This window comes from Pseudomonas sp. WS 5011, assembly GCF_012985775.1.
Classification (GTDB): Bacteria; Pseudomonadota; Gammaproteobacteria; order Pseudomonadales; family Pseudomonadaceae; genus Aquipseudomonas; species Aquipseudomonas peli.
The window spans coordinates 281,385-335,747 of the sequence record NZ_JAAQXA010000002.1 but is presented as its reverse complement, the minus strand read 5'-3'; the positions used below and the strand labels follow the sequence as shown (position 1 = coordinate 335,747).

The following is a 54,363-nucleotide window of genomic DNA, read 5'->3' as shown; positions in this document are numbered from 1 at the left end:
CGACTTCGTCCTTGCCCAGTGCGCCACCACCACCGGCACGCAGCACCGGGTCGCAGACCAGCGGAATGCCGGGTAAGCGCTGCATGATGTGCAGCACGGTCTCGACCATCTCGACCGAACCGAGCATACCGAGCTTGACGGCTTCGACTGACAGGTCATTGATTACCGCATTGGCCTGGGCCAAGACCCAGTCGCGGTCGAGCACGCGGAAGTCAGAAACATTGACGGTGTCCTGCACGGTCAGCGCGGTCACGGTAGGAGCGGCGTGACAGCCTTGGGCGAGCAGGGCTTCGATATCGGCTTGCAGGCCAGCACCACCACTGGGGTCGTGACCGGACAGGCACAGCACTACGGGGCGAGAAGTAGGCGTTTTCATGGTGCGCGAGCTTACCACCAAACGGCGGCTTGCAGACCCTGTTGCGGCAGGAAAGCCCGTTCTGCGGACGATCTGTCGCAGGCTCGGAAAGAGTTGTGACGCGGGCCAATGAACGGTCAAAAAACTCCAGGTCATTGAGGTTTTTCCTGGGGTTCTGGCGTAAAGGCCTATGTTAGAGTGCCAGCATTCAATTACACCGCTTCCAACGGCGCGCCGTGGCGCTGTTGGCCTACTCTGGCTGAGCTGCATGCACTACATCCTTCTCTGCTTCTTCATGCTGGTGCCAGGGTTGGCCGGGGCATTGGTTTTTGACGAAAACACCCGCAGCCTGCCGCTCGGCACGGCCATGTCGGTATTCGAGGATGTACGCGGCGATGCCAGCATCGAGGACATCACCTCTCCAGCCCTTCAGGCCAGCTTCCGTCAGCATGACAAGGGCGTACTGAATGCTGGCTATTCGCGTTCGGTGTTCTGGCTGTGCTTGGACCTGGAATACCGCCCGCAGCAGGCGAATGGCGACCAGCCCTGGTTGCTGGAGCTGGCCTATCCGCCGCTTGATCATGTGCAGCTGTACCTGCCCGATGCACAGGGACTCTATCAACTGAGCCAGCACACCGGCGATGCTTTGCCGTTCTCCAGTCGCGAGATCAAGCAGCACAACTATGTGTTTGAACTGAGGTTGCCACCGGGGCAACGGCAAAGTGTTTACTTGCGCCTGGAAAGCCAGGGCTCGATCCAGGCGCCACTGACCCTCTGGGCGCCCAACGCCTACCTGGAAGAGCAACCGGCGCGCATCTATGTGCTGGGCATCATCTACGGCGTGCTGCTGGTGATGCTGATCTACAACCTGTTTATCTTCCTCAGCGTGCGCGACACCAGCTACCTGTATTACATCCTCTATATCGCCTCGTTCGGCTTTTATCAGCTGTCGGTTAACGGCGCGGCCATCGAGTATTTCTGGCCCAACAGCCCGTGGTGGGCGAACGCTGCTACGCCGTTTCTGATTGGTGCGGCTGCGTTGTTTGGGTGTCAGTTCGCCCGCAGCTTCCTGCATACCGCCGAGCACAGCCCTTGGGTCGACCGCGCCTTGTTGCTGATGATGGGGTCTGGTGTGCTGGTGATGACCCTGGCACTGACTGCCAGTTATGCCCTGTCATTGCGTTTGGCCACCTACCTGGCGCTGGGCTTTACCGTGGTGATCTTCAGTGCTGGCATCCTCGCCTGGATGCGCGGCATGCGTGTGGCGCGCTATTTCATCATCGCCTGGACGGCCTTTCTCGCCGGTGGGATGGTCAACACGCTGATGGTGCTGGGCTACCTGCCGAATATGTTCCTCACCATGTACGCCAGTCAGATTGGCTCGGCGCTGGAAGTTGGCCTGCTCTCGCTGGCCCTGGCCGACCGCATCAACGCGATGAAGGAAGAACGCACGCGCATCCTCCAAGAGGCCGGGCTCAAGCTGGAAGCCTTCAACCAGGAGCTGGCCAACAGCAACCGCCTCAAGGATGAATTCCTCGCCACCGTCACCCACGAACTGCGCACACCGATGAATGGGGTGATTGGTTCGCTTGAACTGATGCAGATGCTCGAGATCGACGGTGAGTTGGCGCATTACCAGCGCACCGCTGCCAGCTCAGCCCGCGACATGATGCGCATGGTCAATGACATCCTCGCTCTCACCGAGCTGCAGGCTGGGCGCCTTTACCCACGGCGCGAGCCGTTCAGCCTGCGCGGGCTGTTCGACGGTTTGCGTGCGCAGTACGCGCCACGCGCCGAAGACAAGGGGTTGCGCTTTGTGCTGGAGCTGGATGACAGCCTGCCGGACACCCTTGAGGGTGATGCCAGCAAACTGGTGCAAAGCCTTAACTGCCTGCTGGATAACGCCATCAAGTTCACCTTGCATGGCGAGGTGCGTGTAAGGGTCAGCCGTGGCGGTTCGGCCAGCGATATTCTGCCGCTGCGCATCGAGGTGATTGATACCGGTGTGGGCTTTGCCGTACCGGCGGACGGCAAGCTGTATCAGCGCTTTCAGCAGCTGGATGGTTCGATGACCCGCGAATACGGCGGCCTGGGCATTGGTCTGGCGATCTGCCGGCAGCTCGTCGATCTGCTCGGCGGTGATCTCAGTCATGAATCACAGCCCGGTCAGGGCAGCTGTTTCCGCCTGGAGCTGCCGTTGGCCTTGCCGGTGCAAATGACCTCCCCAGCCGCCGTCGTGCTGCGCGCCACCGGCCCGGCGCTGCGCGCGCCTGAGCAGTGCACGGTATTAATCGTCGAAGACAACGCGATCAATCAGCTGGTAACCCGCGGCATGCTGCTCAAGCTGGGGTATCAGGTGCGCACGGCCGACAATGGCGCTGAAGCCCTTGAACTCTTGCGTAGCGAGACCATCGACGCCGTGCTGCTGGACTGCCAGATGCCGGTGATGGACGGTTTTGCCACCTGTCGGGCGCTGCGTAACCTGCCGGGCTGCCAGTTGCTGCCAGTGTTGGCGATCACCGCCCACAGCCACAGCGGCGACCGTGAGCGCTGTCTTGCTGCAGGCATGAGCGACTACCTGGCCAAGCCAGTTAAGTTCGAACAGCTGCGTAATCTATTGCACGACTGGGTGCTCTGCCGCGAGTCCTGATCGCATGAGTTGTAAGCGCCAACAGCTGGCCAATATGCCCGCTGTTGTGCCCGGAATCGCCCTTTAGCCAAACTCTGAATCCTGATTCACTTGAGCAATAGTGAATCAGGATTCAGATCATGGCTTATCGCACCACTGCACTGCGTATCGATCGCGATCAAGCATTGCGTGAGCGCATCATCAGCGTCGCCTTGGCGCGGGTGGCCGAAGGCGGCTTTGCCGCGCTGACCATGCAGGCCCTGGCCGAGGATGTCGGTATCGCCACCGGCAGTCTGTACCGTCACTTCAGCAGTAAGGGCAGCCTGGCAGCCGAGGTGTTTGCCGTGGCCAGCCAGCGTGAAGTCGATGCGTTGGCCGCCACCATGCGCGGACCCGGTCGTACGGAGCAACGCCTGGGCGCGGGGCTGGAGCGCTTTGCTGCGAGGGCTTGGGAAAGCCGTCGCTTGGCCTTCGCCCTGATTGCTGAGCCGGTTGATCCGGAAGTCGACGAGCAGCGCCTGTTCTACCGCGAAGCCTATGCGGAGCTGTTCGTCGAATTGCTGCAGGAAGGCGCCGCGCTCGGCGTATTCCGCGTGCAGCAAATCAACCTGATTGCTGCCTGCCTGGTCGGCGCCATAGCCGAAGCCCTGGTCGGCCCGTTATCACCGCCCGCGCGCGCCGCCCGTGAAGCCGGATACCCCGCTCCCAGCCTGGCTGAAGTCAGTCAGGCCCTGGTCACCTTTTGTTTACGCGCCGTGGGCGCCCCATTGCCTGCAGAGGAGCCTCAGCCATGAATGCCAGCCAACACGCCGAAACCCATGAAGTGTTCAATCAGGTGCCGCCGCTGGATGGCGCCAACCTGTACCGCGTTGACCTACCGCTGCAGGAGTGGAGCAAGCGCTTCGGCGGCGGCTGGGCCGAGCAGCGCCTGGATGTGTATGGCGGCTTGGCGGGTGGTGAGCTGATGGCCGCAGGCTTTCTCGCCAATGAAAACAAGCCGGTGTTCAAAAGTCATGACCGCTATGGCCATCGCGCCGATCTGGTGGAGTTTCACCCGGCTTATCACCAGCTGATGAGTGCGGCCATCGAGCATGGTCTGCCGTCCATGCCCTGGACCGATCCGCGCGCCGGCGCTCAGGTGGCGCGCGCCGCCATGAGCTACCTGCACAGCCAGGCCGAAGCCGGCAGTGGTTGCCCACTGACCATGACCTTCGCCAGTGTGCCGGCGCTCAAGCTGCAGGCCGATGTTGCCGAGAAGTGGCTGCCGAAAATCCTCTCGACCCAGTACGACCCGCGCAATCTGCCGATCGAGCAGAAAACCGGCGCGACCATCGGCATGGCCATGACCGAGAAGCAGGGCGGCACCGATGTGCGCGCCAACACCACCCGTTCCTACCCGGTGGGTCTGGGTGGTCCCGGTCAAGCTTATGAACTGGTCGGCCACAAGTGGTTCTGCTCGGCGCCGATGTGCGATGCCTTCCTGACCCTGGCATACACCACCAAGGGCCTGACCTGCTTTCTGCTGCCGCGCCATCGCCCGGACGGCACGCGCAACGAGTTCTATATCCAGCGCCTGAAAAACAAGCTGGGTAACTGGTCGAACGCCTCCAGTGAAGTGGAGTTTCGCGGCGCCCTGGCCTGGATGGTCGGCGAGGAAGGCCGTGGCGTGCCGACCATTATCGAGATGGTCGCGCTGACCCGCTTCGACTGCATGATCGGCTCCAGCGCGTTGATGCGTCAGGCCCTGACCCAGGCCGCGCACCACTGCGCCCATCGCCAGGTGGGCGGTCGGGTACTGAGCGAACAGCCGCTGATGCAGAACGTACTGGCCGACCTGGCCCTGGAAAGCGAAGCGGCCCTGGCGCTGACCATGCGCATGGGTAAGGCGCTGGATAATCCGCATGACGAGCAGGAAGACAAGTTCGCCCGCCTGGTCACCGCCGTGGGCAAGTACTGGATCTGCAAACGCGCGCCCGCCATGATCAACGAGGCCGCCGAATGCATGGGCGGCGCCGGGTATGTCGAGGACACCATCTTGCCGCGCCTGTACCGAGAAGCACCGGTCAACTCGACCTGGGAAGGCTCGGGCAACGTGCAGTGCCTGGACGTGCTGCGTGCACTGTCCAAGGAGCCGGGCGTGCTCGATGCGTTGTTTAGCGAGTTGGGCGACGGTCATGGTGATGCGCGACTCAAGGCGCATATCGCCAAGCTGCAGACGGACTTTCGCGACACCGCTGATATCCAGTACCGCGCACGTCAACTCACCGAAGACGTGGCCCTGGCGCTGCAAGCCAAACTGCTGCTGGAGGCCGGCAATGCGCCGGTGTCCGATGCCTTTATCGCCAGCCGACTGGGCGGGCAGGGTGGTCGGGTCTACGGCACTTTGCCGCGCGGGTTGGACGTTGAAGCGCTGGTGGCGCGCAGTACGCCACATCTGATCTAAGGCGTTTGCTTTGCCGATAAGCGCTGACTGACTTCCAGCAGCGCTTTCATCTTGAGCCCGGCCTCTGCGCCGGGCTCTGTCATTTCTCTCGGCCGCCGGGTAAGGTGGCCGCCGATGGTTCCAGCCCGTGTGATGCGACTGGATGAAAAGGGAACATGGAAAGCACCACAACCGGTGCCGAAGCCATGGCTGCCCCCGCAACTGTAAACGGCGAGCGACGCCCTGATGCCACTGACCGCACGGTTGGGAAGGCGGGTGGAGTATCAAGCCGTGAGCCAGGAGACCTGCCATCGAAGTCGGGCGCTTATGCCCATCCCCTCAATCCGGATCATCGCGCGGTGGGCGCGGTACAGGAATCGCTATGCACATCGAACCAGAAGTCGTTACTGGCGCCAAACTCTTCCTCAGTTATGCAACCGCCGCAGGTGCCTTTGGCCTCACGGCCAAGCTTGCCCTCGACAGCGTACGCAGCAATGGTGGCGCCGCCGCCCTGGCGCTGCGTAGCCTGCTAACCACCGCCTTGGTGTTCTGCTTCTTCGAGGTCTTTCCGCACCATGCGGTCGGGGTTTCCGAGGTGCATCTGATCCTCGGTTCGACCCTGCTGCTGCTGTTTGGCGCGGGTGCCACGGCTGTAGGTCTTGCCGCTGGCCTGCTGTTGCAGGGGCTGCTGTTTGCTCAGTTTGACCTGCCGCAGTACGGCATGAACGTCACCACGCTGCTGGTGCCGCTGTGGGCGATCAGTGTGCTGGCCAAGCGCATTATCGCGCCGGGCACCGCCTATGTAGACCTCTCCTACAAACAGGCGTTGGCGCTGTCGACCGCCTATCAGGGTGGCATCGTCGCCTGGGTCGGCTTCTGGGCGTTCTATGGCAACGGTTTCTCCGGTGAGAACCTGGCGGCCGTGGGTAGTTTTGGTCTGGCCTATATGAGCGTGATCCTGATCGAACCGCTGGTTGATCTGGGTGTGCTGGCCGCTGCCAAGGCACTGTCCGCTTATAGCCGTGGGCCGCTGTTCAACACGCGTCTGCACCAGCCGGCCTGATTGACTACTGGCGGCGCTGCCAGATCAGCTTGCCGGTATTGCTCTCAGTGACCAGGTACTGGTCACTGAAGCGATAGTAGGCGGCAGGCTGATAGTCACTGCGGCCCTGCATCTGCACTTCCAACAAGCCGTTGTTGCTCTGCCAGCGGCCGCTGTATTGCAGCTCGCCAGGGCTGTCGTAGTTCCAATCAGCGCCACCTGCCACACTGCGCGTCCACTGCGAAACGCTGCCGTCATCACTCAGTTGCAGAATCATCTGGGTGGTCATTGAGGCGAAATTGGCACCGCCGCTGTTGATGATCTTCTCGTGTACCCAAGTGCCGATCAGCGCCGGATCGCGTGTGGCGCTGCTGCTTGGACTACTGCTTGACGCTGCCGCTGCAGCGTTAAGGTTCTGCCGGTGGAACAGCGCCTTGCGCTCCAGAGTGGCCCCGGTCGTCGGGTTGCGTGCGGCAATATGGGCGTTGAGCATGCCATTGGCGTAAGTGGCGTTCATATTGGCGATCAACTGGCCAGATTGCGCTTCACTGATCTGAGCCCGGAGCAGTTGCCCGTCAAAGGTGCCGCTGATCTGCAGGTGCAGCCTGCCACCTTCCACGTATTCCCCCGTGACCTGCTGGCCCTGGCTGCGCAGGTGCATTTCGGCTGGCTGGCCGTCCAGCGTCGTCAAGTAATGGCCGTCTAGGTTATCGGCCAGCAGAAAACTGGGTAACAGACAAAGCACAAGGGTGAGCAGCGCGCGCGGCATGAGTGTTCCTTAGACAATTGGCTGACAAAAGATTAGCAACGGATGCTTGACCTGGGTGCCGCCCCGCACTTGCAGACTGGTAACGCAGCTGAATAGAGGAGTGTTGCGATGACCCGTGAACAAGCCTTCTGGCAGGAATACCAACTGGCCCGTGCTCAGCGCGGTATTGATCCTGCTACCGAGCTGCGCCATCTGGAGCGGGCGCATATTCTCGGTCAGCGTTATTTCAGCGAACACTTTCGCAGCCATTTATGGATGCTCGCTTGGGCCTGGCGCCAGCGTGATTGGGCCGAGGGCCTGGCACAACTGCTGCGCATACCTGGTAGCCTGGGTTCGCTGCTGGGGCTGTTTCCCCTGGGAAATCCGGGCACACGACGCGTCGGCCCGCTGACCCCGCAGGCTGTGCCTGAGGATCTGCAGGCGCTACTCAAGTAGCCTGCGCGGGCAACGTCGCGCTATCGCAAGCGCGGCGGATCAGGGCAAGATAGAGCCATTTCGATCAGCCAGGAAGGTGCCTTGTGAACCCTTGTTCCGATGACTTTATTGTCGCCAACACCGCTGAAGAAGCAGTGGATCGTCTGGCCGCCTTGCACCTGCAGGCGACCACGGGCTTGAGTCAGGCGCTCAAGCGCTACCTGAAAGAGCGCGTCAAACCGGATGCCGCTCAGCAGTGCCAGTTCCGCTACCCCGAGTTGCGTCTGGTCTACCTGTGTCAGGGCGAAGTGCCGACCACGGTGCGTGCCTACGCCAAGGTGCAGGTGCCCGGTACCTACAGCATCACCGTCACCCACCCGGCAGCGTTTCGTAAATACCTGCTGGAGCAGCTGCGCCCGCTGATGAGCGACTTCACCGTGCGTGTGGAAGTGGGCATCAGCCAGCAGAACATTCCTTATCCGTACGTGGTCGAGCAGGGCGATGAGCTGGCCGGCTCCGGGGTAACCGCCGCTGAGTTGGCGCGGGTGTTCCCGAGTACCGATCTGTCCGCCGCCACCGACGGTACAGCCGATGGCCTGTACGATTGGGAAAATACCGACCCGCTGCCGCTGGCGCTGTTCGATGCCGCGCGCGTGGATTTCTCCCTGCGCCGTTTGGTGCATTACACCGGCAGCGACTGGCGGCATGTGCAGCCGTGGATTCTGCTGACCAACTACCACCGCTACGTCGATCAATTTATTCGCCACGGTCTGGACATGCTGGTGGGGGAGTCGCGCTTCAACCGCATGGTGCTGCCGGGCAACGTGGTGATCGAGCGCGGCATGGCCGAAGGTGAGATGCAGGCGATTATCGAGAACGTCATTTGGCACCGCTACCAGATGCCGGCCTACCACCTGCAGGCCGAGGACGGACATGGCATTACCCTGGTCAACATCGGTGTCGGCCCATCCAACGCCAAGAACATCACTGATCACCTGGCTGTGCTGCGTCCGCACTGCTGGCTGATGATCGGCCACTGCGGCGGCCTGCGTCAGTCGCAGACCATCGGCGACTACGTGCTGGCCCACGCCTACATGCGCCGCGACGGCATTCTCGACCGCGTGCTGCCGCCAAACATTCCGCTGCCGGCCCTGGCCGAGGTGCAGCAGGCATTGCAGGAAGCGGCCAAGCTGGTGACCGGTGAAGAGGGCGATGAGCTGAAGAAGCGCCTGCGTACCGGCACCGTGCTGACCTACGACGACCGCAACTGGGAACTGCGCTGGGCCCAGGAGCGGCCGTTGATCAACCTGTCCCGCGCGGTGGCCGTGGACATGGAAAGCGGCACCATCGCCGCGCAAGGTTATCGCCTGCGCGTGCCCTACGGCACGCTGCTGTGCGTGTCCGACAAGCCGCTGCACAGCGAGATCAAACTGCCGGGTGCGGCCGGTGCCTTCTATGAGCGCGCGGTCACCCAGCACCTGCATATCGGTATCACCGCGCTGGAACTGATGCGCAGCCAGCTCAACTCGCTGCACTCGCGCAAGCTGCGCAGCTTTGATGAGCCGCCGTTCCGCTAACGCATCAAGCGAAGCGCAGGTGCAGAATCGGGAAAGGCCGCCCGCCGCCATCCAGCGGTGATCGGCCTTCGACTGCGAAGCCCTGGCTCAGGTAGAAACCAAGCGCCTTGGGGTTCTGCTCATTGACGTCGACTTGGTGTGCGCCGAGGCGCGTCACTGCGTCGTTAAGCAGTGCTCGACCGATGCCCATACCGTGGTGCAGCGGGTCAACGAACAGCATCTCGATCTTGCCCTCGGCATAGCCGAGAAAACCGACGATCGTGCCATCGTCGCCACGTATGCAACTGAGCTGAACCAGGGGGAAGTACTGCTCGATCAGTAAGGGTTTGAGCAGCTGAATATCGTGCTCTTCGAGGAAGTCATGGGTAGCGCGTACGGCTGCTTCCCACACTTCAAGCAAGCGCGGGAAGTCGGTGGCGCGGGGTGTTTCGATCGGGTGTGGCATGTGTGGCTCAGCGGCGGTGAAAAAGGGGCAAATCATGCAGCTGGTTTGCCCCTGCTGTCACTTGCTGGCGTCCAGCACCACGCGGTAGCGCGCTTTGCCGGCGCGCAGGTGGTCAATGGCGTCGTTGACCTTGCTCATGGGGAAGTGCTCGACCTGCGGCAGGATTTGATGGCGCGCGCAGAATTCGAGCATTTTCGCCATGTTGGCCGGTGAGCCAACCGGTGAGCCAGACAGGCTCTTCTGTTTGGGAATCAGGTTGAACACATGCACCGGGATCGCGCTGGGTACGATGCCGACAAAGTGCAACCGGCCTTTACCACGCAGGGTGCCGATCATAGCGCTCCAGTCCAGGTCGGCACTGGCAGTGACCAGCAGGAAATCCAGGCTGCCGGCAATCGCTTTCAGCGCTGCGCTGTCGGTCGAGGCCACCACCTTGTGTGCGCCCAGGCGTTTGGCTTCTTCCTGTTTGCTCAGTGAGGACGTGAAGGCGGTGACTTCGCAGCCCCAGGCATTGAGGAAACCCAGCGCCAGGTGACCGAGGCCGCCGATACCGACCACGCCAACCTTATCGGTGGGCTTCACGTTGAAGTCCAGCAGTGGGCTGAACACCGTGGAGCCGGCGCAGAACAGTGGGCCGACCAGCGCCGGGTCAAGGCCGTCGGGCAGTGCTACGGCCCAGGCCCAATGGCTGCGCAGGCGATCAGCGAAACCGCCGTTGCTGCCGACAATCGTCGGTTTTACTGTGCCGCACAGCTGGTGCGAGCCTTCCATACAGGAGCTGCAATGCATGCAGCTGCCCTTGTACCAGCCGATACCGACGCGCTGGCCGAGCTTGAGGCCGCGGGCCTGTGGGCCGAGGCGCACCACGGTGCCGACTACTTCATGGCCAGGGATAAAGGGGTAGCGCGCATTGCCCCACTCGTTGTCGATCATCGACTGGTCGGAGTGGCAAATGCCGCAGTATTCCACCGCCACCTCCACTTCTTCAGCGCCCAGTGGGCCGGGGTCATAACTGTGCAGTTCGAGGGGCGCGCCGGGTGCTTTGGCAGCCCAACCGGTAAAGGTGTCGACGATGGATTCGGACGAACTCATAACAATGGCCTCGGGACAGGAAACACAACCTTGCCAGCATAGCCCGCTACGCCGTTGCAGGCTGCGCGGATCACTCAGACTGATAGTCCAACCGTGGCCTCGGTTACACTGGCCGCCTCGTAACCTGTTGCTGGATCACCTATGTCGCGCCCACCTCGCCCAGCGTCCTCTCGTCCGCACAGCGGTAAACCTGCGGTGCGCCGCGTGGCCAAGGCGCCACCCGCTGAGCCGCGTTTGCTGGTGCTGAACAAACCCTTCGACGTGCTGACCCAGTTCAATGACGACCAGGGCCGCGCCACCCTCAAGGATTTTGTCGATGTGCCCGGCGTCTATCCGGCCGGTCGGCTGGACCGTGATAGCGAAGGTCTGTTGCTGCTGACCAATGACGGCGGCCTGCAGGCACGCATTGCCGATCCCAAGCACAAGCTGGCGAAAACCTATTGGGTGCAAGTAGAGGGCGAACCGAACGACATGCAATTGCAGCAGCTGCGTGACGGCGTGCAGTTGAATGACGGCCCAACCCTGCCGGCCGAAGCACGGTTACTGGATGAGCCGCAGCTGTGGGAGCGCAACCCGCCGGTGCGCTTTCGCAAAAGCATCCCGACGGCCTGGCTTGAGCTGGTGATTCGCGAGGGGCGCAACCGTCAGGTACGCCGTATGACCGCAGCTGTTGGGCTGCCAACGCTGCGCCTGGTGCGCGTGCGTATCGGCCCGTTCGGCCTGGATGATTTGCAGCCGGGGCAGTGGCGCGAAGTGCCGGCCCAGCTGGATTGATCAGTAGCCGGCCTTGATAACGGCGATGCCTTTATCCAGCACCTCATTCCAGGCGTTGCGGGTTTCGTTGCAGTACTGCTGATCATGCTCGCCGATGGTTTGTAGCAGCGCTTGCTGCCACAGCACATACAGCTCTGGGCGAATGTCCATGGCGGCGCGGGAGTGGCTGCAGCCCAGGGCGCGCAGCTTGGTGTCGGGCATGCCGCGGGCATGCATCACCAAGTTGAGAATGCCCTGACGCAGCAGGAGCTTTTGTCCGTTCATCTCGGTATTGGCGAACTTCTCGCGCACCTCGGGTGAGCTGGCGAGGAAGTGCCGGTAAAAGCTGTCGAAAAAATCTGGGCTGGCGCAACAGCGGCCATAGCTCTGCATCACCCGGTCGGTAGGGGACATGAATGCTCCTGAGAGAAGGCGGAAAGGCGCATTCTAGAACAGTTTGCTGCGGCTTGGTGTGCAGTGGTCGGCGCGGGGCAGCTTTCTAGCCGTGGATGCCGCGACTTGCTTCGATGATGTAGGTGATGACCGGTTTGGCCAGGAAGGCAAACAGGCACAGGCCCAGGCCGAGGAACAGGATGGCGGTGCCCAGGCGGCCGGCTTTGGAGGTTTTCGCCAGGTCCCAGATGATGAAGAACATAAACACCATCAGCCCGCCGACTAGGGCGTACATCATCAGGGATTCGAACTGTTCGGTTTCCATTCGGGCCTCGTGAACCTGCAGGTGCTCGGCTGGGTGCCGACCAGCGCTATGCGAGGCTCATGAAAGGAAGGCCGTCGCACAGAGGTCGCGATTATACGCACCATCGGTGGCTCTGCCAGCCGACCACTGCCAAGGTGCGGCGATCAGCCGCGCAGGTGCTGTAACGGCAGCTGAGTGCTGGAGAGAATCTGTTGCAGCACAAAGCTGGAGCGTACGCTGGAAACACCCTCGATGCGGGTCAAGGTACCCAGTAGCAGTTTCTGGTAATGATCCATGTCCGGCACCACCACCTTGAGCTGGTAGTCCGCGTCCATCCCTGTCACCAGGCAGCATTCCAGCACTTGCGGGCATTTGCGGATTTCTTCCTGAAAATGCTCAAAGCGTTCCGGGGTGTGCTTGTCCATGCCGATCAGCACGTAGGCGGTCAGCGTCAGGCCGAGCTGTTTACGGTCGAGCAGGGCGACCTGGCCGAGGATGTAGCCATCGTCTTCGAGCTGTTTGACCCGCCGCGAGCAAGGGGAGGGCGACAGGCCGATGCGTTCGGCCAGGTCCTGGTTGGACAGGGTGGCGTCGCGCTGCAATTCAGCGAGGATATTCAGGTCGTAACGATCAAGTCTGTTCATCTTTATCCTGCTTTCGTTATTCGGTTGTTCAGGATGATGCGCTTGTGGTGATTAATTGCGCAAGTTGTGGGTATTTCAGCAATGTTCGCAATCTTTCACTGCGTCGGCAGGCGTAAGCTTTACCTCAACTTCAAGGCCCGGACGACATGTCCAGCCGCCTCGCCCAATCAGGTGAGCGGTCGCCGCCGATCCAACCGGATCGTCACGGCACCCGGGTTCGCACTGCCCAACCAGGCAGGCGAAGAAAAGGCGTTACCATCGCCACAATGACGGACACGCAAAAAAGGGGAAGGCCTGCAGGCCTTCCCCTTTTTTGTGTCTGCCATCTTTGGCGGACACCCTGCGGGCCGTCGCTGCGCGACGTCAAAAATTGCTCCAGGCAATTTTTTGTTGCGCGCTAGTGGTCTGCGGGGGCAGGCGTGTGCTTTACCACGCTGCTCGGGTCGGCATGCACCAGTACCTCGGCGCGGGGGAATTCGCTGCGGATCGCCGCTTCAACCTGATCGCACAGGCCGTGGGCATGCTGCAGGCTCAACTCGCCCGGCAGCTCAACATGCAACTGGACGAACCAGTGGGTGCCGGAGAGGCGCGTGCGCAAGTCATGTACGCCCAGCACGCCGGGCACGGCGCAGGCCAGGCTGTGCATCTGCGCGCTGATCTGCGGGTCGAGCTCCTGGTCCATCAGCACGGTGGCCGCTTCGCGGACGATGCTGATGGCGCTCCAGAAGATATACAGCGCAATGCCGATGCCGAAGATGGCGTCCAGTTGCGGCCAGCCGTAACTGGCCAGCAGCAGTGCCAGGAGGATGCTGCTGTTGAGCAGCAGGTCCGAACGGTAGTGCAGCGAGTCGGCGCGAATCGCCGTGGAGCCGGTCAGCTTGACCACATGGCTCTGGAATAACAGTAGGGCGATGGTCACCGCCAGCGACAGCAGCATCACCACAATGCCCAAGGCCGGTGCGCCAAGCGGTTCGGGATTGAGCAGGCGGTCGATGGCGTGGCTACCCACCAGCAACGCGCTGGCGCCGATAAATAACGCCTGACCCAAGCCTGCCAGGGCTTCGGCCTTGCCGTGACCATAGCGGTGATCCTCATCCGCCGGGCGCAGCGCGTAATGTACGGCGATCAAGTTGAGCAGCGAGGCCGCGCCATCGAGCAGCGAGTCAGTCAGTCCCGCTAGCAGGCTGACCGAGCCGCTGAGCCACCAGGCAATGGCTTTGGCCAGTGCCAGCGTAAGTGCCGCCGCCAGTGCGGCGAAGGTCGCCAGGCGCATCAGGCGGGCGTGTTGCGGCTGTATGTTCACGGGTTATCCAGAGTGGGGACGTTCTGCCAAGGCTAGCGCTAAATAACAAAAGCCCGTCGTAAAACGGGCTTTCAGTATGAGCTTGCTGGTGCCGGGCTTAGGCTGCTGGGCGCAGGCCATAGGCTGCCAGTTGCTCCGCACTGCCGCTGTGCTGAATCAGACGCGGGTCATCAAGCGGCAGGCTGTGGCCCGTTTGCACTTCGATCAGTGCCTTGAGCTTGATCGGATCGACCTTGCCGTCAGCATCCACCACATTCTGCAGGTCTTGCGGGTCAACTTGCGAGGTCAGGCCGCCCGGTAGGTAGATCGCGCCGGTGGCGAAGTCGATACCAAAGGCGATCAGTCCTGGGATCACATAGAACAGGATGCCGATAGCGTTAAGCCCAGCCACCATGGGGTCGATGCGGCCTTCGATCTGGCCGCGGCGATCCGGGAAGAACAGGGTGCCGCAGGCGGTCAGTTGGGTGAGCAACGCGGCGACGATAAGGCCACCGATAACGCGGGTTTGGGTGCGCATTGAACATCTCCATGGAAAAAGTGGCGCAACTATACCAATGCCTGTATTGCAATGCCGCTGCGTCAGGCGCTGCCAGCGCTATTTCGCGCAGCCATACCTAACGCTCAGACAGCGCCAATGCTCTACAGGTTCGCCGTTATAATCCCGCGCCTTGAATGGAGCCCGCATGAATTCCCTGCCAATCGATGTGCTGCTGCCTGAGCTGTGTCAGGCCCTTGCCCTGCGTGACGAAGCGGTGCTGGAAGCGCCGCCCGGTGCCGGCAAGACCACCCGCGTGCCGCTGGCGCTGCTGACCCAGCCCTGGCTGGCCGGGCAGACCATCATCATGCTTGAGCCTCGGCGGCTGGCGGCGCGCGCTGCGGCGGAGCGCCTGGCCAGTGAGCTGGGTGAGGCGGTGGGGGAAACCGTCGGCTATCGCATCCGCCTGGACAGCAAGGTCGGCCCACGCACCCGTATCGAAGTGGTCACTGAAGGCATTTTGGCGCGGCGGCTGCAGGATGATCCGGCGCTGGAAGGTGTCGGCCTGGTGATCTTCGATGAGTTTCATGAGCGCAGTCTGGATGCGGACCTGGCGCTGGCGCTGTGCCTGAATGGCCGAACCATGTTTCGTGGTGCGGACTCCGGCGAACTGCCGCTGAAGGTGCTGCTGATGTCGGCAACCCTTGAGGGTGAGCGGTTGGCGGGCCTGCTCGGCGATGCGCCGGTGCTGCGCAGCGAAGGGCGGATGTTCCCTGTGGATATCCGCTGGGGCGCGCCCTGGCAGGCGGGCGAGTGGGTCGAGCCGAAAGTGCTGCAGACCATCCTGCAGGCGCTGGCCGATGAACCGGGCAGCCTGCTGGTGTTTCTACCGGGGCAGGCGGAGATTCGCCGGGTCAATGAACAACTGGCAGAGTCCCTGGCCGGGCGTCGCGACATTCTGCTCTGCCCGCTGCATGGCGAACTGGATCTTAGCGCCCAGCGCGCTGCCATCGAGCCTTCACCACTTGGCCTGCGCAAGGTGGTGCTGGCGACCAACATCGCCGAAACCAGTTTGACCATCGATGGCGTGCGGGTGGTGATTGATGCCGGTCTGGCGCGGGTACCGCGCTTTGACCCGAACAGCGGCATGACCCGCCTGGACACCCAGCGTATTTCCCGCGCCTCGGCCACTCAGCGCAGCGGGCGGGCTGGGCGCTTGCAACCGGGCGTCTGTTATCGGCTGTGGTCGCAGGCGCAGCATGAGCAATTGGCTGCATACGGCACGGCGGAGATGCTCCAGGCCGACCTCGCCGGCCTGGCCTTGCAACTGGTGCGCTGGGGCGTGCAGCCGACCGAGCTGGTCTGGCTTGATCCGCCGCCTGCAGCCGCCTATGCCCAGGCTCTGGAGCTATTGAAGCGGCTGGGCGCGGTGGATGCTCAAGGCAAATTGATCGCTCACGGTCAGGCCATGGCTGAACTGCCGACTCATCCGCGTATCGCCCATCTACTGCTGCGTGGTCAGGAATTGGGTTTGGGTGCCCTCGCTTGCGATCTGGCGGCCTTGCTTGGCGAGCGCGACATTCTGCGTGGTGCGGGAGCCGATCTGCACAGCCGCCTGGCTTTGCTGGCGGGTGAGTCGCGGGCCGCTCGTGGCGCCCAGCGGAACGCCGCCCGAGGTGGGGTGCAGCGCGCCCGGCAACTGGCCCGGCAGTTTCAGGGGTACCTCAAGCGCCGGCCCAGCCCGCAGGCAGTCAGCGATCCCGAGCATCCGCGCTGGCTGGGCGCGTTGCTGGCGTTTGCCTACCCGGATCGCATCGTTCAGCAGCGGCGTGACGGCGGCGCGGAATACCGTTTGGCCAACGGCCGGGCGGCGCTGTTTGCCGAGGTCGATGGCTTGATGAAACACAGCTGGCTGGTGGTAGCGGACCTGGGCAGCCGCCAGGGGCAGCGTGAAGAGCGCATCTACCTGGCCGCTGAGCTGGATCCAAAGCTATTCGAGGGGGTGCTGGCTGAGCAGGTCTGCAACCTGGACGTGCTGGATTGGGATGAACGCGAAGGCGCCCTGCGCGCCGAACGCCAGCGCAAGGTCGGTGAGCTGGTGTTGTCGCGTGAGCCGCTGACCGGGCTTGATGCGCAACAGCGCAGTCGCGCCATGCTCGGCCTTGTGCGGCGCAAGGGCCTGGCGCTGCTGCCCTGGACGCCGGAGTTACGCCAGTGGCAGGCGCGAGTGGCGTTGCTGCGCACGCTGGATCTGGCCAGCAAGGGCACCAGCGAATGGCCGGATGTCAGTGATGCCACCTTGCTGGCGACGTTGGAGAGTTGGCTGCAGCCCTATCTGGATAACGTCACCCGGCTCAGTCACTTCGCCAATCTGGATTTGCCCAGCCTGTTGCTGAATCTGCTGCCCTGGCCGCTGCCGCAGCGTCTGGATGAGTTGGCGCCACGCAGCGTGCAGGTGCCGTCTGGTTCGCGCATCAGCCTGGATTACAGCGAGCAGCCGCCGGTGTTGGCGGTGCGTTTACAGGAGCTGTTCGGTCTGGCCGATACGCCACGCATTGCCGGTGGCCGCCAGGTGGTCAAGTTGCACCTGCTGTCGCCGGCGAGGCGGCCCGTGCAGGTGACTCAGGACTTGGCCAACTTCTGGCGCAGCACCTATGCCGAGGTGAAGAAAGACCTCAAGGGCAGGTACCCGAAACTATTCCATAAGCTTGACCCGTGGGTCGAATCTCTTAACAAGAGCAAGATTGACAGATAGCGCTTGTTTTCTAACACATAACATTTAGGATTGACTAATTCTACTGAGGGTTAGTCGATTGTCTTACTCCAACCCGCGTCACGAAGGCCGCTTGCTACTCATCCCTCATTTGCGGGATGCCTTCGCCAGACTGCATGTCAGTGAAGCACCTCGTGGCTCGATTGAGTCGGCGCTTGAAGGGGCTGAATCCAACCAGCTTTATAAGGTTGATGAAATCGGCGCATCAAACGGCTCCGGCGATCTTTATTATTATCCATTCTTGTTTCATAAGAGCGGCGAGCCGTGGTTTGAAGCTAATTCATACCTGCGTGGATTGGTCGAAGATAAGTCTTTAACCAATAGACCTACTGATGAGGTTCGTCGCCGGGCCAGCAAGCTACTGGACTATTTGATCTTCTGCGAGAACGAGGGTCTTGATTGGCTGGATTTCTCAGGACGGCGCCCTGCGCTGCGACCCACATATAAGTATTTTTCCAATTTGATCAATAACGGCAAGCGTAGTGCCGCTGTCATTAATCAATATACGGGAGTTGTATACGACTTCTACAAGTTCGTAAGTGCCAACTGGCACGATATTGATATACGGCGAGTCGATACGGTAAAAGAAGTAAAGTTTCTTCTCAAGAGCTCATACGGGGCGGTCAAAGTAGTTGCGGCTGAGAAACGCAGCCAAACCAAGCCGAAGGCTCCGAGCAGTTCGGTTTCCATAGGCTATGTGCGTGAGGATGGCGAAGACCTGCGACCACTCTCGAATAACGAGCTAGCCGAGTTTATGGGGATGCTCAAAGGCAAAGAGTGGTCGGCCTTGGAGCGCCTTATTTTGCTCACGGCATTGATGACCGGGGCGCGTAAGCAGACTGTTCTGACAATGCGACTGAAAAATCTTAAAAACTTTACGTCGTATAAGTTGCAGGGCGACGGTACTTATCTTGTGCATGCCGGCCCTGGTACAGGCATGGATACAAAGAAAGATCGAAGTCAGCGGTTGCATGTACCAAAGCAGCTTGCCGAGGAATTACTGGTGCTGGCAAACAGTCCGATGATGAAGAGGCGGCGAGTAAAGTTGCGTGAGCAACTTGCAAAAAAATACCCTGGCCTGTCCATGAGTGAAGACGATATGTACGTGTTTCTCTCTGACCAAGGCGGCTGCTACTACATGGCGAAAGACGACCCTCGTTACCCGGTCGTCAAGTCCCGTCCTACGGGGCAGGTTACGGACACGATTAAGCGCAAGCTCCTACAGAAAGCATCTGATAAATTCCCAAAGGATTATTCGTATCACTGGTTACGGGCCACATTTGCATTCCAGCTATATCAGCGTTTGAAAGAACTTATTAAAGCAGGTGTTATGCAGCCGGGCGATGATATTGATTTCATCAGGGAGCGCATGCATCACGCTTCTAGGGAAATGACCGAGCATTATTTGCAGTTATTCAAGATGCTGCCTCAAAAGATGGTCGTGCAAGAGTTTTATGAGGCCATGCTGAATTTTGGTTGCTACGATGACCTGAAGCTGGAAGCGAAAGATGAATAACCAAGAGCAAATGGTTTACCGCGACACGAATGTAATTACGGTCGATCAGATACATCAGGATTTTTTACACCCGGAGCGTCTGCGTTTGCAGTTAAGTGATGCAAGGGTTATGAAGGCGCCTCTTGACGTCGGTTCGTTGGCTTATTTCAAACGCGGTAAAAATAAAAACAGCTCTGAAGTTCGCGGTATCCCAGTTGTCGAGTCGTCATTAGTTGAAAGTCGGCGCAAATTAGTTGTAAGTATACTCGATTCATTTTTGAAGCTGCGTAATACTACGATTATGCTTAGGTTTAGACTGTCTGAAAGTGTTATCACTTGGCTAAACTGCAATGGATATGTCGACGTATTTAGTGATGCCGTTCAAGCGTCTAAAGCGTTTGCAGGCTACTCCGATTACTTAAATGGCGCGATAATCGAGCAAAGTTTTTCTCCAAGGCATGCAAGCTCGCTGCAAATGGTTTTGCGGAATTTTATTGAGTGGCAGTTTCCTGATGACTATCAATATGTCCTTAGTAGCGCGGTTTTTATTTCGCCTGCAAGAAAAACCATCAGGCCACCGAGGCAGTCTGACGTTCAGATGTATAAAGATGCTTGTCTCGCGATAGCTCGCCGTTATAGCGAGTTTGTTATGAATAATGAGCGTTATCCGTGCGTGGTGAAGATTAGGGATTACGAGATTGTAAAATTTCCCTCGACTAACGGGTTGTTTAGCCCGTTTAAGGTTGGTGCCAATTGTTACAGTGCAGTTAATAGGCGAGTATCAACAGTTGATGAGTATTCTGTATTTTCTGAAAATAGAAAAAAGAGCACTCAGCAAATAATATATGATCTTGATAAGGTTCAGGCTAATTTTGATGCTGCCAACAAGGATAGCCGAGCTTATGATCGAATGCAGATAGCTACCCTTGCGGCAAAAGCTTATGCAGCTCTTTTTATTCTTATTACTGGTGCGTCTCCGACTGAGATTGAACAATTTGAATATGAGGGCGCGTTACAGGTAGGTATCTCACCTCTAAAAAAAGAGTTAGCAGCGCTGAAGTTTCGGGCTGGCGGTAAGGAGGTGAAGTATGTTGTTGGCCGTAAAGAAGGGCGTCAATTGCTCGAGGAGTATTTGAGTTTTCGTGAGTGGGTTCTGAATGGCCAGTATTGTGGAAAGCTTTTTTTTACCATCAAGTACGTTCGTCGTGAGTGGGTTTTTTATGAGTTAAATGCAAATTCTGCCATGAATAATCTTTATTCTCTTATGTCTGGTGTTTATGTTGACGCTAAATATCCTAACATAACATCCCGTAAGGTTCGAAAACATAAAAGTAGTGTAGAGCACTCGGCTCGCTTTGCTCCAGTCGAGGTCGCGGCCTCGCTCAACCATACTGAGGTGGTTAATCAGTTGTCTTACAGTGAGGCGACTATCGAGCAGCAAGAAAGTGAACTTGCCACGTATTGGGCGGCTGTGCGTCACGCCGCGAAAATGGTGCAAGAGCGTAGTGAAAATGCGCCACAAACATCGGTCTCGACCGCAGCCGGGCATTGCGAAGTTTTCAATGCGCCGAGGCCTGTAAGCGGTGGTGGCGCTGTAGTGATTGAGCCAAACTGTCGGACGCAGTACGGCTGTCTGTATTGCACGCATTATGTTTGTCATTCAGATGAAGAAGATGTGCACAAGCTGTTGAGTCTTCAATATGTCATTAGTGCCGTTCGCGATGGGTCGAGTGATTATAGTCATGCCGAGGCATTGTATAAGGATTTGTCGATAAGAATAGAGTTCATCTTAGAGGCCATCGCTGGTCGTTCGGAGGCTGTAAGTAAAATGGTCGAGGAGTTAAAAGCTAAGGTGTTTGAGCTTGGTATATTGACATCGTTTTGGGAGAATCGCTTGCAGCGCTATGAGCAGATGGGGGTGGTATTTTGAGCCTTGCTTCGATAGGAAGTTTGTATACGCCTAAAAATAAAGATTCGGCTGTTGCGCCTGATGCTGCTCCACATTTCGGGGGCTTTTCTGCTAACCCGGATTTTGTGTTGTGCCGGAATAAGGATGGAAATCCGACTGCTGTTTATAAAGATGACGTATGGGATTTTAATCCATACAGGCTCAGCGCCAAAAAAATCAATAGAATCAATTTCGATAAGGCTTTTGATTCGATTGGTGCGGAACAAAAAGCCCTGATCAATGAAGCGAAGTATGTATTGTATTGCCTGATTTATTTTGGAGGTGGCGGGCGTTTAGGTAGGCTTAGTGCAAGTAGTTTGTCTAATTATTGGTTCGTTATTCGCGCGGTTTTAAATTTTTGTTATCGGCAGAAAGAAAATACACTCGTTGGGGTTTTATCCCTGCGGCAAGTTTTCACAAGTCCTATTTATTTGGCTGCATTTGTTAGTGAGTATAAAGACAATCGCATGGTGGTAAGATTGTTTTCTAGTATTCTTGGTGGGCTAGTTATTGTTGGTGAAAATCGTTTAGGTTATCGCGTAGTTAACACTGATGATTATAAAAATATGGGGCGCGGGTATCATCAGCATCCGGTAATACCTACTCGAATCTATTTGGAGTTGATAAACAAATTATCCGACCTGCTTACTCAGATGTATGTTGGCGTTGACCGATTTGATTCGTTTATAGAGAAGTTTGAGGATAAGTATTACGGTATGCTCCTTCGTAATCAGCAATGCATGGGGTTGGGCGGAAAAGCGTACTACAGGCCGGATATGGTTAATGCGCTTGAGCTTCATCGGTTGGATAATGTTTTTGTTGGTGAATTCATTTGCAACCGTAAGCGCGATTTTAGTAATAGCGTTCTCAAGATGCAGTATGTTTTAAAACAGGTTATCCACTTGTATACGGGGATGCGCGATCAAGAGGTTATGCGTATGCCTTATGATTGTCTCTCTGATGAGGTATATATAAAAGAATCTGTTGATGATGCTGGCGTAGTTCGAGACAGCGCAAAATCTGTAAGCATTATTTCTACTACAACAAAGTTTTCAGGTTACAGGCAGTCAGAAGCTTGGTTCGCGCCAAACGAAGTCGTTAGGGCCGTTAAGATAGCTCAAGCGATTTGTAGAGGGCTTGCAAAATTATATAAAATTAACACTGACTTAAATTGTCCGCTATTTCTCAATCCGTCTATCCTGAGGCAGAAAAAAACTGAGGTTGGTGTGGGTGCCTTGGCGGCTTCATATACAAAAATTGCTGCTATCGACGCGCTTGTGATTGAGCCTTCAGACCTTGTTGAATTGTCTCAGACAGACACTGCACGTGATTTTTACAATGAACCGAAGTTTGCAGTTGGTCAGTCTTGGCCGCTGTCAAGTCATCAGTTTCGCCGATCGTTTGCATTCTATGCTAGCAACAGTGGCTTCGTATCGCTGCCTAGCCTGAAATCTCAATACAAGCACTTGACCATTGAAATGGCTCGGTATTATAGCAACGGATTTGAAAATCTCAGGACAATATTCGGTTACTACGATGCAAAGAGGAAAGAGTACGTGCTACCTGCCTCGCACGTTGCCTTAGAGTTTCAGATGGGTATGCCAATGGCGGTGGCTAACCAACTGCTCTCTGATGTGTTATTTAAGGACGATCCGTTGTTTGGTGGCACCGGTTCTTATATGGAGAAGCAGAAGGCTCGACTAATTGATGGTGAGGTCTGTATTGAGGAAGTTCGCGCTGAAACTATAACCCGTGTTAAGCGTGGTGATATTAAATATCGTCCCACGCTGCTGGGTGGTTGTACCAAAGTTGGTCGATGTGATGCTTTTTTGCTTGGCGACTATACCGAGTGCCTATCCTGTGAAGGTTCAATAATAAAATCGGAAAAATTGAGTGATGCAATAGAGTCTGCAACTGCGGAGTTGGCGAGTTATGTGGAGGACTCGGGAGAGTATCAAATTACAAAGGCTGACCTTGAGCGATTATTGAGGGCGGTTGCAGGGGCTGAGTGCAACACGGTTATTGAATTGAAGCAGGCGCATCATGCCGCATAGCCATGGCTTCCTGCATCACTTTGCCCATAACTTCAATTGGGCATTTGAAGTCGAAGCGCTTACGTGGGCGCATGTTCAGTTGCAGTGCGATGGCATCCAGTTCTTCCTGGCTGTGTACCGACAGGTCTGTGCCTTTGGGCAGGTACTGGCGGATCAAGCCATTGATGTTTTCGTTGCTGCCGCGCTGCCAAGGGCTGTGCGGGTCGCAGAAGTAAATGGCCACCCCGGTCTGCTGAGTGATTTCAGCATGCCGCGCCATTTCTCGGCCCTGGTCGTAGGTCATGCTCTTGCGCATCGCCAGCGGCATGCCATTGAGCGCTGCACTGAAGCCTTCCATCGCCGAGGTCGCCGTCGCGTCGTTCATCTTCACCAGCATCAGGTAGCCACTGGTGCGCTCCACCAGCGTACCTACAGACGAGGCGTTGGCCTTGCCCTTGATCAGGTCGCCTTCCCAATGCCCTGGCATCAGCCGGTCTTCGATCTCCGGCGGACGTACATGAATACTGACCATCTCAGGGATCTGACCGCGCCGATCCACACCGCCAGAGCGCGGCCTGCGCGTCGTCTTGCTTTGGCGCAGGCAGATGATCAGCTCCTTGCGCAGTTCACCGACCGGCAGGGCATAGATCGCGTTATAGATCGTCTCACGACAGACGTAGGCCTCTCTGAGGCTGGGAATGTTCATGCTGCGCAGCTTGCCGGCAATCTGCTCGGGAGACAAACGCTCACGCAGCATATGAACCACCAGCTCAAAGCGCTCGCTACCCGGCAACAGCTTTCGCATCGGTCGACACACCTGGCGGCGGGCTTGCATCTGCTGTTGGGCTACACGGGCCGAGTAGCCACCACAGGCATCTCGATTGCGGCGCAGCTCCCGGCTGATGGTCGAAGGGGATCGGTTGATCAAGCAGGCAATCCCACGCAGGCTGAAACCTTGGGCATGACCGATTTGAATGGTGGCGCGCTCTTCAACGCTGAGTTCGGTATAAGACATGGGGGCAGCACCGTACCGGAAAGGTCAGGTGTTGCACTCAGTTTTTGCCGCCGCCGAGCTTTAAGGCTCGCCTGATTGATACAGTAGGACTTTTATGATGAGTTCTAGTAAGAATATGAGTGGCGGTATCCTTGCATGTGAGAATGCATTACAACGTCTTCTAGAAGGTAAGCCTGTCTTGTCAGTGCATGTAGGCTTGGATGTGTCGAAAATTACCGCCAGCATTGTTAGCCTTGAGGCAGGATTTGATCGCGGTTACCTCAAAAAATCCCGCAGAGCACATTTGCCGATACTTGCAAAAATCGAATCTGTTCGTGCAGAGGCAGGTAAGGGTTCTAACTCGTCAAGCGCAAAAAAAGTTCAACGATTAGAAGATAAGGTTTTGCTCTTGGAAAAAGAGCTTGCAATGGTCCGTACGCAGCGCGACCGAGTGCTTACGCAAAATCTCCAGTTATGGGAGCGTGTGAGGGAGTTAGAGTTAGCTGAGCGTCAGAACAAGACGCGCCAGGTTCGGCTGCACCATTGATTGCGGTTTACCAGGCGCGCCAAGTACCAGCTATGGCTGTGCGAAGTGAGCTGCGACTAAGGCCTTGACCCAGCTAGGGATCCTCTGAAGTAGCCATGCATTTCTGGCTGACTTCAGCCTCCGCTGATTTTAAAAGCGGCAAATCGATCAAGAACGCTCAGATCACCCGCTCATTTCTGTGTTTTCAGCCGCCACGAGCACCTCGCGGCAGCCATTTCCCTCATTACAGGCGCACCTCTCCTGCATTCGTCAGTAAATGTCGGCGTGCCATCCACAGATTCGACAGCGCGAACAGTGTCACCAGTTGCGCGGTGTTCTTCGCCAGACCCCGGAAGCGCGTCTTCACATAACCGAACTGGCGCTTGATCACCCGGAACGGGTGCTCGACCTTGGCGCGAACCTGCGCCTTGGCCTTCTCGATCTTGCGCTTGGCTTTGTACAACACGCTGCGTTTATCGAGTTTCTTGTAGGTGCTGCGGCGGGCAGCGATCTGCCAGATCACCTCCCGGCCTTCATGTTCTGGGCGTTTCTCTACGCCGGTGTAACCCGCGTCGGCACCGACCATGTTTTCCTCGCCGTGCAACAACTTGTCGACCTGGGTAACGTCTGCAACATTGGCAGCCGTGCCGACCACGCTGTGCACTAGACCCGATTCGTCATCGACGCCGATGTGGGCCTTCATGCCGAAGTAATACTGGTTTCCCTTCTTGGTCTGGTGCATTTCCGGGTCACGCTTGCCGTCCTTGTTCTTGGTCGAACTCGGTGCATTGATCAGCGTGGCATCGACGATGGTGCCTTGGCGCAACGACAAGCCTCGGTCACCCAGGTAGCCATTAATGACGGCCAGGATGCCGGTAGCCAGTTCGTGTTTCTCCAGCAGCCGGCGGAAGTTGAGGATGGTGGTTTCGTCGGGAATGCGCTCCAGACTCAACCCGGCAAACTGGCGCAGGATGGTCGTCTCGTACAACGCCTCCTCCATCGCCGGATCGCTGTAACCGAACCAGTTCTGCATCAGATGCACGCGTAGCATCGCCATCAACGGGTACGCCGGACGACCGCCTTCCCCCTTCGGGTAGTGCGGCTCGATCAAGGCAATCAAACCCTTCCACGGCACCACCCGATCCATCTCGATCAGGAACAACTCCTTGCGGGTCTGCTTGCGTTTGCCGGCGTACTCGGCGTCGGCGAAGGTCATCTGCTTCATCGGAAAACTCGGCGGGTGGAATCCGGGTATTTTGCCAAAATCAGGAAGTCTTCTTCAGAGTTTCCCTAGCTAGGTTAGCGGTAGCATGACGCGCGCGCCTCAGAATAAGCGGCTGTGAGAGCACTTGTGCGCTGAACGATATCTCCTGCGGCAAAGTGAGCAATGAAGACCGGCTGTAATTCCTCACAAGGATCACCGTTGCAGCTCTGACACCTGAGGCAGTAGGCCGGATGGGTCGCATGCAAGCACGCCTGCGATGCGATATAGCTTCTCGACGGTAATATTTACTTCGCCACGCTCGATCCGCCCCACATAGCTGCGGTCGATACTGCACGCCAGCGCGAGTGCATCCTGAGAAACTCGGCAGATCTTTCTCTGCGCCCGGATGCGTTCCCCTAACGCTTTAGCCAAATTATCCATGACCGTCTCAATTCCACTTGAGGCGGCACTATCGTGCGTTTGCGGATGCACAGGCCACGGACTATAATCCGCATTTTTCGCAGTTACTCTTCTGGTGCCTCAATGAAATCGGCCTCGTTCACCTTTGACAGGCATTTGCACGAGCTGCTTCAGGAGGAAGGGCGCACAAAGTTTACGATCCGTGAACTTCGCGATGCCTATGCCAAAAAACTGGATGGCATGAATTTCCGTCTCACCGATGTACGTCGTTATGTGTATGAGCAAATCCGCCGAATGCTGCGCATGGGCTGGGTTGTGCTCGATGAAGAGCGCCTTTCGCGGAGTCAGGTCTACCACCTGCAGCCGATTCTGATAGATCTGCAACTGGAGCTGATCGACAACGGTTTTGAGAACAGCCTCAAGACTATCGAGGCTCCAAAGCAGGCACCTGTAGCAACAGAATTACAGGCTTTGCCGCTTAAATCTTCAGCCAATACGGATCAGCAGTTGGAAGCTCTTCACAAGGAAATCCGCCTGGACTTCCTGTCTTCGATGGGCGAGGCGGAGCGCTACAAGCTACTTCTGGACGAGATGCCGCATCTGCGGGACAGGCTTGAAGGCGACTACCTGGAGGCCAGAGATCGTAGTTCGCGTCTACATGGACATCTTCGCGCCATCGAAAAGACCCTCAAGACGATTGCCGCTGCACAATGAGCGGAACACTAAGAGACTGGCAAAACGGCTGCATCAACAAAGCGTTGGAGCACTTTAACGCGACGCCGCATTTCTTCTGCCAAGCAACGCCGGGGGCCGGGAAAACACGCATGGCTGCGGAACTGGCTAGCCGACTGCTTGAGCAAGACAGAATCGACTTGGTGATGTGCTTTGCACCGTCCTGCCAGGTCGTTGAGGGCTTCCGTTCGACCTTTGCTGAGGTGCTAGGCCGGCGTCTCGACGGCCAGATAGGTGCTGTGGGTGCGGCCTATACCTATCAGGCCATGGAATACCGAGATGAGGGATTTTGGCAGCTTCTTGATGACTACCGGGTGCTTGTGGTCTTCGATGAAATCCACCATTGCGCCGGCCATGATCCATTGCTTAGTAATGCTTGGGGTCAGCAGATACTGCATCGGGTACAAGATCGTGCTGCCTTCACGCTGGCGTTGTCTGGCACGCCCTGGCGTTCGGACGACAAGGCCATCGCCTTGGCTCGCTACTCTTCGCCCGAGGGGTATCTGATCTGCGACTACCGTTATGGCCTTAAAGAGGCCGTTACTGATGGTGTGTGCCGATCACCACGCATCGTGTTACTCGACAATCAGAAGGTGAAGCTCACTGAGGAACTGGGCGCTGACAGCTCTGTGAGGCTGTTTCCTAGCATTGCCAAGCTTTTGGGGGAGTCACCTGTCACCTACGAAGAACTGCTGCGCCATGACGAGGTAATCGACCAGCTTCTCGACCTTGGCTGCAACAAGCTCAATGAGCTTCGCCAAATCAAGCCGGATGCAGCCGGTTTGGTCGTTGCCACCGACATCGAGCACGCCCAGCAAATTGCTCAAGCCTTGGACGCCAGGGGGGAGGGCTGCCGCATCGTAACCAACAAAACACCGGATGCGCAGCAGGTATGGGCCTCGTCGAGAATGACTAGCCCAAAGCCGCCGCGGAGCCCGAGTAGGTATTCCTTTTCTAACGAGTCGCGCAACATCAGGCCCGTAGAAATGATGCCGATCCTAAGTGGACAGCTTGCAACATTGTCGGGACCCTCGGCAGAGATCGATCGCCCTTGCTCATCAAGCCAAGTTTTCTGCTGTGTCTGCCATCGCGCACAGGGGATACCCAGCTTGTCCATCATCTCGGTCTGCCACTGCTCGCAGAGGGTTGCCGGCGCAAAGATGATGACGGGTTTACTGCGGCCTTTCTGCTCTGCCAAGAGGCTTAACGCCAAAGCCGCCGTGCCCATGGCAAGGGTCTTTCCCAAGCCGACCTCATCAGCCAGCAGCAAACGCACAACGCCATATTCTTGGTAATGCTTCAGGCACTCGGTGACGAACCCCTGTTGCCAGGCCTGCAGCGAGAACCCTTCGCGATACAGTGGCGACTCGATCAAGGCGGCAGGGGCAATTTGCTCGGGTTCTACTACCTCGTCGATTGATACCTCATGGCGATGGCTGCGCCGAGTAATTTCTCGGCACACCGCATCCGGCAAAGGCTTCGCGGCATTCCACAGGTACTCGAACTCTGCCTCAATCCAGGCGACACCTTCTGGGGAGTCGTCGGACCAGAGTATTTCGTAGTGCTTTTGCCAGCCACTGCTGGTCTCGTTCATTGAGCCAATAAAGCCGAGCTTGCGGCCATCGGCCAAATCAATCACACCTGCTTTGCCGTGTAAAAAACCACAAGCACTATCAGGGGCAACCCGTATGACCTGCCCACGCTTTTCTAAAAACGATGCTAACTGCTGATAGCGCTCTCGGTTGAAGCTCTACTACACGCCGGGTGCCTGCTCGCTGGCGGCGCACATCGTCCTCTGCGAACTGGGCCTGCCCCACGAACTGGTCAGGGTGGATCTGAACACCCACACCACCGCGGGCGGCGGGGATTTCTACGCAATCAACCCCAAGGGCTACGTGCCGGCCCTGGAGCTGGAGTACGACCAGGTGCTCACCGAGGACGCGGTGCTCCTGCAGTACCTGGCCGAGCTCAAGGGTGACGTCAGCCTGCTGCCGCCGGCCGGCAGCATGGAGCGCTGGCGCGTGCTGGAGTGGCTCAACTTCATCAGCAGCGAACTGCACAAGGGACTCGGCGCATTGTTCAATCCGGCGATTACTCCGGAGTGGAAGCAGGCGGTGCTGGAGCGGGTGAGCCAGCGTCTGGACCTGGTCAACCAGGCGCTGAAGGGGAATGCCTTCCTCTGCGGCCGGCATTTCACCATTGCCGACGCCTATCTGTTCACCATCGTCAACTGGACCGGCTTCATGCACATCGACCTGGCGCCCTGGCCGGAGCTGGCTGCCTACCAGCTGCGGATGGCGGAGCGCCCGGCGGTGCAGCAGGCGATGCGCGCGGAGGGCCTGCTGAAGTAGCGGGTTGTGCCGAAAATGAAAAGGGGCGCCATCTGGCGCCCCTTTTGCTGTCGGCCCGAGGAGGGGCTTACAGGCTCTTCGACACCGATACCACGAAGTTGGCGTCGCAGTAGTCGGACTTGCCACCGGCAGCGAAGCCTTTGCACTCGCTGTCGCTGAGGCTGGTGTCGGTGTAGGTCATGCCGAAGTCCAGGCCGGCGTAGGTCTTGGTCAGGCCGATGGACCAGTCGTTGTAGGAGTCTTCCTTACCAACGCCGGCGCTGTTGAGGAAGATGTTGTCCTTGAAGTCGTAGTTGCCGTACTGCAGGGCCAGGCCGATCTCGTAGGGCAGGGTGTAGTCGTAGCCGATGTAGGTGTAGAGGGTGGTGTTGTCGTCGGCGAGGCCATTGCTACCGAACATGGCGAAGTCGTCGGAGTAGGCGGCGCCGACCTTGAAACCATAGGCGGTCAGGCTGCCGTAGTACTCGCTGTAGTTGGCGGCGGTGGCGCCCGGGTAGTCGTACTTGATCCAGCCCAGGTCGTAGGAAATGTCGTCGGTGATGTTGTTGGTGAAGCCGAGGTAGTAGTCGAATTCGACGTTGGCGTCGTTGCCGTCGGCCGCTACGAAGTCGACGTTGGATGCCCAGGTGCCGACGTACAGACCGCTATCGTGGGCCACGTCCAGGCCGCCCTGGATGGCGCCTTTGCCTTGGGTTTGCGACACGCCTCGGTAGATGTAGTCCGTGGTCAGGGCGGCGTTCATGCTGACGTCGAAGTCACCGATCGGGCTCTTCACGGTTTCGGCGGCGGCGAAGCTGCTGACGGTCACTGCGCTGGCGGCGGAGATGGCGAGGGTCAGTTTCTTGAGCATGGTCATTTGTCCCTATGGTCCGACGAGGAGTTGGCATCCTCGACTTTATTAGTGTGGTGTTGAGTCTGAGTGGAGCTGATTTGCCTCATGCACACGGCTTGCCAACTTTATAAATTGCTTTAAATACAATGACTTACGATTGATATTGGCGGCGTGGCAGGTTGTTCGGGTTTTGGCCAGGCGCCGTTGTGCACCATCGGCGGGCACGCTTTGGCCCAGTTTGGTGGCGTGGAAAAGCTGGCGTGTCCCTTGCAAAGAGAGGTGGTTTTCCTGTCTGGAGTGAGATGGATGCGTACGTTGTTGATGCTCGGATCGAGCCTGCTGGCCGGTGCTGTACAGGCCGCGGAACTGCATGTGGCCGCCGGCCAGGAGCGGCTGATCGACGAGCCGCGCCTGCAACTGGAGCGCCTGGTGCTCGAAGATGGTGCAACCCTGCGCCTGGCACCGGGGCTGCCGCGTTTCGAGCTGCGTGCGGAGCAGGCGTGGATCGGCCGCGACGTGCGCCTGCTGGCGCGCGGCAGCGATGCGTCAGCAGGGCGAGCGGGCGCTGCCGGTAGCGCGGGCAAGTCCTGCGCGAATGGCGAGGCCGGTCAGCCGGGCGAGGCCGGTGGGGCCGGCGCTGCCGGGACCGACCTGCAGATCACGCTCGGCCTGCGCAGCTTCGGTTCGCTGCTGCTGGATACCCGCGGCGGCGCCGGCTCGGCTGGCGGCAGCGGGGGCGACGGCGGCGACGGGGGCGCGGCGGATCGCTGCGCGGGAGGTGCCGGTGGCACCGGTGGTCGGGGCGGCGAGGGCGGTGCCGGCGGGCGCGGTGGCACGGTGGCGCTGCGCTACTGGAGCCTGAGCGAGGCCGGTTATATCCCGGTCAGCAACCACGGCCCGGGCGTGCAGATCCTGACCGCCGGTGGCCTGGGAGCCGCTGGCGGCCGTGGTGGCAAGGGCGGGATTGCCGGTGCCGGAGAGTTCAGCACCCGTGGCAACGGCATCAAGGTCTATCGCAATGGCGGCGCGCCGGGCGAGGCCGGCCTGACCGGCGCGCCGGGGAGCAGCGGCGAGACGGGACGCTTCCTGGTGCAGCCGCAGGCGCGGCCCTGACCGAGCGGCGCCGGCGCAGCGCTGCTCAGGCGATCAGCCGTTCGCGCAGACGGCCGAGCATGCCCATCAGGCTACCGACCTTGTCGCGCTCGCGTTCCTCTTTCGGGGCTTCGGCCAGGCGCGCCACCACATGGGTCGGCTGGGTGCGCCAGGCCTGGGCCTGACGGGCGGCCGCGCTCAGGCTCTTCTCGAACAGGGCCGGGCGGATCGGTTTGGGCAGGTAGCGGAAGATCTGCGCCTCGTTGATCAGCCTGAGCAGCGCCTGGGTGTCTTGGAACGGCGTGACCACCAGGCTGAGCAGGCGCGGATGGGCCTGGGCCAGGGTCTTGAGCAGCGGCGCGGTGTCTTCGCCGGCGAGCTTGAGGTCGCTGATCAGCAGGTCGACCGCTTCCGTGTTCAGCTGCAGCAGGGCTTCGGGCAGGTTGCGGGCGTGCAGCAGGCGATGGCCGCCGGCATGGCAGAAACTGCCGACCGCTGCCAGGGTTTCCGCATGGTCGTCGAGCAGCAGTACGGTCAGCGCGGTGGTCGGCTGCGCACTGTCGGTCATCGCCACGGGGACCTGGCTGGCGGCGATTCCCGCCGCCTGGCGCAGGGTGTTGGTCATCTCCTGCTGATCCCACGGTTTGGTCAGGTAGCGGAAGATGCCGCCGCTGTTCAGCGCATCGACCGCGGCGTCGAGGTCGGAGTAGCCGGTGAGCAGGATGCGCAGGGTGTGCGGGGCGATCTCGCTGGCCTGGGCGAGAAACTCCGCGCCGCTCATCTGCGGCATGCGCTGGTCGCTGACGATGATCTGCACCGACTCGCTCTTCAGGCGTTCCAGCGCGCGGCGCGGGTCGCTTTCGGTGAGTACGTCGTACTGGCGGCGGAACTGCATGGCCAGGCTGCGCAGGATGCGCTCTTCGTCGTCGACGAAGAGGATCCGGGTGGGGGCGGTCATATCAGGCACTCTCCTGCAGGTTGGGCGCTTGCGCGCGCGGCAGCCGGATCAGGAAGCGTGTGCCTCGCCCCGGCTCGGAGGCGACGCGAATCGTGCCGCCGTGGTCCTGGATGATCTTGAAGCTGATGGACAGGCCGAGGCCGGTGCCCTGGCCGACCGGCTTGGTGGTGAAGAAGGGATCGAAGATCTTCGCCAGCACCTCGGGCGGCATGCCCTTGCCGGAGTCCTGCACGGAAATGAACACGGCGTCGTCGTCGGCCCAGGTCTTCACCAGGATCTGGCCGAAGCGCTCCATGGCCTGGGCGGCGTTGGTCAGCAGGTTGAGCAGCACCTGGTTGATCTGCGACGGCGCGCAGGGAATGCGCGGCAGATCGCCGAGTTGCGCGGTGACCTCGGCCTTGTCCTTGATGTTGTTGCGGGCGATCACCAGGGCGCTGCGTACGCAGTCGTTGAGGTCGATGTCCTCGCTCATGGCGCGGTCGAGGCGGGCGAAGTTCTTCAGGCCGACCACCAGTTCGCCGATCTGCTCGAGGCCGTAGAGGGTGTCGCTGAACAGCTGCTGGAGGTCTTCCTTGAGCAGCTCCGGCGCCGCCTGTTCGCGGGCATCCAGGGCCTCGCCGAGGGCGGCGGCCAGGCGCGGCTCGTCGCATTCCGGGTCATGCAGGCAGTCGAGCAGGGTGCCGTGGGTGTCGGCGAGCTGCAGCAGCGGCTGCTTCAGCTCGCGCAGCAGCTGCACGTTGTTCTTCACGTAGCCCAGCGGGGTGTTCAGCTCGTGGGCGACGCCGGCGACCATCTGGCCCAGCGAGGCCATCTTCTCCGACTGCACCAGCTGGGCCTGGGATTCCTTGAGGTCGACCAGCGCCCGGCGCAGCACGGCGTTGCGCTGGGCGACGCGCTTTTCCATGGCCTTGAGCAGGTCGAGCACCGTGCCTAGGCCCTGGTAGCGGCCCTCGCCGTCGACCAGGATGAAGTCCTCGGTGATCGGGTAGGTCAGCTGCGAGGTGACCTGCTGGGCCGCCTCTTCCAGGCGGGTGTCCAGGCAGACCACCAGGGGCGCGTCGTTCATCACGCTGTGGGCCGGCTTTTGCCCGTGCAGGTCGCGGCCGAAGCGCAGCATGAAGATGTTCTGCAGGGCATAGCGGCTGATCAGGCCCCGCGGGCGACCGTCGGCGTCGACCACGGCCAGGGACAGGAAGGCCTTGCATTCGGGGGTCAGCAGGCGGTCGGCGACATCCGAGATGCTCATGTCGGGGGCCAGCGGCGCTGCGGACAGCAGCAGCGGTGCCAGAGCGCTAGTGGTGGTCATCAACGACTCTCAATGTGTTGATCGAGTGGTCGCCATTGAAGCAGTGCAAGGTTGCGATGGTGTTACCAGTGGTTTTGCGCAGCGCGGCACACTCTCGTGGGGCCCGGCTTGCGCCTGCTGGCGTGCGGCGATCTGTCGGTGGCCGGTCGGGAATGGTGCAGGGGCGGCGAATAAGCTCCCCGTCCGAGCGCTGCATCGGCGAAAATGCCGGCGAATTTTCTTGGCTCCCACAGGACCTCTCCATGAAAGAAGGGGAGCCGAGAGAATTCGGAAAAAATCGTACGCTAAGGCTTTCCGAGCTGTCGTAACGGCCTGAATTTCCCTTCCTCCAGCTTGCGGCTCTGCCGCCAGACGTAATCGCCGGTCAGGTTAATGTGCTCCCAGCCCAGCGGCGACAGATATTGATACATATCGGTATTCACCGGCTTTCCGGCGTCAGTCAGCCCTTGGGTTGCCCGCTCCAGGTAGACGGTGTTCCACAGCACGATAGCGGCGGTCACCAAGTTCAGTCCGCTGGCCCTATAGCGCTGCTGTTCGAAGCTGCGATCCCTGATTTCACCAAGGCGGTTGAAGAACACCGCCCTGGCCAGGGCATTGCGCGCCTCGCCCTTGTTCAATCCAGCGTGCACGCGACGACGCAACTCGACACTTTGCAGCCAGTCGAGGATAAACAGCGTGCGCTCGATCCGGCCCAGCTCCCGCAGGGCCACGGCCAGGCCGTTCTGACGTGGATAGCTGCCCAGCTTGCGCAGCATCAACGAGGCAGTGACGGTGCCCTGTTTGATCGACGCGGCCAGACGCAGAATCTCGTCCCAGTGAGCGCGGACGTGCTTAATGTTCGCGTCGGGGAGTTCATTGTCCTTGGCCAGCTTGGCGACGGTCGCCAGTTGCTGCTCTAGCAGCTGCAAGCGCTCCTCTAGGTACTGGTCGCTGTTGGGATTGGTCGCCAATGGCAGCGCCTGTTCCTTCTTGAGCGCGGCAAACTTCGCGGGCGGCAGCAGGTAATCTTCAAAGTCACGAAACTGCCGTGAGCCCTTGACCCAAATGTCGCCGGAACGCAGCGCGTTTTTCAGTTCAGACAAGGCGCAGATTTCGTAAAAACGCCGGTCAATGCCTTCCGGCGTGATCACCAGCGGTTTCCAGCGCGGCTTGATGAACGCAGTTGGTGCGTCCGATGGCACCTTGCGCAGGTTGTCTGCGTTCATCTCGCGCAGCTGCTGGATGGCATCCAGCACACGTTGAGCTGCCGGTGCGGCCCGGAGTTGAAGCACCTCCAGAAAGGCTGGAGTGTAGCGGCGCAGAGTATTGAAGTTTTCGCTGACCAGGTGCAAATGGTCGAAGGTTTCGGGACGGGCCAGTAGCTCGGCGTCGGTCACACTCTGGGCGAATTCGTCCCAGGGGATGACCGCCTCGATGGCGGCGAACGGATCGCCACCGGTAGTTTTGGCCTCCAGCAAGGCCTGACCTATCTTCGAGTACAAGCGAACCTTGTCGTTGATCGCCTTGCCCTGTTTCTGAAATTGCTGCTGATGCTTGTTCTTGGCGCTGCTGAACAGCTTGACTAGGATGCGGTCGTGTAGATCCACCAGTTCATCGGTCACTGTCGCGGTGCTTTCCAGCACCACGGCAACCAAGGTGGCGTAGCGCCGTTCGTTCTCGAACTTGCCAAGATCCTGCGGCGTCATCTGCCCACCTTCGCGGGCAAGCTTGAGCAAGCGGTTCTGGTGGATATGCCGGTCGAGCCCTTCGGGCAGGGCCACCAGTTGAAAAATCTTCAGCCGCTCGATGTGCTCCATCATGTGCCGCGAATTCGGTTTCAACGGTGACTGCCGTAGCCAGGTCAACCAGGTACTATTGCTGCCTGTCTTGATGGTCAGCAGTTCGTCGAGTTTGTTGCGATGCTGCTGGCTTAGCGGCTCGATCAAAGCACGGTAGATCCTCCGGTTCGCTCGCGCCACTGCTTCGGAGCAGGCCCGGTCGATCACCGTCAGGGTCGGCAAAATCCGCCGTTGCTGACGCAGACTCTCCAGAGCCTGCCCAGCCAGTAACAAACCTTTGTCGGTCTGCTGGGCCAGGTTGGTCAGCTCACGTACCAGGGCGCGAAAGTCTGACAGCCCGAACGGCAACAAGCCCAGGTAGGTTCGCAACTCCTGGGCATGTTCACGGCGGGTGACATCGCGCTCACCGTACTTCGCCCAGCTTTCGGGCGCAGCCTGAACCTGTCGTGCCACCCACTCAATGACCGGATCTGGCAGCACGCTGTCGCTGGACAGCGCGTAACCGGGGTAGCGCAGCAGGCAGAGTTGCACGGCAAAGCCGAGACGATTGGCATCACCCCGTCGCTGACGGATCAGCGACAGGTCGGACTCGTTGAAGGTGTAATAGCGGATCAGATCGTCCTGGCTTTCCGGCAGCGCAAGCAAAGTCTCGCGCTCAGAAGCCGAGAGTATCGAGCGACGGGGCATGTATCAGTCATCCGTGCGTAGGTACTGGTAAAGGGTTTCCCTACTTATACCGAACTCACGGGCTAGCTGGGCCTTTGGTTCACCGACAGCGGCCCGTTGCCGGACTGCGACAGTCTGTTCGTCGGACAGGGCTTTTTTACGAGCCCGGTAACCGCCGCGTTGCTTGGCCTGGGCGATTCGCTCGCGAATGAGCGCTCGCTCGAACTCGGCGAAGGCTCCCATGACCGACAGCATCAGGTTGGCCATCGGCGAATCACCTCCCGTGAATACCAGCCCTTCCTTCTAAAACTCGATACGCACGCCGCGCTTGGTCATTTTTTTGCACCAGGCGGCGCAGGTCATCCAGGTTGCGGGCCAAGTGATCCATGCTGTGTACCACGACCGTATCACCTTCACGGACGAAGCCAAGCATGGCCTCCGGTTACGGACGCTGGGTATCCTTGGCAGAGGCCTTGTCGGTGAACAGTTTGTTCACCTCGTTTTGTTTCAGCTGACATTTCGGGTTCTGTTCGTAGCTGTTGACCCGGACATAGCCGATACGTTGCCCCTGCAAGGGGCCTCCCTAGGCTATGTAGATGAACTTACAGCAGCACCTACCACGCTGCTGACCAATCCGCGCATTGGCGAACGACTAGAAGAGTTCGAACCAAGGGATGTACGCCGAATTCAGATCGGCCAATACGAGATGCGTTACGAGATAGTGGATTCCACTATCTACCTGCTGCGCCTGTGGCACACCCGCGAAGACCGATAGGTTTTGGCTGGGCCAGGAACGGAACACATCAAACTGGCGAGCCTATGACTGATCGGAAAACCTTAGCGTACGATTTTTTCCGAATTCTGTAGGCTCCCCAATAAGCACCGACAGCGTATTGGTCGCGGTCGGCAAGCTACAGAAGCAGATCACTTGGCCACCGCGATTGGCAACAAGCATGCCACGCTGGTCAGCAGCACGAACATCAAAACTATCAACGGCGCTAGCGTGCTCGGGGCCGGCAATCTGGTAGTCGGTGGCGGCTCAGGCATGGCTAGTCATGATGGTGAGCATTCCCTTGCGATGAGGTTGCGGGGGGGGATTAACAGGGAAATGGGTACGTGCGTCACCCTTTCAAGGGGAGCTGAAGAAAAGATCTGGGCATGGCGGGCGCTCAGGGACGCAGGTTCAAAGTCTGTTTGATTGCATTCGGGAATAGTGGGCCGAATGTTCAGTGTCAAACATTTTCTGCTGTAAGACCTGGCGCGCTCTGGTACACCTGTCAAACCTTCTCTTGATTGGCGTCAGTTTTTGTCAATCAATGGGGTTGAGTTTGACGGTCAATAGGAAATCGCCGAAATAGCATCACAGATAGGGATTACGGGCGGTTTAGCAGTGTCAATGCAGGGAACGTAAGGTGATAGCAAGCACTACTGGCCGGATGATCCGCTGATCGCCGAGCCCACCGCGCGGGCCAAACCGCGTAAGTAGGCCTCAGGGCAGACGCAGGTCTTCGCCGGCCACCTGAAGCTCGGCATAGGCACGATCCAGCGCATCGCGCAGGGCTTCGGCGCCGGGGGCTTTATTGGACACAATCAGCTTCAGCGGGATGCGCTGCAGCTCCACATACGGCAGCTCGGACATGCCCAGGCGTTTGCGTGCCTGCTCCACCGGGGTTTGGTAATCGAGAAGGAAGTCGCCGCGGCGGCGCTGGAGCATTTCCAATGCGGCGGTGTGGGTGCCGGTGCGGTGTTGCTCTACGGCCAGTTGCGGGTCGTTGAGCATTTCGTTGACCGTCTGCCAGTAGGTGTAACCACTGATCATGATCACGCCGCGACCCTTGAGGTCGTCAGGCAGGCGCGGCATCAGGGTGTCCCGGCGGAAATACAGGTTGAGCACGATCTCGCCCAACAGGGTTTGGGTTTCCAGGGTGTGCTCGCGCAATTCCAGTTTGCCCGGTGCGCCCGGCCAGACCTGTACGCTGCCATCCTGAATAGCGTTGTACAGCCGTGCGCTGGGGTAGGAACGCAGTGTGGTGCGATAGCCCGCATGTTCCAGCAGGCGTTTGCTCAACTGCAATATGGCGCCTTTGGCACGCCCTTGGCTGTCCGTGTAGGAATAAGGTGGAAACTCGTAATACCCCACGTGCACCAATGGTCGCGAATCATCGGCGGCAGAAGCGGCGAGGCTGGCGCTGCAGTGCAAGGCTACAGCCAGCGCGAGGCAGAGAAATCGTGGCATCAAATGGGTACGTACTGCGGCTATCTGCCGTCTTTTCGTTATAAAAATGTCACACAACCCGAGCATGGCTAACTGCCAGCAGTTTTGTCCAGTGGCTTGCTGAAAAAGCTTAGTCCAGCGTCGGCAGCAGCAGGCGGGCGAGCACCGGCAGGTGGTCAGAAATGCCTAAGCTGTCGTGTTGGCGTACCTGGCTGTCGAGGAGCGTCAGCTGTGGGCTGTGGAACAGGTAGTCGAGGGTACGATCCGGGCCAGTCACTGCCGGATCGTTGGGGTAATGGGTGTACCAGCGCGTCTGTTCTGCGCCGCTGGCCTGCTCCAGGCTCGGCACCATCGGGTAGCGCTCAGCCAGTTGCTGCAACTCACTGGTGGGACTGTACCAGCTGCGCTGGTTCTCAGGCAGGCGCTGGTACTGGCCGGTAGGCAACAGGTTGAAGTCGCCGCCGATCACCCAGGGTTTGCCGTCGGCCTGGAGCTGGTCGAGCAGGCTGCGGGTCATGGCCACTTGGCGCTGCATGGTGTCATTACCTTGGGCGAAGGCATCCAGATGGGTGTTGATGGCGACCAGTTCGCCACCGCCACGCACGGGTAGGTGACTGACCAGCAAGGCACGCTTGAGGTTGAATTGGCGGCTGATCAGGTTGGCGGGCATCAGCGGCAGTTGCAGGCGTTCGGCGTGGGATATCTGGAAGCGGCTGAGGGTGCCCAGCTGCATGCCGACGCTGCCGAGAATCTGCGGGTGCGGCACAAAGGCTGCTTTCCAGTAATAAGCCTGGCTGCTGCACGGATACAGGTCACTTAAACGCTCGTGCAACAGTGCGAGCTGGTTCTGATAGTCCGTCGCTTTGGCCCCGTTGTGCAGTTCTTGCAGCAGGACGATATCGGGCTGCTCGTCACGCAGAATGCGGGCGACTTCATCCAGGGTAAACGCCAAGTCTTGCGCGCTGGGGCGCTGGTCGGGGCCGTTGCCACCGACCAGGTCGTACCAGAACACATAGCGCTTGCCGGCCAGGTATTGGATGTTCCAGGTCATCACTTTCAGAGCCTGGCCGGGTTGCAGTTGCGGCGCGCTGGTCTGGCAACTCACGGGGGCGGCTTCGCGGGCGGCTGGGTGCCAGGTCAGGCTGTAGATCAGTGCCGCCAGCACGCAGCACAGGCTGGCCATGCTGAGCAGGAGAAGGCGCAGGAATCGGGGCAGGGGCATAAACAGGATCGCCGGCAGGTGAACTATGCTGTGGGAGCATACCGGAGATGGCCGATGCTGCCGATGTTGCAGCGGCCTGCTCGGGTGCTTCAGGAGGTCACATGACTCACCCAACGATTGCCCAGCGCAGCCCCTATGCGGTTGCGGTCACCGCCGGCAACGACTACTTCTGGTGCCGCTGCGGGCTCAGCGCCGCACAGCCGTTCTGCGACGGCAAACATAAAGGCAGCGGTTTCACCCCGTTGAAGTTCCACGCAGACGAGGACGCCACCCTGTACTTCTGTGGCTGCAAGCACACCCAGATACCGCCTTGTTGCGATGGCAGCCATAACAGGTTGTAGTAACCGCTATTGCAGTCACTGGGTTGGAGACAGGTTATGTACCGCAAGGTGTTCGCCAACAAGGTATTCGACCGCAAAGTTGTGGTGATTACGGGCGGCTGCGCCGGTATTGGCCGCGCGCTGGCCATGCGCTTGGCACAGGCCGGCGCTCGGCTGGTGATCTTTGATCTGCAGCAGCAGGCGCTCGACAGCCTGGTGCAGCACCTGGCCGATCATCACAATGCTGAGGTTCTGGGCGTGCTCTGTGATGTGGCCGATGCGGCGGCAGTTGAGCGGGCGATGGCGCTGACCGTCGAGCGTTTTGGCGGCATTGATGTACTGGTCAATAACGCCGGCATTACCCACCGCAGCAGCTTTGCCGACACGGAGCTAGCCGTGTTTCAGAGGATTATGGCGGTCAACTATTTTGGCGCGCTGCACTGCACCAAGGCTGCTTTGCCCAGTTTGATCGCCCGCGGCGGGCAGATCATCGTGCTCAGCTCTCTCTCAGGCTTTGCGCCGCTGCTTTATCGCAGTGCCTATAACTCCAGCAAGCATGCCCTGCATGGTCTGTTTGAAACCCTGCGCTATGAGCTGAAGGGCTCCGGGGTCAATGTGATGCTGGTGTGCCCTGGCTTTACGGCCACTGACCTGCGCAAGAATGCCTTGGTCGGTGACGGCTCTGTGGCGGCGCAACCTCCGTTGGCCATGGGCTCGGTGGCTTCGCCGCAGGATGTCGCTGAGGCTATCTACCAAGGTGCCTTGAAGCGTCGTCGGCTGCTGGTATTGTCCAATGTCGACTGGCGCGCGCGGGTGTTGGCGCGGTTCTTCCCGCGGCTGTTCGAGCGGGTGCTGCTGCCGCGCCTGTCTGGCTTGAAGCCGCAGCGTGCAGGACGGTCCTGATGCGCCGCGCATGGCCCGTTTTACTGCTGTTGCTCGGTGCGCCGCTGCACGCCGAGGAGCCGCCTGCGTTGCGGGTCATGACCGATATCTGGCCACCGTTCCGTATGCAGGAGGGTGATGGCCCGCTAACGGGGCTAGACATTGATGTGCTCGAGCAGCTTACTCAGCGCACCGGGTTGCGCTTCGATGTCCAGCGCGCGCCCTGGGCGCGCGGTTTGGCGGCGCTGCAGAACGGCAAGGCGGACTTGATGACGGGGTTGGCGAAAACCCCTGAGCGTGAGGGTTATATCCATTATCTCGCACAGCCTTACTACGCTTGTGCGCCGCGTTTCTATGCTGCACCGGCGCAGGCCAAGGCGCTACAGAGCTACAGTCAGCTGGCCAGCCTGACGATTGGTCATGTGCTGGAGTCGGCGTACTTCGAGCCGTTTGATTCAGATCCGCAACTGCGCAAAACCGCGGTCAATACTGAAGGGCAGTTACTGGAAATGCTGGTGCGTGGCCGCTTGCAAACGGTGATCGGCACCGATTGTCAGGTCGACTACGAATTGCGCGATGCGCGCTGGAATGGCCATATCGCCAAAGCGGTGTTTCAGCCCGAAGCACGCACCGATTTGTACATTGGCTTCTCCCGCCAGCGCGGCTTGCAGGCGCAGTATCAGCAGGTAAGCGAAGCACTGGCGCAGATGCAGGCTGAAGGCTGGATCGCCAAGGCGGCGCAGCGTTATCAGTCCACCGCGCCTTGAGCTGCAACAGGCTCAGCCATCAATGCTCGTGCGGCTCGATATACACCTCGTAGATCATTTCCAGATCCCAGAACGCTGCTTCGATCTTGTGGCCATCCAGATCGCGAACAAAGCAGCCGTAATAGGGCTCGCCATATTCTGCGCGAGGGCCGGGAGCGCCTTCATCGCTGGCGCCAGCTTCCAGGGCTGCCTGGTAGAAATCGTGCACGGCGGCCTTGTTCGATGCGACAAAGCCGAAGTGGCTGCCATTGCCAATGCTTGCCGGTTTGCCGTTGATCGGCGTCTGCACCCAGAACTCCGGGTATTCGCGGCCATAGGCGACTGCGCCAGGGTGGGCAAGTACGCGCTTGCAGCCGAGGGTGGCGAGCACCTGATCGTAGAAGGCGGTGGCCTTGTCGAATTGATTGGTGCCGATGGAAATATGCGAAAGGATGCTCGGGTTGGCGTCAGCCATGGTTCTGTCCTCCTTGAGTGTCGCTGGCGTTCACTCGACTTCGGGCTGGGTGCTGCGCAGCATAAATAGACGAAACAGCACGACGCTTGAGAATAGTTGTAAAAAGCGACTTGCGCAGTCGAGCAGCAGACTGGCCAGGGCGTTGTCGGCGAAGGTTTCGCTGGAGTGGCTCCAGCCGTCGAGCAGCCACAGCGGCAGCATGACAATCAGGATGCAACCGAGCATGGGCCAGAAGTAACCGCTGCTCAGTTGGAAGCTCTCGTGCAGCGCCTTCATCGGGCTCAGACCGCGCAACACCAGCAGGTACTCGGCAAACGCCAGTTTGACCATCAGCCAGACTCCCGGCAGCACGAACAGCGATGCGCCGAGCAGAATTGCCAAGGTATTGAGACCTGCCAGCAGAGCAAAACTTGGCCACAAGCGCAGGCTGGCGGCCAGCAGGTCGAGGGCGCGGGGCCGCTGGCCTTGGCTGCGTGCGTCGAGGAATAGAATCAGCGCGGCGCTATATAACGGGTAGAACAGCAAACCGGCGAGCAGGCGCCAGAGGGTGGCGGATTCGGCGTCCACCAGGCTGGTGACCTGCTGCAGCAACAAGCCTTCGAGCACGATCAACGGCAGGCACAGGCGGGCAATCGCCACCAGGTTATGGCTGAAGAAATACCAGGAGTCGCGCAGAGCGGAGGTCATATTCATGGTGGGCGCGTGTTGAGTCTGAGAGTCGCCACTCTAGCCGATTGCCCCTGGCGCTCCAATTTATGCCGGCTTTGCTAGTGCCTTGCTTCTGGCATACTGCCAGGCGCTTATTGCCCTGCCATGAGGATTACCGGTGAAGAAGATCGCCGTATTCGCCGATGTACAGAACCTCTATTACACCGTGCGCCAGGCCTATGGTTGCCATTTCAACTACGCCGCGCTGTGGGCCGATATCAGTCAGCATGGGCAGATTGTCGAAGCTTATGCCTACGCTATCGACCGAGGCGATCAGAAGCAGCAGCAGTTTCAGCAGATCCTGCGCAACCTCGGCTTTACCGTAAAACTCAAACCCTTTATCCAGCGTAGCGACGGCTCGGCCAAAGGCGATTGGGATGTCGGTATCACCATCGACATCATGGACGCCGCGCCGCGCGTCGATGAAGTGGTGCTGGCCTCCGGTGATGGCGACTTCGATCTGCTGCTGGACAAAATTCGCGGCAGTTATGGCGTTGAGGCGGTGGCCTATGGCGTGCCAGGTCTGACCGCGCAATCGCTGGTGCGTGCGGCCAGTCGCTACGTGCCGATCGACGGCGCACTGCTGCTGAGAAACTGAGCAATGCTTGCCGACTCCATCGCCGTACTCGACTTTGAAACCACTGGCATGTCGCCAGCCCAGCAGGCGCGCGCCACCGAAATCGGCGTGGTAATCGTCGAGGATGGGCAGATCGTAGCCCGCTACCAGAGCCTGATGAACAGCGGCGCCTGGGTGCCGCCGTTTATCGAGCAGCTCACAGGCATCAGCAATGCCATGTTGCGCACCGCACCGCCTGCCGCGCAGGTGATGCAGGACGTGGCGGAGTTTGTAGGCGACCGTCCGCTGCTGGCGCATAACGCCAGCTTCGATCAGAAGTTCTGGGACGCCGAGTTGGCACTGATTCGCCGTCGCCGCGTGCAGCCGTTTGCCTGTTCTTTGTTGCTGTCGCGTCGTCTGTTACCGATGGCGCCGAGCCACAAGCTGGACAATCTCAACCAGTGGATTGGTCTGCCCGATACTGGCAAGGCGCACCGTGCGCTGGCAGATGCCGAGATGGCGGCCAACCTGACCTGCTTTATGGCGGCGTTGCTGCGTGAGCGCCATGGCATTGCCGAGATTTCCCATGAGCTGCTGTGCAACCTGCAGCGGGTGCCCGCCGCGAAGATGTCGCTGGCGTTGCAGAAAATTCGTGATCACGCCTTTGGCTGACGATACTTTTAGCGGCTTGTTACATCTGCGTCTCAACCATGGCGCGTGACTGAATTAAGCTGGACAGGCACCTATCCGGGGCTCTTTGTCGACAGAGGCACACAGCATGTTCGGTTTGTTTAAAAGCGATCCCGCCAAGAAACTACGCAAGCAATACAGTGCCAAGTTGGAAGAGGCGATGCAGGCGCAGCGTAATGGTGATATCCGCAGCTATTCGATGCTGACGGAAGAAGCGCAGGCGTTGTGGGCGCAGTTGGAGCCCCTGGAGCGGGCCAAGCAATAAGTTGCCGATGCAAAAATCAAAAAAGGCTGCCATCAGGCAGCCTTTTTGCGTTTAAGTGGGGCTTAATTTTGCGCCAGCTTTTGCTCGTATTGGGCGAGCATTTTCTGTGCGTGAGCCACTTCCAGGGCTTCCATGGCGTTGATCGGCTTGATCGCTACCGCGCGCTTGAGGTGTTGCAGTGCCTTGTCCTGCTCGTCGTCGCCGTACACATAGGTCAGTGCGTTAGCGTATTCGTAGTGGCCGATGGGCAGATTGTCCTGGGCCTTGAAGCTGCGGCTGAAGTATTTCTCCATATTGTCGGCGCTGACGCCGTAAGTCATGCGCCCAACCATCTTGCCGACCTTGCGGATTACCCCAGCTTCATAGCCGCCATACAGCGCCAGAGCAAAGGGTTGTTGCGGGTGCTTGGCCAGCAGGGCCTTGAGTTCGTCAGGAATCTGCGAGGTGTAGCCGCGCTTGAGTACTACCGGTACTGACAGCTCTTCACCCAGGCGCGCCTTGGCGTACACCCGGCCGAATTGCGCCACCGTATCGGCCTGAACCAGCTCGCCGGCCTGATCGGTGTAAGTGATCACCTCTTCCAGCAGCTTGTGCTTCTCGGCCTGGTCGGGCACCAGGAACATGGCATACACCACCTGGGCAAACATCGCCGGGATCTGCCCGCCAACACCCAAGGCCAGGCCCTGTTGCTTGGCCTCGGCGAAATCACCACGGAACATTAACCGCCAGACATCCTGCAGCTTGGCCGCGTAAACCTCGGCTTCTTCCGGCTTACCAGTGAAGCCGGTGTTGGCCAGTACGGTTTTTTCCAGCGCCTGAGGGTGCGTGGTGGCCATAGTCACCACCCAGTCAGCGTCGGGGAAGGGGTAGTTGGCGCCAAAGCCGCGTGTCAGTTGCGGCCAGGCCTGGCGCAGTTTGTCGCCTGAGTAGTCGTAGGCGCTTTGGTCGTAGGGGAACGGTTTCCAGTTGTCAGCGGCGACAGCGCTGAAGCTGCAGGCGGCAAGTAAGGAGATAAGTGTGCGGCGCATGGCGATGACCTGATTGTTGTAGGTATGCGCCGATCATAGAGTGCTGCCGCCCGCGCCCCACCCATCCAAGGATGAGTTGCGCGGGTTTTCAGTGCGTTGAGCCTGCTGCTGTGCCGATCTTAAGCATGGCTGTCCTTGTGCTGGAACTGTCGGCGGTACTGGTTGGGTGACAGTTCCGTGTGCTGACGGAACAACCGGGCGAAGAAGCTGGCATCGTCGTAACCTACTTCATAGCTGATGGTCTTGATGCTTTTGCGGGTGGCGCTGAGTAGCCCCTTGGCAGTTTCGATACGCAGGCGTTGCAGGTAGTGCAGCGGTTTATCGCCGGTGGCGGTTTGGAAGCGCCGCATAAAGTTACGGATGCTCATGCCGTGTTCACGGGCGACATCTTCGAAGCGGAACTTGTCGGCGAAGTGATCTTCCAGCCATTGCTGGATCTGCAGGATGGTCATGTCGTGGTGCAGCTTCTGCCCGCCAAAGCCGATGCGGCCGGGGGCGTAGTTGCGTTGCACTTCATAAAGAATGTCGCGGGCCACACCCTGGGCCACGCTGGCGCCGCAGAAGCGTTCGATCAAGTAGATATACAGGTCACAGGCGGAGGTCACACCGCCGGCGCAATACAGGTTGTCAGCGTCCGACAGGTGTTTTTCCTGGTTTAGCAGTACCTTGGGGAAGCGCTCGGCAAACTCGTTGAAGAAGCGCCAATAGGTGGTCGCTTCCTTACCGTCGAGTAGGCCGGCCTGGGCCATCCAGAACACCCCTGTGGCTTCGCCGCAGATTGCGCTGCCGGCGGCATGGCGCTGTTTCAGCCAGCTGAGCACTTGCGGGTGGCGCTGGCACAGGGCGTCGAAGTCATCCCAGAAGGCTGGCAGGATGATCACGTCGGCATCTGCCAGTGCGCCGTCGACCGGGATCAGCACATCACTGAAACTGCGTACGGGCTTGCCGTCCGGGCTGACTAGATGGATTTCAAAGGTCGGCGTCAGGCCTCGGCCCTGCTGTTTGCCGTAGCGCAGGCTGGCCATGTGGAAGAAGTCTTTGGCCTGCATCAGGGTCGAGGCAAACACACCCTCGGTTGCAAGAATGCTGACGCGGTGCAGCGGCGCTGGTGACGGATTCGGCATATATATTGTTCTTATTAAGGCTAAGTGGTCATGAGCTGGCTGGATCGTCTTATTTTTTGGCGCTTGTGTCCAGTGTGACCAAGCGTTTGCTTGGCTAAAGTCGAGGCCACTTTAAAACCGCTCTATCAAGCAGGTGTTGCCATGATCCCTAGAACGATTTTCAGCTCCGAACACGAACAGTTTCGCGACAGCGTGCGCAAGTTCCTTGAGCAGGAAGCCGTGCCTTTCCATCATCAATGGGAAAAGGATGGGCATATCGACCGTGCGCTGTGGAACAAGGCGGGGGAGGCGGGAATGCTCTGCTCGCATATCCCGGAAGAGTACGGTGGCATGGCCGCGGATTTTCTCTACAGCACCGTGGTGATCGAGGAGGTCGGCCGCCTGGGCCTGACTGGCATCGGTTTCTCCCTGCATTCGGACATCGTCGCGCCCTACATCCTGCATTACGGCACCGAGGCGCAGAAACAGCATTACCTGCCAAAACTGGTGTCTGGAGAGATGGTCACTGCCATCGCCATGACCGAGCCCGGTGCCGGCTCCGACTTGCAGGGCGTAAAAACCACCGCGGTGCTGGATGGTGATGAATACGTGATCAATGGCTCGAAGACCTTTATCACCAACGGTTTTCTGGCTGATTTGGTAATCGTGGTGGCCAAGACCGATCCGAAAGCCGGTGCCAAGGGCACTAGCCTGTTCCTGGTCGAGGCTAATACACCGGGCTTCTCCAAAGGCAAGCGTCTGGAAAAAGTCGGCATGAAGGCCCAGGACACCTCCGAGCTGTTCTTTCAGGATGTACGTGTACCTAAGGAAAATCTGCTGGGCCAAGCCGGCATGGGCTTCGCCTATCTGATGCAGGAATTGCCGCAGGAGCGTCTGACCGTCGGTGTCGGCGCCTTGTCCTCGGCCGAGGCGGCACTACAGTGGACCCTGGAGTACACCCGCGAGCGCAAGGCCTTCGGCAAGCCGATTGGTGATTTTCAGAACACTCGTTTCAAACTGGCAGAAATGGCCACGGAAATTCAGATCGGTCGGGTGTTTGTCGACCGCTGCCTGGAGCTGCATCTGCAGGGCAAGTTGGATGTGCCGACGGCGGCGATGCTCAAGTACTGGGGCACCGACCTGCAGTGCAAGGTGCTCGATGAGTGCGTGCAGCTACACGGCGGCTACGGCTATATGTGGGAATACCCGGTGGCGCGCGCCTGGGCCGATGCGCGGGTGCAGCGCATTTATGCGGGTACCAACGAGATCATGAAAGAGATCATCGCCCGTTCGCTGTGATCGAATGCTGAATAAAAAAGCCCGGCTATTGCCGGGCTTTTTTATGTCTCGCGCACTGATTAGGGGGCTGGGTTGGGCTGGGCTTTGTGAATCGCTTCGATAGCAGTTAGCACCTCGGCAGAGAGTTTTAGTTCGCTGCTGGTCAGGTTGCTGTCCAGTTGCTCCAGGCTGGTCGCGCCAATGATGTTGCTGGTGACGAAGGGTTGCGCGGTGACAAAGGCCAAGGCCATCTGGGCTGGATCCAGGCCATGCTCGCGCGCCAGAGCGACATAGCGTGCGCAGGCGCTTTCCGACTCCGGGTTGGTGTAGCGGGTAAAGCGGCTAAACAGGCTGATCCGCGCATTGGTCGGACGCGCGCCGTCAGCGTACTTGCCGGAGAGCATGCCGAAGGCCAGGGGCGAGTAAGCGAGCAGGCCACATTGTTCGCGGATGGCGATTTCTGCCAGGCCCACTTCGAAGCTGCGGTTGAGCAGGTTGTAGGGGTTCTGGATCGACACGCTGCGCGGCCAGCCACGTTGTTCGGCCAGCTGCAGGAACTTCATGGTGCCCCAGGGCGTTTCATTGGATAGGCCGATATGGCGTATCTTGCCGGCCTTGACCTGTTCATCCAGCGCTTCGAGGGTTTCCTCCAGTGGCGTGTATTCGCTGTCCTGGTGGCGATAACCAAGCTGACCGAAGAAATTGGTCGGGCGTTCCGGCCAGTGCAGTTGGTAGAGGTCGATCCAGTCAGTTTGCAGGCGTTTTAGGCTGGCATCCAGCGCTTGGGCGATATGCGCGCGGTTGTGTTTGAGCTGACCGTCGCGGATATAGCCGATGCCATTGCCAGGGCCGGCGATCTTGCTGGCCAGCACCCAGTCTGCACGATCACCACGCTGTTTGAAGTAGTCACCGATGATTTGTTCGGTCTTGCTGTAGGTTTCGGCGCGTGGCGGTACCGGGTACATCTCGGCGGTATCGATGAAATTTACCCCGTAGGCCTTGGCGCGTCCGATCTGGGCGAAGCCCTCGCTAGAGCTGTTCTGTTCGCCCCAGGTCATGGTGCCCAGGCACAGGCTGCTGACCTTGAGATCGGTGCGGCCGAGTTGACGGTAATCCATTGCTAGCTCCTTGAGAAAAGCGGGTCGGCATAATCGTGTTGAAATTCTCCGCGCAATCTGCATAATTGCGCACCTCTTTCTGCAGTGGAAGTGATGCGCCGCCTGCCGAAGAATCTTGCCGTATTACGGACGCGCTGACCCGAGCCCCCGATAGCGCCTGTTTTCGGCTGCCTTTGACTTGTCAAAGTACGCACTATTCAGTAAGATCCGCCGTCTTATTTATCAGGGCGGCCCCTGAGGCTATAAAGAATGAAAACTTTTACTGCTAAACCGGAAACAGTTAAGCGCGACTGGTTTGTCGTCGACGCTGCAGGTCAGACCCTGGGTCGTCTGGCTACCGAAGTTGCAAGCCGTCTGCGTGGCAAGCACAAGCCTGAATACACTCCGCACGTTGATACCGGTGACTACATCGTCATCATCAACGCTGAGCAGATTCGCGTTACCGGTGCCAAGACCACTGACAAGATGTACTACTCCCACTCCGGTTTCCCGGGCGGCATCAAGTCGATCAACTTCGAGAAGCTGATCGCTAAGGCCCCTGAGCGCGTGATCGAGACCGCGGTTAAAGGCATGCTGCCGAAGAACCCGCTGGGTCGCGACATGTATCGTAAGCTGAAAGTGTATGCGGGCGCTGCTCACCCCCACACTGCTCAGCAGCCCCAAGAACTGAAGTTTTAACGGAATAGTTCATTATGTCGGCGACTCAAAATTACGGCACTGGCCGTCGCAAGACTGCAACCGCTCGCGTTTTCCTGCGTGCGGGCACTGGCAAAATCTCCATCAACAATCGCACTCTTGATGGTTTCTTCGGTCGCGAAACTGCCCGCATGGTAGTTCGTCAGCCGCTGGAACTGGTTGAGATGACCGAGAAGTTCGATATCTTCGTTACCGTAATCGGTGGCGGTGTAAGTGGTCAGGCTGGCGCAATTCGCCACGGCATCACTCGCGCCCTGATGGACTACGACGAAGCTCTGCGTCCTGCACTGCGTAAAGCTGGCTTCGTGACTCGCGACGCCCGTGAAGTTGAACGTAAGAAGGTTGGTCTGCGTAAAGCGCGTAAGCGTCCGCAGTACTCCAAGCGTTAATTCGCTACCTGCGTTCACGAAAACGCCCAGTTTCCTTTCGGAGCTGGGCGTTTTTTGTGGGCGATTATTTGCTCTGCGGCATCATGCCGCATCCGTGCACGCCGTGATTTGTAAGGGGTTGAGTCCGCTCTGGCTGGGTAATTACCTTGTCAGTAGAGGGGCTTTTCTTTACCATTTGGCAAATTTTTTGTGCGACTCGATTTTTACCTAGTATAGGCCTGACCAACAGGCCATAAAGCTGATGGGAGACGACTGAATGAGCAATGACGGCGTGAATGCAGGCCGGCGTCGCTTTCTAGTAGCGGCCACCTCTGTGGTGGGCGCTGCAGGAGCGGTGGGTGCCGCGGTCCCGTTCGTAGGGTCCTGGTTCCCAAGCGCCAAGGCTAAAGCTGCCGGAGCACCCGTGAAGGTGAACGTCAGCAAAATTGAGCCTGGCCAGCAGATGGTTGCTGAATGGCGGGGGCAGCCGGTGTTTATCGTGCGCCGTACCGAGGAAATCCTCAGTAACTTGGTGAAAATCGAGGGCCAGCTGGCTGACTTCGATTCCAAGGCGTCTGAGCAGCCAAGTTATGTCGACCCCAAAACCCGCTCGATCAAGCCGGAAGTGCTGTTGCTGGTAGGTCTGTGCACCCACCTGGGTTGTGCACCGTCTTTCCGTCCGGAAGTTGCACCTGCTGATCTGGGTGCTGACTGGGTTGGTGGTTACTTCTGCCCTTGCCACGGTTCGCGCTATGACCTGGCTGGCCGCGTTTACAAGGCTCAGCCTGCGCCCCTGAACCTGCCGGTGCCGCCGCACACGTATGAGTCGGATGATGTGATCATCATCGGTGTGGATCAGGAGAAAGCATGATGAGCAAATTCATGGAATGGGTCGATGCGCGCTTTCCCGCGACCAAAATGTGGGAAGACCATCTCTCCAAGTATTACGCGCCAAAGAACTTCAACTTCTTCTACTTTTTCGGCTCCCTGGCACTGCTGGTGCTGGTTAACCAGATCGTTACAGGTGTCTGGCTGACCATGAGTTACACGCCTTCGGCTGAACAGGCATTTGCCTCGGTCGAGTACATCATGCGTGACGTGGAGTACGGCTGGATCTTGCGCTACCTGCACTCCACCGGTGCTTCAGCGTTTTTCGTGGTGGTGTACCTGCACATGTTCCGCGGCCTGCTCTACGGTTCCTATCAGAAACCGCGTGAGTTGGTGTGGATCTTCGGCATGCTGATCTACCTGATGCTGATGGCAGAAGCCTTTATGGGCTACCTGCTGCCGTGGGGCCAGATGTCCTACTGGGGTGCCCAGGTAATCATCTCGCTGTTCGGTGCCATCCCAGTGATCGGTGCGGACCTGACTCAGTGGATTCGCGGTGACTACCTGATTTCCGGGATCACGCTGAACCGCTTCTTCGCCCTGCACGTGGTAGCCCTGCCGATTGTGATTCTCGGTCTGGTGGTGCTGCACATCCTGGCGTTGCACGAAGTTGGCTCGAACAACCCAGACGGCGTTGACATCAAGAAGAAGAAAGACGAGAACGGCATTCCGCTCGACGGCATCGCCTTCCATCCTTACTACACCGTGAAAGATATCGTCGGTGTTGTGGTGTTCCTGTTTATCTTCTGCTTCGTGATCTTCTTCTTCCCGGAAATGGGTGGTTATTTCCTCGAGAAGCCGAACTTCGAAGCCGCTAACCCGTTCAAGACGCCTGCGCACATTGCTCCTGTTTGGTACTTCACCCCGTTCTACGCAATTCTGCGGGCGGTGCCAGACAAGCTACTGGGTGTAATTGCCATGGGTGCGGCTATTGCAGTGCTGTTTGTGCTGCCGTGGCTGGATCGTAGCCCGGTTAAATCGATGCGCTACAAGGGCTGGATGAGCAAGGTCTGGTTGCTGATCTTCTGTGTGTCTTTCGTGATTCTGGGTGTGCTGGGTGTGCTGGCGCCGACACCAGGCCGTACGTTGCTGTCGCAGGTGTGTACCTTCCTGTACTTCGCGTACTTCATCCTGATGCCGTTCTATACCAAACTCGAGAAGACCAAACCGGTTCCGGAAAGGGTGACTGGCTGATGAAAAAGCTATTTGCTGCACTCGTAATTGCTGCAATGCCTGCCCTGGCTCTGGGTGCTGGTGGTGTTGAGTATCCACTGGACAAGGTAGAGATTGATCTGACCGACAAAGCCGCCATGCAGGATGGGGCGCGCACCTTCGCGAACTACTGCATGGGTTGCCACTCCGCGCAATACCAGCGCTATGAGCGGGTGGCCAATGACTTGGGGATTCCCCATGAAGTCATGCTGAGCAACCTGGTGTTTACTGGCGCGAAGATTGGCGAGCACATGAACATCGGGATGAAGCCGGCCGATGCTAAAGCTTGGTTTGGTGCTGCTCCGCCGGATCTGACTCTGGTTGCGCGTGTGCGTGGCAATGACTGGTTGTACACCTACCTGCGCACGTTCTATGAAGATCCTGCGCGTCCGCTGGGTGCTAACAACAAGGTGTTCCCGAACGTCGGTATGCCGAACGTGCTCGTGGGCCTGCAGGGTCGCCAGTACATCGGTTGCAAGCAGGTTCAAGTGGTCGAAGACGGCAAGAAGATGTTCGATCCACTGACTGGCACGCCGATTACTCATGAAGCCTGCGACCAGCTGACCATCGAGCCGAAAACGGGTGCATTGAGTCCGGAGGAGTTCGACGAGAAGATCCAGAACTTGGTGACCTTCCTCGCTTACTCGGCTAACCCGGTCAAACTGAAAAGTCAGCGCATCGGCACCTACGTGCTGCTGTATCTTGCCTTCTTCTTCGTATTCGCCTATCTGCTCAAGCGCGAGTACTGGAAGGACATACATTAATCCGTTGCATCTCCGCTGTTGACCTGCGCGCCCCTTTGGGCGCGCAGGTCTTTCTGCTTCACATAACTTTATAAGCGAGGAGGACCGCCATGGGCGTGACCAATCGGTTGGCCTGTTACTCCGACCCCGCCGACCACTATTCCCACCGCGTACGTATTGTGCTCGCCGAGAAGGGTGTAAGCGCCGAGATCATCAGTGTCGAAAAAGGTCGTTATCCGGCCAAGCTGCTTGAGGTTAACCCTTATGCCAGCCTGCCGACCTTGGTGGACCGCGATTTGGCACTGTATGAGTCGACTGTGGTAATGGAATACCTGGATGAGCGATACCCGCATCCACCGTTGTTGCCGGTGTACCCGGTTGCGCGTGCCAATAGCCGTCTGTTGATCCATCGCATTCAGCGTGACTGGTGCGCGCAAGTGGACCTGATCCTCGATTCGCGCAGCAAAGAGCCGGCCCGTGCCCTGGCGCGCAAGGAGCTGCGTGAGAGCCTGACAGGGGTGTCGCCGTTGTTTGCCGATAAGGCGTATTTCCTCAGTGATGAATTGAGTCTGGTGGACTGCTGTCTGCTGCCGATTCTTTGGCGTTTGCCGATTCTGGGGATAGAGTTGCCAAAGCCGGCCAAGCCTTTGCTGGACTACATGGATCGTCAGTTTGCTCGTGAAGCGTTCCAGGCCAGTCTGTCGCCTGTCGAACGTGATATGCGTTAACCCGAGGAGGTAGTGATGAAGTCGAGTCGTCCTTATCTGGTTCGTGCCTTCTATGAGTGGATCGTGGACAACGACTGCACCCCGCATTTGCTGGTCAATGCCGAATTTGCCGGTGTGCAAGTGCCTACCGGCTTTGCCAGCGATGGTCAGATAGTCCTGAATGTCTCGCCGACCGCCGTGCGCAATTTGCACATGGACAATGAGGCCGTGAGCTTTGAGGGGCGTTTTTCCGGCGTGCCGCAAAGCCTGTATATCCCTGCGGCTGCGGTACTGGCGATTTATGCGCGGGAGAATGGTCAGGGCATGGTGTTTGATGCCGAGTCATCGATGCTTGAGGGGGGCGAGATCGACGATCCGGATGAGCAAAGCCCTCCGGATGATGAGCCGCCACGCCCCAGCGGCAGGCCCAGTCTTAAAGTGGTTAAGTAAACATAAAAAGGCGATCCGAGGATCGCCTTTTTTATTGCTGCTATTCAGGTCGGCTGTAGAGCGATCAGTTGGTGTACTCGAACAGCTTCACGACTTTCTGCACCCCAGAGACGCTCTGCACCAAGTTGGTGGCATGACTGGCTTCCGCTTGCGAGACCAGGCCGAGCATGTAGACGATGCCATTTTCGGTGATCACCTTGATACGTGTACCTGGCACAGCGCTGTCCGCCAGCATCTGGGTTTTGATGCGGCTGGTCAGCAATGAGTCATTGCTGCGTACAAGAAGAGAGGTGGGCTGCAGGACCTGCAGTTCGTTGTGCACCTTTTTCACATTGCCGACTCGGCGAGCAGCTTGCTCAGCCATGCCTTTGAGCTCGTTGCGCGGTGTCTGGCCGGCCAGGAGCACCACACCGTTGTAGCTGGTGACGATGATGTGTGAGGTCGGGCTGGTCAGGTCGATGTGCGCGCGTGCCACGCTGGAGCTGACTTCCGAGGGAATAAACTGGTCATCGATCTTGTTGCCGACGCTGCGATTGCCGCAGCCGGCCAGCGCAAGGGTCAGCGCCAAAGCGGCGAGGATTAATGGTGAGCGGGTCATTCTTCACTCCCAAACAGTTGGCTGTCGATCAGGTCGCACAGGCAGTGGATGGCCAGCAAGTGGACTTCCTGAATGCGTGCGGTGACTTTTGAAGGTACGCGGATTTCCACGTCTTCCGGCAGCAACAGTGACGCCATGCCGCCGCCATCGCGACCGGTGAGGGCCACCACGGTCATCTCGCGGTCGTGAGCGGCTTGGATGGCCTGGATCACGTTTGCAGAGTTGCCGCTGGTAGAAATTGCCAGCAGCACGTCGCCTGGCTGACCGAGTGCGCGAATCTGCTTGGAGAACACCTCGTTGTAGCTGTAATCGTTGGCGATCGAGGTGATGGTCGAGCTGTCAGTGGTCAGGGCGATGGCCGGCAGGCTGG

55 protein-coding genes, 4 pseudogenes and 1 riboswitch (2 of these 60 running past the window's edge) are annotated in these 54,363 nt (G+C 58.9%); of the genes and pseudogenes, 31 read left to right on the top strand and 28 right to left on the bottom strand.

What is annotated here, in order from left to right:
* A protein-coding gene (locus HBN63_RS03950; protein WP_170048464.1) for a hydroxymethylpyrimidine/phosphomethylpyrimidine kinase crosses the window boundary here: on the bottom strand, positions 1-376 show its 5' portion. 419 nt of this gene lie to the left of the window's left edge; 376 of the gene's 795 nt are visible here — the first part of the coding sequence; its start codon is at positions 374-376; its stop codon lies off the left edge, out of view.
* A gap of 247 nt (positions 377-623) precedes the next feature.
* Here HBN63_RS03950 and HBN63_RS03945 point away from each other — a divergent pair, with 247 nt between their 5' ends.
* The 4 genes from HBN63_RS03945 to HBN63_RS03930 all read left to right on the top strand — a co-directional run bounded on the left by HBN63_RS03945 (position 624) and on the right by HBN63_RS03930 (position 6,469).
* The gene (locus HBN63_RS03945) at positions 624-3,005 is read left to right on the top strand and encodes a hybrid sensor histidine kinase/response regulator (protein ID WP_170048463.1); all 2,382 of its coding nucleotides are present in this window, start codon (positions 624-626) and stop codon (positions 3,003-3,005) included.
* 119 nt (positions 3,006-3,124) lie between these two features.
* Entirely contained in the window at positions 3,125-3,778 is a 654-nt protein-coding gene (locus tag HBN63_RS03940; RefSeq protein WP_170048462.1) for a TetR/AcrR family transcriptional regulator, read from the top strand.
* Entirely contained in the window at positions 3,775-5,427 is a 1,653-nt protein-coding gene (locus tag HBN63_RS03935) for an acyl-CoA dehydrogenase family protein (protein WP_170048461.1), read from the top strand. Before HBN63_RS03940 ends, HBN63_RS03935 begins: the two co-directional genes overlap by 4 nt.
* Before the next feature lie 98 nt (positions 5,428-5,525).
* Positions 5,526-5,734, top strand: a riboswitch (cobalamin riboswitch).
* 54 nt (positions 5,735-5,788) lie between these two features.
* Entirely contained in the window at positions 5,789-6,469 is a 681-nt protein-coding gene (locus HBN63_RS03930; protein WP_090249208.1) for an energy-coupling factor ABC transporter permease, read from the top strand.
* 4 nt (positions 6,470-6,473) lie between these two features.
* Here the strand turns inward: HBN63_RS03930 and HBN63_RS03925 are convergent, their stop codons facing one another.
* Positions 6,474-7,217: a hypothetical protein gene (locus tag HBN63_RS03925; protein WP_170048460.1), complete on the bottom strand. Its 744-nt coding sequence runs from the start codon at positions 7,215-7,217 to the stop codon at positions 6,474-6,476.
* A gap of 108 nt (positions 7,218-7,325) precedes the next feature.
* Here HBN63_RS03925 and HBN63_RS03920 point away from each other — a divergent pair, with 108 nt between their 5' ends.
* On the top strand, positions 7,326-7,652 hold the full coding sequence (locus HBN63_RS03920) for a DUF3703 domain-containing protein (protein WP_170048459.1): 327 nt from the start codon (positions 7,326-7,328) through the stop codon (positions 7,650-7,652).
* Positions 7,653-7,735: 83 nt separating this feature from the next.
* Positions 7,736-9,208, top strand: coding sequence for an AMP nucleosidase (gene amn, locus HBN63_RS03915; protein ID WP_170048458.1), 1,473 nt, complete (start codon positions 7,736-7,738; stop codon positions 9,206-9,208).
* Between the two features lie 4 nt (positions 9,209-9,212).
* Here the strand turns inward: amn and HBN63_RS03910 are convergent, their stop codons facing one another.
* Together HBN63_RS03910 and HBN63_RS03905 are read right to left on the bottom strand one after the other, a co-directional pair.
* Entirely contained in the window at positions 9,213-9,653 is a 441-nt protein-coding gene (locus tag HBN63_RS03910) for a GNAT family N-acetyltransferase (RefSeq protein ID WP_170048457.1), read from the bottom strand.
* 57 nt (positions 9,654-9,710) lie between these two features.
* Positions 9,711-10,745: an NAD(P)-dependent alcohol dehydrogenase gene (locus HBN63_RS03905; RefSeq protein WP_170048456.1), complete on the bottom strand. Its 1,035-nt coding sequence runs from the start codon at positions 10,743-10,745 to the stop codon at positions 9,711-9,713.
* 204 nt (positions 10,746-10,949) lie between these two features.
* On the opposite strand from HBN63_RS03905, the gene HBN63_RS03900 reads away from it, so the two are divergent.
* Positions 10,950-11,519, top strand: coding sequence for a pseudouridine synthase (locus tag HBN63_RS03900; RefSeq protein WP_170048495.1), 570 nt, complete (start codon positions 10,950-10,952; stop codon positions 11,517-11,519).
* On the opposite strand, the gene HBN63_RS03895 is transcribed toward HBN63_RS03900, so the two are convergent.
* The 5 genes from HBN63_RS03895 to HBN63_RS03875 form a co-directional block, all read right to left on the bottom strand.
* The gene (locus tag HBN63_RS03895) at positions 11,520-11,912 is read right to left on the bottom strand and encodes a globin (protein ID WP_090249193.1); all 393 of its coding nucleotides are present in this window, start codon (positions 11,910-11,912) and stop codon (positions 11,520-11,522) included.
* 85 nt (positions 11,913-11,997) lie between these two features.
* Entirely contained in the window at positions 11,998-12,216 is a 219-nt protein-coding gene (locus HBN63_RS03890; protein ID WP_090249191.1) for a DUF2788 domain-containing protein, read from the bottom strand.
* Positions 12,217-12,359: 143 nt separating this feature from the next.
* Positions 12,360-12,839, bottom strand: a complete 480-nt coding sequence (locus tag HBN63_RS03885; RefSeq protein ID WP_090249188.1) for an Lrp/AsnC family transcriptional regulator — start codon at positions 12,837-12,839, stop codon at positions 12,360-12,362.
* Positions 12,840-13,236: 397 nt separating this feature from the next.
* Positions 13,237-14,142, bottom strand: coding sequence for a cation diffusion facilitator family transporter (locus HBN63_RS03880; RefSeq protein WP_345940467.1), 906 nt, complete (start codon positions 14,140-14,142; stop codon positions 13,237-13,239).
* 97 nt (positions 14,143-14,239) lie between these two features.
* Entirely contained in the window at positions 14,240-14,659 is a 420-nt protein-coding gene (locus HBN63_RS03875; RefSeq protein ID WP_090249184.1) for a polyribonucleotide nucleotidyltransferase, read from the bottom strand.
* A gap of 166 nt (positions 14,660-14,825) precedes the next feature.
* On the opposite strand from HBN63_RS03875, the gene hrpB reads away from it, so the two are divergent.
* From hrpB to HBN63_RS03855, 4 genes are read left to right on the top strand one after another with little or no spacing between them, the layout of a single operon-like run.
* The gene (hrpB, locus tag HBN63_RS03870) at positions 14,826-17,372 is read left to right on the top strand and encodes an ATP-dependent helicase HrpB (protein WP_170048455.1); all 2,547 of its coding nucleotides are present in this window, start codon (positions 14,826-14,828) and stop codon (positions 17,370-17,372) included.
* A gap of 58 nt (positions 17,373-17,430) precedes the next feature.
* A complete protein-coding gene (locus HBN63_RS03865; protein ID WP_170048454.1) occupies positions 17,431-18,906 on the top strand; it encodes a site-specific integrase in 1,476 nt (491 codons plus the stop codon).
* Positions 18,899-20,815: a hypothetical protein gene (locus HBN63_RS03860; RefSeq protein WP_170048453.1), complete on the top strand. Its 1,917-nt coding sequence runs from the start codon at positions 18,899-18,901 to the stop codon at positions 20,813-20,815. Before HBN63_RS03865 ends, HBN63_RS03860 begins: the two co-directional genes overlap by 8 nt.
* The gene (locus HBN63_RS03855) at positions 20,812-22,887 is read left to right on the top strand and encodes an integrase (protein ID WP_178093072.1); all 2,076 of its coding nucleotides are present in this window, start codon (positions 20,812-20,814) and stop codon (positions 22,885-22,887) included. Before HBN63_RS03860 ends, HBN63_RS03855 begins: the two co-directional genes overlap by 4 nt.
* Here the strand turns inward: HBN63_RS03855 and HBN63_RS03850 are convergent.
* Positions 22,853-23,881 carry an IS30 family transposase gene (locus HBN63_RS03850; protein ID WP_038661402.1) on the bottom strand — a complete coding sequence of 343 codons (1,029 nt, stop codon included), beginning with the start codon at positions 23,879-23,881 and terminating at the stop codon, positions 22,853-22,855. The two genes, HBN63_RS03855 and HBN63_RS03850, sit on opposite strands and share 35 nt — an antisense overlap.
* 97 nt (positions 23,882-23,978) lie before the next feature.
* On the opposite strand from HBN63_RS03850, the gene HBN63_RS03845 reads away from it, so the two are divergent.
* The gene (locus HBN63_RS03845) at positions 23,979-24,407 is read left to right on the top strand and encodes a hypothetical protein (protein WP_170048452.1); all 429 of its coding nucleotides are present in this window, start codon (positions 23,979-23,981) and stop codon (positions 24,405-24,407) included.
* A 223-nt stretch (positions 24,408-24,630) separates the two neighbouring features.
* On the opposite strand, the gene HBN63_RS03840 is transcribed toward HBN63_RS03845, so the two are convergent.
* Positions 24,631-25,611 (bottom strand): IS5-like element ISPre1 family transposase, encoded by a 981-nt coding sequence (locus HBN63_RS03840; protein WP_170048451.1) that lies wholly within the window; start codon positions 25,609-25,611, stop codon positions 24,631-24,633.
* Between the two features lie 192 nt (positions 25,612-25,803).
* Positions 25,804-26,031 (bottom strand): helix-turn-helix transcriptional regulator, encoded by a 228-nt coding sequence (locus HBN63_RS03835; RefSeq protein WP_170048450.1) that lies wholly within the window; start codon positions 26,029-26,031, stop codon positions 25,804-25,806.
* Between the two features lie 102 nt (positions 26,032-26,133).
* Here HBN63_RS03835 and HBN63_RS03830 point away from each other — a divergent pair, with 102 nt between their 5' ends.
* Entirely contained in the window at positions 26,134-26,724 is a 591-nt protein-coding gene (locus tag HBN63_RS03830; protein WP_170048449.1) for a hypothetical protein, read from the top strand.
* Positions 26,721-27,635: pseudogene (locus HBN63_RS03825) on the top strand (DEAD/DEAH box helicase family protein); the annotation flags it as partial. The gene HBN63_RS03830 and the pseudogene HBN63_RS03825, both read left to right, overlap by 4 nt.
* Here HBN63_RS03825 and HBN63_RS21815 read toward each other — a convergent pair.
* A complete protein-coding gene (locus tag HBN63_RS21815; protein ID WP_345940468.1) occupies positions 27,566-28,216 on the bottom strand; it encodes an SNF2-related protein in 651 nt (216 codons plus the stop codon). The pseudogene HBN63_RS03825 and the gene HBN63_RS21815 sit on opposite strands and share 70 nt — an antisense overlap.
* Positions 28,217-28,243: 27 nt before the next feature.
* Positions 28,244-28,471, bottom strand: a pseudogene (locus HBN63_RS21810) (phospholipase D-like domain-containing protein); the annotation flags it as partial.
* Positions 28,472-28,484: 13 nt separating this feature from the next.
* On the opposite strand from HBN63_RS21810, the gene gstA reads away from it, so the two are divergent.
* On the top strand, positions 28,485-29,093 hold the full coding sequence (gene gstA, locus HBN63_RS03815) for a glutathione transferase GstA (RefSeq protein ID WP_170048448.1): 609 nt from the start codon (positions 28,485-28,487) through the stop codon (positions 29,091-29,093).
* A gap of 67 nt (positions 29,094-29,160) precedes the next feature.
* Here gstA and HBN63_RS03810 read toward each other — a convergent pair whose 3' ends face one another.
* Positions 29,161-29,943, bottom strand: a complete 783-nt coding sequence (locus tag HBN63_RS03810; RefSeq protein WP_170048447.1) for a TorF family putative porin — start codon at positions 29,941-29,943, stop codon at positions 29,161-29,163.
* Positions 29,944-30,231: 288 nt separating this feature from the next.
* Between HBN63_RS03810 and HBN63_RS03805 the strand changes: the two genes are divergently transcribed.
* Positions 30,232-31,038, top strand: a complete 807-nt coding sequence (locus HBN63_RS03805) for a hypothetical protein (protein WP_170048446.1) — start codon at positions 30,232-30,234, stop codon at positions 31,036-31,038.
* A gap of 25 nt (positions 31,039-31,063) precedes the next feature.
* Here the strand turns inward: HBN63_RS03805 and HBN63_RS03800 are convergent, their stop codons facing one another.
* The 4 genes and pseudogenes from HBN63_RS03800 to HBN63_RS03785 form a co-directional block, all read right to left on the bottom strand.
* The gene (locus HBN63_RS03800) at positions 31,064-31,975 is read right to left on the bottom strand and encodes a response regulator (protein WP_170048445.1); all 912 of its coding nucleotides are present in this window, start codon (positions 31,973-31,975) and stop codon (positions 31,064-31,066) included.
* A gap of 1 nt (position 31,976) precedes the next feature.
* Positions 31,977-33,281: an ATP-binding protein gene (locus HBN63_RS03795; RefSeq protein WP_262498870.1), complete on the bottom strand. Its 1,305-nt coding sequence runs from the start codon at positions 33,279-33,281 to the stop codon at positions 31,977-31,979.
* Positions 33,282-33,565: 284 nt separating this feature from the next.
* Complete coding sequence (locus tag HBN63_RS03790; protein ID WP_170048444.1) at positions 33,566-35,746, bottom strand: Tn3 family transposase; 2,181 nt, start codon at positions 35,744-35,746, stop codon at positions 33,566-33,568.
* Positions 35,747-35,749: 3 nt separating this feature from the next.
* Positions 35,750-36,299, bottom strand: a pseudogene (locus HBN63_RS03785) (recombinase family protein).
* On the opposite strand from HBN63_RS03785, the pseudogene HBN63_RS03780 reads away from it, so the two are divergent.
* Positions 36,297-36,500 (top strand): annotated as a pseudogene (locus HBN63_RS03780) (type II toxin-antitoxin system RelE/ParE family toxin); the annotation flags it as partial. The pseudogenes HBN63_RS03785 and HBN63_RS03780 sit on opposite strands and share 3 nt — an antisense overlap.
* A gap of 714 nt (positions 36,501-37,214) precedes the next feature.
* Here HBN63_RS03780 and HBN63_RS03775 read toward each other — a convergent pair.
* Both HBN63_RS03775 and HBN63_RS03770 read right to left on the bottom strand, forming a co-directional pair.
* Positions 37,215-37,961 carry a transporter substrate-binding domain-containing protein gene (locus HBN63_RS03775; RefSeq protein ID WP_170048443.1) on the bottom strand — a complete coding sequence of 249 codons (747 nt, stop codon included), beginning with the start codon at positions 37,959-37,961 and terminating at the stop codon, positions 37,215-37,217.
* 109 nt (positions 37,962-38,070) lie between these two features.
* Complete coding sequence (locus HBN63_RS03770; RefSeq protein ID WP_170048442.1) at positions 38,071-39,162, bottom strand: endonuclease/exonuclease/phosphatase family protein; 1,092 nt, start codon at positions 39,160-39,162, stop codon at positions 38,071-38,073.
* A 101-nt stretch (positions 39,163-39,263) separates the two neighbouring features.
* Here HBN63_RS03770 and HBN63_RS03765 point away from each other — a divergent pair, with 101 nt between their 5' ends.
* Genes HBN63_RS03765 through HBN63_RS03755 form a run of 3 tightly spaced genes read left to right on the top strand, consistent with a single transcriptional unit; the run spans position 39,264 to position 41,131 of the window.
* Positions 39,264-39,503, top strand: a complete 240-nt coding sequence (locus tag HBN63_RS03765) for a CDGSH iron-sulfur domain-containing protein (protein WP_090249176.1) — start codon at positions 39,264-39,266, stop codon at positions 39,501-39,503.
* A gap of 36 nt (positions 39,504-39,539) precedes the next feature.
* Positions 39,540-40,385 (top strand): SDR family oxidoreductase, encoded by an 846-nt coding sequence (locus HBN63_RS03760; RefSeq protein ID WP_170048441.1) that lies wholly within the window; start codon positions 39,540-39,542, stop codon positions 40,383-40,385.
* Positions 40,385-41,131, top strand: a complete 747-nt coding sequence (locus tag HBN63_RS03755; protein WP_170048440.1) for a transporter substrate-binding domain-containing protein — start codon at positions 40,385-40,387, stop codon at positions 41,129-41,131. The genes HBN63_RS03760 and HBN63_RS03755 overlap by 1 nt, the downstream gene beginning before the upstream one ends.
* A gap of 19 nt (positions 41,132-41,150) precedes the next feature.
* Here the strand turns inward: HBN63_RS03755 and HBN63_RS03750 are convergent, their stop codons facing one another.
* Positions 41,151-41,585, bottom strand: coding sequence for a VOC family protein (locus tag HBN63_RS03750; RefSeq protein WP_090249171.1), 435 nt, complete (start codon positions 41,583-41,585; stop codon positions 41,151-41,153).
* Between the two features lie 30 nt (positions 41,586-41,615).
* A complete protein-coding gene (locus tag HBN63_RS03745; RefSeq protein ID WP_170048439.1) occupies positions 41,616-42,278 on the bottom strand; it encodes a YciC family protein in 663 nt (220 codons plus the stop codon).
* Between the two features lie 133 nt (positions 42,279-42,411).
* Between HBN63_RS03745 and HBN63_RS03740 the strand changes: the two genes are divergently transcribed.
* The 3 genes from HBN63_RS03740 to HBN63_RS03730 all read left to right on the top strand — a co-directional run bounded on the left by HBN63_RS03740 (position 42,412) and on the right by HBN63_RS03730 (position 43,804).
* A complete protein-coding gene (locus HBN63_RS03740; RefSeq protein ID WP_108489414.1) occupies positions 42,412-42,891 on the top strand; it encodes an NYN domain-containing protein in 480 nt (159 codons plus the stop codon).
* Between the two features lie 3 nt (positions 42,892-42,894).
* Positions 42,895-43,521, top strand: a complete 627-nt coding sequence (locus HBN63_RS03735) for a 3'-5' exonuclease (protein WP_170048438.1) — start codon at positions 42,895-42,897, stop codon at positions 43,519-43,521.
* A gap of 106 nt (positions 43,522-43,627) precedes the next feature.
* The gene (locus tag HBN63_RS03730) at positions 43,628-43,804 is read left to right on the top strand and encodes a DUF6435 family protein (protein ID WP_143003799.1); all 177 of its coding nucleotides are present in this window, start codon (positions 43,628-43,630) and stop codon (positions 43,802-43,804) included.
* 62 nt (positions 43,805-43,866) lie between these two features.
* Here HBN63_RS03730 and HBN63_RS03725 read toward each other — a convergent pair whose 3' ends face one another.
* The gene (locus tag HBN63_RS03725; protein WP_170048437.1) at positions 43,867-44,832 is read right to left on the bottom strand and encodes a hypothetical protein; all 966 of its coding nucleotides are present in this window, start codon (positions 44,830-44,832) and stop codon (positions 43,867-43,869) included.
* Positions 44,833-44,951: 119 nt separating this feature from the next.
* Positions 44,952-45,857 (bottom strand): GlxA family transcriptional regulator, encoded by a 906-nt coding sequence (locus HBN63_RS03720; RefSeq protein ID WP_167144274.1) that lies wholly within the window; start codon positions 45,855-45,857, stop codon positions 44,952-44,954.
* Between the two features lie 240 nt (positions 45,858-46,097).
* On the opposite strand from HBN63_RS03720, the gene HBN63_RS03715 reads away from it, so the two are divergent.
* A complete protein-coding gene (locus tag HBN63_RS03715; protein ID WP_170048436.1) occupies positions 46,098-47,234 on the top strand; it encodes an acyl-CoA dehydrogenase family protein in 1,137 nt (378 codons plus the stop codon).
* Between the two features lie 59 nt (positions 47,235-47,293).
* Here the strand turns inward: HBN63_RS03715 and HBN63_RS03710 are convergent, their stop codons facing one another.
* Positions 47,294-48,331 carry an NADP(H)-dependent aldo-keto reductase gene (locus HBN63_RS03710; RefSeq protein WP_170048435.1) on the bottom strand — a complete coding sequence of 346 codons (1,038 nt, stop codon included), beginning with the start codon at positions 48,329-48,331 and terminating at the stop codon, positions 47,294-47,296.
* Positions 48,332-48,580: 249 nt separating this feature from the next.
* Between HBN63_RS03710 and rplM the strand changes: the two genes are divergently transcribed.
* The 7 genes from rplM (at position 48,581) to HBN63_RS03675 (ending at position 53,395) form a co-directional block, all read left to right on the top strand.
* Positions 48,581-49,009, top strand: coding sequence for a 50S ribosomal protein L13 (gene rplM / locus HBN63_RS03705; RefSeq protein ID WP_090249152.1), 429 nt, complete (start codon positions 48,581-48,583; stop codon positions 49,007-49,009).
* Between the two features lie 14 nt (positions 49,010-49,023).
* Complete coding sequence (gene rpsI / locus HBN63_RS03700; protein WP_090249150.1) at positions 49,024-49,416, top strand: 30S ribosomal protein S9; 393 nt, start codon at positions 49,024-49,026, stop codon at positions 49,414-49,416.
* Positions 49,417-49,672: 256 nt separating this feature from the next.
* Complete coding sequence (gene petA / locus HBN63_RS03695) at positions 49,673-50,266, top strand: ubiquinol-cytochrome c reductase iron-sulfur subunit (RefSeq protein ID WP_090249148.1); 594 nt, start codon at positions 49,673-49,675, stop codon at positions 50,264-50,266.
* Positions 50,266-51,477 (top strand): cytochrome bc complex cytochrome b subunit, encoded by a 1,212-nt coding sequence (locus HBN63_RS03690; RefSeq protein WP_090249146.1) that lies wholly within the window; start codon positions 50,266-50,268, stop codon positions 51,475-51,477. The genes petA and HBN63_RS03690 overlap by 1 nt, the downstream gene beginning before the upstream one ends.
* The gene (locus HBN63_RS03685; protein WP_090249144.1) at positions 51,477-52,259 is read left to right on the top strand and encodes a cytochrome c1; all 783 of its coding nucleotides are present in this window, start codon (positions 51,477-51,479) and stop codon (positions 52,257-52,259) included. Before HBN63_RS03690 ends, HBN63_RS03685 begins: the two co-directional genes overlap by 1 nt.
* An 89-nt stretch (positions 52,260-52,348) precedes the next feature.
* Entirely contained in the window at positions 52,349-52,966 is a 618-nt protein-coding gene (locus HBN63_RS03680) for a glutathione S-transferase N-terminal domain-containing protein (protein WP_170048434.1), read from the top strand.
* A gap of 15 nt (positions 52,967-52,981) precedes the next feature.
* Positions 52,982-53,395 carry a ClpXP protease specificity-enhancing factor gene (locus HBN63_RS03675; RefSeq protein WP_170048433.1) on the top strand — a complete coding sequence of 138 codons (414 nt, stop codon included), beginning with the start codon at positions 52,982-52,984 and terminating at the stop codon, positions 53,393-53,395.
* Positions 53,396-53,459: 64 nt separating this feature from the next.
* Here the strand turns inward: HBN63_RS03675 and HBN63_RS03670 are convergent, their stop codons facing one another.
* Positions 53,460-53,993, bottom strand: coding sequence for a BON domain-containing protein (locus tag HBN63_RS03670; RefSeq protein WP_160085465.1), 534 nt, complete (start codon positions 53,991-53,993; stop codon positions 53,460-53,462).
* Positions 53,990-54,363: the 3' portion of a phosphoheptose isomerase gene (locus HBN63_RS03665; RefSeq protein WP_090249136.1), read on the bottom strand. 220 nt of this gene lie beyond the right edge of the window; only the last 374 of its 594 coding nucleotides appear in the window; the start codon falls outside the window, past its right edge; the stop codon is at positions 53,990-53,992. Before HBN63_RS03665 ends, HBN63_RS03670 begins: the two co-directional genes overlap by 4 nt.

Excerpts from the sequence above, each read along its gene's own strand:
- HBN63_RS03750 (WP_090249171.1), bottom strand. The coding sequence starts at position 41,585 with ATGGCTGACGCCAACCCGAGCATCCTTTCGCATATTTCCATCGGCACC.
- HBN63_RS03725 (WP_170048437.1), bottom strand. The coding sequence starts at position 44,832 with ATGCGCCGCACACTTATCTCCTTACTTGCCGCCTGCAGCTTCAGCGCT.
- HBN63_RS03795 (WP_262498870.1), bottom strand. The coding sequence starts at position 33,281 with ATGACCACCACTAGCGCTCTGGCACCGCTGCTGCTGTCCGCAGCGCCG.
- HBN63_RS03735 (WP_170048438.1), top strand. The coding sequence starts at position 42,895 with ATGCTTGCCGACTCCATCGCCGTACTCGACTTTGAAACCACTGGCATG.
- HBN63_RS03925 (WP_170048460.1), bottom strand. The coding sequence starts at position 7,217 with ATGCCGCGCGCGCTGCTCACCCTTGTGCTTTGTCTGTTACCCAGTTTT.
- HBN63_RS03905 (WP_170048456.1), bottom strand. The coding sequence starts at position 10,745 with ATGAGTTCGTCCGAATCCATCGTCGACACCTTTACCGGTTGGGCTGCC.
- HBN63_RS03745 (WP_170048439.1), bottom strand. The coding sequence starts at position 42,278 with ATGAATATGACCTCCGCTCTGCGCGACTCCTGGTATTTCTTCAGCCAT.
- HBN63_RS03800 (WP_170048445.1), bottom strand. The coding sequence starts at position 31,975 with ATGACCGCCCCCACCCGGATCCTCTTCGTCGACGACGAAGAGCGCATC.
- HBN63_RS03930 (WP_090249208.1), top strand. The coding sequence starts at position 5,789 with ATGCACATCGAACCAGAAGTCGTTACTGGCGCCAAACTCTTCCTCAGT.
- HBN63_RS03845 (WP_170048452.1), top strand. The coding sequence starts at position 23,979 with ATGAGTTCTAGTAAGAATATGAGTGGCGGTATCCTTGCATGTGAGAAT.
- HBN63_RS03835 (WP_170048450.1), bottom strand. The coding sequence starts at position 26,031 with ATGGATAATTTGGCTAAAGCGTTAGGGGAACGCATCCGGGCGCAGAGA.
- HBN63_RS03850 (WP_038661402.1), bottom strand. The coding sequence starts at position 23,881 with ATGTCTTATACCGAACTCAGCGTTGAAGAGCGCGCCACCATTCAAATC.
- HBN63_RS03710 (WP_170048435.1), bottom strand. The coding sequence starts at position 48,331 with ATGGATTACCGTCAACTCGGCCGCACCGATCTCAAGGTCAGCAGCCTG.
- HBN63_RS03730 (WP_143003799.1), top strand. The coding sequence starts at position 43,628 with ATGTTCGGTTTGTTTAAAAGCGATCCCGCCAAGAAACTACGCAAGCAA.
- HBN63_RS03685 (WP_090249144.1), top strand. The coding sequence starts at position 51,477 with ATGAAAAAGCTATTTGCTGCACTCGTAATTGCTGCAATGCCTGCCCTG.
- HBN63_RS03945 (WP_170048463.1), top strand. The coding sequence starts at position 624 with ATGCACTACATCCTTCTCTGCTTCTTCATGCTGGTGCCAGGGTTGGCC.
- HBN63_RS03680 (WP_170048434.1), top strand. The coding sequence starts at position 52,349 with ATGGGCGTGACCAATCGGTTGGCCTGTTACTCCGACCCCGCCGACCAC.
- HBN63_RS03675 (WP_170048433.1), top strand. The coding sequence starts at position 52,982 with ATGAAGTCGAGTCGTCCTTATCTGGTTCGTGCCTTCTATGAGTGGATC.
- HBN63_RS03810 (WP_170048447.1), bottom strand. The coding sequence starts at position 29,943 with ATGCTCAAGAAACTGACCCTCGCCATCTCCGCCGCCAGCGCAGTGACC.
- HBN63_RS03770 (WP_170048442.1), bottom strand. The coding sequence starts at position 39,162 with ATGCCCCTGCCCCGATTCCTGCGCCTTCTCCTGCTCAGCATGGCCAGC.
- HBN63_RS03775 (WP_170048443.1), bottom strand. The coding sequence starts at position 37,961 with ATGCCACGATTTCTCTGCCTCGCGCTGGCTGTAGCCTTGCACTGCAGC.
- HBN63_RS03940 (WP_170048462.1), top strand. The coding sequence starts at position 3,125 with ATGGCTTATCGCACCACTGCACTGCGTATCGATCGCGATCAAGCATTG.
- petA (WP_090249148.1), top strand. The coding sequence starts at position 49,673 with ATGAGCAATGACGGCGTGAATGCAGGCCGGCGTCGCTTTCTAGTAGCG.
- HBN63_RS03890 (WP_090249191.1), bottom strand. The coding sequence starts at position 12,216 with ATGGAAACCGAACAGTTCGAATCCCTGATGATGTACGCCCTAGTCGGC.
- HBN63_RS03885 (WP_090249188.1), bottom strand. The coding sequence starts at position 12,839 with ATGAACAGACTTGATCGTTACGACCTGAATATCCTCGCTGAATTGCAG.
- HBN63_RS03670 (WP_160085465.1), bottom strand. The coding sequence starts at position 53,993 with ATGACCCGCTCACCATTAATCCTCGCCGCTTTGGCGCTGACCCTTGCG.
- HBN63_RS03715 (WP_170048436.1), top strand. The coding sequence starts at position 46,098 with ATGATCCCTAGAACGATTTTCAGCTCCGAACACGAACAGTTTCGCGAC.
- HBN63_RS03720 (WP_167144274.1), bottom strand. The coding sequence starts at position 45,857 with ATGGCCAGCCTGCGCTACGGCAAACAGCAGGGCCGAGGCCTGACGCCG.
- HBN63_RS03840 (WP_170048451.1), bottom strand. The coding sequence starts at position 25,611 with ATGAAGCAGATGACCTTCGCCGACGCCGAGTACGCCGGCAAACGCAAG.
- rpsI (WP_090249150.1), top strand. The coding sequence starts at position 49,024 with ATGTCGGCGACTCAAAATTACGGCACTGGCCGTCGCAAGACTGCAACC.
- HBN63_RS03755 (WP_170048440.1), top strand. The coding sequence starts at position 40,385 with ATGCGCCGCGCATGGCCCGTTTTACTGCTGTTGCTCGGTGCGCCGCTG.
- HBN63_RS03895 (WP_090249193.1), bottom strand. The coding sequence starts at position 11,912 with ATGTCCCCTACCGACCGGGTGATGCAGAGCTATGGCCGCTGTTGCGCC.
- HBN63_RS03860 (WP_170048453.1), top strand. The coding sequence starts at position 18,899 with ATGAATAACCAAGAGCAAATGGTTTACCGCGACACGAATGTAATTACG.
- HBN63_RS03935 (WP_170048461.1), top strand. The coding sequence starts at position 3,775 with ATGAATGCCAGCCAACACGCCGAAACCCATGAAGTGTTCAATCAGGTG.
- HBN63_RS03805 (WP_170048446.1), top strand. The coding sequence starts at position 30,232 with ATGCGTACGTTGTTGATGCTCGGATCGAGCCTGCTGGCCGGTGCTGTA.
- HBN63_RS03690 (WP_090249146.1), top strand. The coding sequence starts at position 50,266 with ATGAGCAAATTCATGGAATGGGTCGATGCGCGCTTTCCCGCGACCAAA.
- HBN63_RS03790 (WP_170048444.1), bottom strand. The coding sequence starts at position 35,746 with ATGCCCCGTCGCTCGATACTCTCGGCTTCTGAGCGCGAGACTTTGCTT.
- rplM (WP_090249152.1), top strand. The coding sequence starts at position 48,581 with ATGAAAACTTTTACTGCTAAACCGGAAACAGTTAAGCGCGACTGGTTT.
- HBN63_RS03920 (WP_170048459.1), top strand. The coding sequence starts at position 7,326 with ATGACCCGTGAACAAGCCTTCTGGCAGGAATACCAACTGGCCCGTGCT.
- hrpB (WP_170048455.1), top strand. The coding sequence starts at position 14,826 with ATGAATTCCCTGCCAATCGATGTGCTGCTGCCTGAGCTGTGTCAGGCC.
- HBN63_RS03875 (WP_090249184.1), bottom strand. The coding sequence starts at position 14,659 with ATGCGCACCCAAACCCGCGTTATCGGTGGCCTTATCGTCGCCGCGTTG.
- HBN63_RS03910 (WP_170048457.1), bottom strand. The coding sequence starts at position 9,653 with ATGCCACACCCGATCGAAACACCCCGCGCCACCGACTTCCCGCGCTTG.
- HBN63_RS03765 (WP_090249176.1), top strand. The coding sequence starts at position 39,264 with ATGACTCACCCAACGATTGCCCAGCGCAGCCCCTATGCGGTTGCGGTC.
- HBN63_RS03760 (WP_170048441.1), top strand. The coding sequence starts at position 39,540 with ATGTACCGCAAGGTGTTCGCCAACAAGGTATTCGACCGCAAAGTTGTG.
- HBN63_RS03830 (WP_170048449.1), top strand. The coding sequence starts at position 26,134 with ATGAAATCGGCCTCGTTCACCTTTGACAGGCATTTGCACGAGCTGCTT.